The organism is Embleya sp. NPDC055664, assembly GCF_053618075.1.
Genome location: NZ_JBSHGZ010000025.1, coordinates 56,849 through 113,581, shown reverse-complemented (window position 1 = coordinate 113,581; position 56,733 = coordinate 56,849). Strand labels below are relative to the sequence as shown.

At 71.5% G+C, this 56,733-nt stretch carries 53 protein-coding genes and 1 pseudogene (1 of these 54 running past the window's edge); 31 read left to right on the top strand and 23 right to left on the bottom strand.

What is annotated here, in order from left to right; translation table 11 throughout:
- On the top strand, positions 1-402 hold the 3' end of the coding sequence (locus tag ACWGR4_RS32230; RefSeq protein ID WP_452133583.1) for a universal stress protein. Its footprint begins 507 nt before the window's first position; the window shows 402 of its 909 coding nt (coding positions 508-909); its start codon lies beyond the left edge, outside the window; the stop codon is at positions 400-402.
- Positions 403-475: 73 nt separating this feature from the next.
- Here ACWGR4_RS32230 and ACWGR4_RS32225 read toward each other — a convergent pair whose 3' ends face one another.
- The 7 genes from ACWGR4_RS32225 to ACWGR4_RS32195 form a co-directional block, all read right to left on the bottom strand.
- Positions 476-1,330 (bottom strand): universal stress protein, encoded by an 855-nt coding sequence (locus ACWGR4_RS32225; RefSeq protein WP_452133800.1) that lies wholly within the window; start codon positions 1,328-1,330, stop codon positions 476-478.
- 126 nt (positions 1,331-1,456) lie between these two features.
- Entirely contained in the window at positions 1,457-1,861 is a 405-nt protein-coding gene (locus tag ACWGR4_RS32220; RefSeq protein WP_452133799.1) for a hypothetical protein, read from the bottom strand.
- A gap of 78 nt (positions 1,862-1,939) precedes the next feature.
- Positions 1,940-2,719, bottom strand: coding sequence for a pyruvate formate-lyase-activating protein (pflA, locus tag ACWGR4_RS32215; protein WP_452133801.1), 780 nt, complete (start codon positions 2,717-2,719; stop codon positions 1,940-1,942).
- A gap of 5 nt (positions 2,720-2,724) precedes the next feature.
- Positions 2,725-4,989 (bottom strand): formate C-acetyltransferase, encoded by a 2,265-nt coding sequence (gene pflB, locus ACWGR4_RS32210; RefSeq protein ID WP_452133798.1) that lies wholly within the window; start codon positions 4,987-4,989, stop codon positions 2,725-2,727.
- A 148-nt stretch (positions 4,990-5,137) separates the two neighbouring features.
- The gene (locus tag ACWGR4_RS32205) at positions 5,138-6,253 is read right to left on the bottom strand and encodes an acetate/propionate family kinase (protein ID WP_452133797.1); all 1,116 of its coding nucleotides are present in this window, start codon (positions 6,251-6,253) and stop codon (positions 5,138-5,140) included.
- Between the two features lie 90 nt (positions 6,254-6,343).
- On the bottom strand, positions 6,344-7,036 hold the full coding sequence (locus ACWGR4_RS32200; RefSeq protein ID WP_452133796.1) for a pyridoxamine 5'-phosphate oxidase family protein: 693 nt from the start codon (positions 7,034-7,036) through the stop codon (positions 6,344-6,346).
- A 134-nt stretch (positions 7,037-7,170) separates the two neighbouring features.
- Entirely contained in the window at positions 7,171-7,824 is a 654-nt protein-coding gene (locus ACWGR4_RS32195; protein WP_452133795.1) for a hypothetical protein, read from the bottom strand.
- Positions 7,825-8,091: 267 nt separating this feature from the next.
- Here ACWGR4_RS32195 and ACWGR4_RS32190 point away from each other — a divergent pair, with 267 nt between their 5' ends.
- Together ACWGR4_RS32190 and ACWGR4_RS32185 are read left to right on the top strand one after the other, a co-directional pair.
- On the top strand, positions 8,092-8,535 hold the full coding sequence (locus ACWGR4_RS32190; RefSeq protein ID WP_452133794.1) for a hypothetical protein: 444 nt from the start codon (positions 8,092-8,094) through the stop codon (positions 8,533-8,535).
- Positions 8,532-9,227: a CBS domain-containing protein gene (locus ACWGR4_RS32185; RefSeq protein ID WP_380010713.1), complete on the top strand. Its 696-nt coding sequence runs from the start codon at positions 8,532-8,534 to the stop codon at positions 9,225-9,227. The genes ACWGR4_RS32190 and ACWGR4_RS32185 overlap by 4 nt, the downstream gene beginning before the upstream one ends.
- A 90-nt stretch (positions 9,228-9,317) precedes the next feature.
- On the opposite strand, the gene ACWGR4_RS32180 is transcribed toward ACWGR4_RS32185, so the two are convergent.
- Positions 9,318-9,980, bottom strand: a complete 663-nt coding sequence (locus ACWGR4_RS32180; RefSeq protein WP_452133793.1) for a response regulator — start codon at positions 9,978-9,980, stop codon at positions 9,318-9,320.
- Positions 9,981-10,048: 68 nt separating this feature from the next.
- Positions 10,049-10,489: a CBS domain-containing protein gene (locus ACWGR4_RS32175; protein ID WP_452133792.1), complete on the bottom strand. Its 441-nt coding sequence runs from the start codon at positions 10,487-10,489 to the stop codon at positions 10,049-10,051.
- 388 nt (positions 10,490-10,877) lie between these two features.
- Between ACWGR4_RS32175 and ACWGR4_RS32170 the strand changes: the two genes are divergently transcribed.
- From ACWGR4_RS32170 to ACWGR4_RS32150, 5 genes are all read left to right on the top strand, one after another.
- Positions 10,878-12,548, top strand: a complete 1,671-nt coding sequence (locus ACWGR4_RS32170) for a sensor histidine kinase (RefSeq protein WP_452134287.1) — start codon at positions 10,878-10,880, stop codon at positions 12,546-12,548.
- A 137-nt stretch (positions 12,549-12,685) separates the two neighbouring features.
- Positions 12,686-13,576 (top strand): universal stress protein, encoded by an 891-nt coding sequence (locus ACWGR4_RS32165; RefSeq protein ID WP_452131886.1) that lies wholly within the window; start codon positions 12,686-12,688, stop codon positions 13,574-13,576.
- A gap of 334 nt (positions 13,577-13,910) precedes the next feature.
- Positions 13,911-14,558 (top strand): DoxX family membrane protein, encoded by a 648-nt coding sequence (locus ACWGR4_RS32160; protein WP_452131887.1) that lies wholly within the window; start codon positions 13,911-13,913, stop codon positions 14,556-14,558.
- 113 nt (positions 14,559-14,671) lie between these two features.
- On the top strand, positions 14,672-15,433 hold the full coding sequence (locus ACWGR4_RS32155; RefSeq protein WP_452131888.1) for a DUF6544 family protein: 762 nt from the start codon (positions 14,672-14,674) through the stop codon (positions 15,431-15,433).
- 95 nt (positions 15,434-15,528) lie between these two features.
- Positions 15,529-16,011 carry a pyridoxamine 5'-phosphate oxidase family protein gene (locus ACWGR4_RS32150; RefSeq protein WP_452131889.1) on the top strand — a complete coding sequence of 161 codons (483 nt, stop codon included), beginning with the start codon at positions 15,529-15,531 and terminating at the stop codon, positions 16,009-16,011.
- A 31-nt stretch (positions 16,012-16,042) separates the two neighbouring features.
- On the opposite strand, the gene ACWGR4_RS32145 is transcribed toward ACWGR4_RS32150, so the two are convergent.
- Positions 16,043-17,311, bottom strand: a complete 1,269-nt coding sequence (locus ACWGR4_RS32145; RefSeq protein WP_452131890.1) for an APC family permease — start codon at positions 17,309-17,311, stop codon at positions 16,043-16,045.
- Positions 17,312-17,479: 168 nt separating this feature from the next.
- The gene (locus ACWGR4_RS32140) at positions 17,480-20,194 is read right to left on the bottom strand and encodes a bifunctional acetate--CoA ligase family protein/GNAT family N-acetyltransferase (RefSeq protein ID WP_452131891.1); all 2,715 of its coding nucleotides are present in this window, start codon (positions 20,192-20,194) and stop codon (positions 17,480-17,482) included.
- Positions 20,195-20,387: 193 nt separating this feature from the next.
- Here ACWGR4_RS32140 and ACWGR4_RS32135 point away from each other — a divergent pair, with 193 nt between their 5' ends.
- Together ACWGR4_RS32135 and ACWGR4_RS32130 are read left to right on the top strand one after the other, a co-directional pair.
- Entirely contained in the window at positions 20,388-21,296 is a 909-nt protein-coding gene (locus ACWGR4_RS32135) for a universal stress protein (RefSeq protein ID WP_452131892.1), read from the top strand.
- Between the two features lie 82 nt (positions 21,297-21,378).
- The gene (locus ACWGR4_RS32130) at positions 21,379-22,329 is read left to right on the top strand and encodes a universal stress protein (RefSeq protein ID WP_452131893.1); all 951 of its coding nucleotides are present in this window, start codon (positions 21,379-21,381) and stop codon (positions 22,327-22,329) included.
- 187 nt (positions 22,330-22,516) lie between these two features.
- Here the strand turns inward: ACWGR4_RS32130 and ACWGR4_RS32125 are convergent, their stop codons facing one another.
- Both ACWGR4_RS32125 and ACWGR4_RS32120 read right to left on the bottom strand, forming a co-directional pair.
- Positions 22,517-24,742, bottom strand: a complete 2,226-nt coding sequence (locus ACWGR4_RS32125; RefSeq protein WP_452131911.1) for a catalase — start codon at positions 24,740-24,742, stop codon at positions 22,517-22,519.
- Between the two features lie 169 nt (positions 24,743-24,911).
- Positions 24,912-25,195, bottom strand: a pseudogene (locus tag ACWGR4_RS32120) (cysteine hydrolase family protein); the annotation flags it as partial.
- A gap of 12 nt (positions 25,196-25,207) precedes the next feature.
- On the opposite strand from ACWGR4_RS32120, the gene ACWGR4_RS32115 reads away from it, so the two are divergent.
- Positions 25,208-25,582, top strand: a complete 375-nt coding sequence (locus ACWGR4_RS32115; RefSeq protein WP_452131894.1) for an STAS domain-containing protein — start codon at positions 25,208-25,210, stop codon at positions 25,580-25,582.
- Between the two features lie 28 nt (positions 25,583-25,610).
- Here the strand turns inward: ACWGR4_RS32115 and ACWGR4_RS32110 are convergent, their stop codons facing one another.
- On the bottom strand, positions 25,611-26,078 hold the full coding sequence (locus ACWGR4_RS32110; protein WP_452131895.1) for an ArsI/CadI family heavy metal resistance metalloenzyme: 468 nt from the start codon (positions 26,076-26,078) through the stop codon (positions 25,611-25,613).
- A gap of 80 nt (positions 26,079-26,158) precedes the next feature.
- On the opposite strand from ACWGR4_RS32110, the gene ACWGR4_RS32105 reads away from it, so the two are divergent.
- From ACWGR4_RS32105 to ACWGR4_RS32080, 6 genes are all read left to right on the top strand, one after another.
- Entirely contained in the window at positions 26,159-26,560 is a 402-nt protein-coding gene (locus ACWGR4_RS32105) for an ArsR/SmtB family transcription factor (RefSeq protein ID WP_452131896.1), read from the top strand.
- Positions 26,557-27,660: an ACR3 family arsenite efflux transporter gene (gene arsB / locus ACWGR4_RS32100; RefSeq protein ID WP_452131897.1), complete on the top strand. Its 1,104-nt coding sequence runs from the start codon at positions 26,557-26,559 to the stop codon at positions 27,658-27,660. Before ACWGR4_RS32105 ends, arsB begins: the two co-directional genes overlap by 4 nt.
- Entirely contained in the window at positions 27,653-28,069 is a 417-nt protein-coding gene (locus tag ACWGR4_RS32095; RefSeq protein WP_452131898.1) for an arsenate reductase ArsC, read from the top strand. The genes arsB and ACWGR4_RS32095 overlap by 8 nt, the downstream gene beginning before the upstream one ends.
- 147 nt (positions 28,070-28,216) lie before the next feature.
- On the top strand, positions 28,217-29,272 hold the full coding sequence (locus ACWGR4_RS32090; RefSeq protein WP_452131899.1) for a hypothetical protein: 1,056 nt from the start codon (positions 28,217-28,219) through the stop codon (positions 29,270-29,272).
- Positions 29,273-29,461: 189 nt separating this feature from the next.
- Positions 29,462-30,619, top strand: coding sequence for an epoxide hydrolase family protein (locus ACWGR4_RS32085; RefSeq protein ID WP_452131900.1), 1,158 nt, complete (start codon positions 29,462-29,464; stop codon positions 30,617-30,619).
- A gap of 188 nt (positions 30,620-30,807) precedes the next feature.
- Positions 30,808-33,537 (top strand): M28 family peptidase, encoded by a 2,730-nt coding sequence (locus tag ACWGR4_RS32080; RefSeq protein ID WP_452131901.1) that lies wholly within the window; start codon positions 30,808-30,810, stop codon positions 33,535-33,537.
- Between the two features lie 589 nt (positions 33,538-34,126).
- On the opposite strand, the gene ACWGR4_RS32075 is transcribed toward ACWGR4_RS32080, so the two are convergent.
- A complete protein-coding gene (locus tag ACWGR4_RS32075) occupies positions 34,127-34,297 on the bottom strand; it encodes a hypothetical protein (protein ID WP_380010776.1) in 171 nt (56 codons plus the stop codon).
- 662 nt (positions 34,298-34,959) lie between these two features.
- On the opposite strand from ACWGR4_RS32075, the gene ACWGR4_RS32070 reads away from it, so the two are divergent.
- From ACWGR4_RS32070 to ACWGR4_RS32055, 4 genes are all read left to right on the top strand, one after another.
- Positions 34,960-35,322, top strand: coding sequence for an ArsR/SmtB family transcription factor (locus ACWGR4_RS32070; protein ID WP_380010779.1), 363 nt, complete (start codon positions 34,960-34,962; stop codon positions 35,320-35,322).
- Between the two features lie 231 nt (positions 35,323-35,553).
- Positions 35,554-37,197: a SulP family inorganic anion transporter gene (locus ACWGR4_RS32065; RefSeq protein ID WP_452131912.1), complete on the top strand. Its 1,644-nt coding sequence runs from the start codon at positions 35,554-35,556 to the stop codon at positions 37,195-37,197.
- Positions 37,191-37,517 carry a hypothetical protein gene (locus ACWGR4_RS32060; protein ID WP_452131902.1) on the top strand — a complete coding sequence of 109 codons (327 nt, stop codon included), beginning with the start codon at positions 37,191-37,193 and terminating at the stop codon, positions 37,515-37,517. The genes ACWGR4_RS32065 and ACWGR4_RS32060 overlap by 7 nt, the downstream gene beginning before the upstream one ends.
- 59 nt (positions 37,518-37,576) lie before the next feature.
- A complete protein-coding gene (locus tag ACWGR4_RS32055) occupies positions 37,577-37,939 on the top strand; it encodes a zinc ribbon domain-containing protein YjdM (protein WP_452131903.1) in 363 nt (120 codons plus the stop codon).
- A 30-nt stretch (positions 37,940-37,969) separates the two neighbouring features.
- Here the strand turns inward: ACWGR4_RS32055 and ACWGR4_RS32050 are convergent, their stop codons facing one another.
- Entirely contained in the window at positions 37,970-38,272 is a 303-nt protein-coding gene (locus ACWGR4_RS32050; RefSeq protein ID WP_380010788.1) for a hypothetical protein, read from the bottom strand.
- Between the two features lie 208 nt (positions 38,273-38,480).
- On the opposite strand from ACWGR4_RS32050, the gene ACWGR4_RS32045 reads away from it, so the two are divergent.
- The 5 genes from ACWGR4_RS32045 (at position 38,481) to ACWGR4_RS32025 (ending at position 42,901) form a co-directional block, all read left to right on the top strand.
- Positions 38,481-39,527: an LLM class flavin-dependent oxidoreductase gene (locus tag ACWGR4_RS32045; protein WP_452131904.1), complete on the top strand. Its 1,047-nt coding sequence runs from the start codon at positions 38,481-38,483 to the stop codon at positions 39,525-39,527.
- A gap of 53 nt (positions 39,528-39,580) precedes the next feature.
- Positions 39,581-39,832: a hypothetical protein gene (locus ACWGR4_RS32040; RefSeq protein WP_452131905.1), complete on the top strand. Its 252-nt coding sequence runs from the start codon at positions 39,581-39,583 to the stop codon at positions 39,830-39,832.
- Positions 39,833-40,031: 199 nt separating this feature from the next.
- Complete coding sequence (locus ACWGR4_RS32035) at positions 40,032-42,092, top strand: ABC transporter ATP-binding protein (protein ID WP_452131906.1); 2,061 nt, start codon at positions 40,032-40,034, stop codon at positions 42,090-42,092.
- A gap of 78 nt (positions 42,093-42,170) precedes the next feature.
- Complete coding sequence (locus tag ACWGR4_RS32030) at positions 42,171-42,662, top strand: DUF2975 domain-containing protein (protein WP_452131907.1); 492 nt, start codon at positions 42,171-42,173, stop codon at positions 42,660-42,662.
- Positions 42,662-42,901, top strand: coding sequence for a helix-turn-helix domain-containing protein (locus tag ACWGR4_RS32025; RefSeq protein ID WP_452131908.1), 240 nt, complete (start codon positions 42,662-42,664; stop codon positions 42,899-42,901). Before ACWGR4_RS32030 ends, ACWGR4_RS32025 begins: the two co-directional genes overlap by 1 nt.
- A 154-nt stretch (positions 42,902-43,055) precedes the next feature.
- Here the strand turns inward: ACWGR4_RS32025 and ACWGR4_RS32020 are convergent, their stop codons facing one another.
- Positions 43,056-43,196 carry a hypothetical protein gene (locus ACWGR4_RS32020; protein ID WP_452131909.1) on the bottom strand — a complete coding sequence of 47 codons (141 nt, stop codon included), beginning with the start codon at positions 43,194-43,196 and terminating at the stop codon, positions 43,056-43,058.
- A 260-nt stretch (positions 43,197-43,456) separates the two neighbouring features.
- Between ACWGR4_RS32020 and ACWGR4_RS32015 the strand changes: the two genes are divergently transcribed.
- A complete protein-coding gene (locus ACWGR4_RS32015; RefSeq protein ID WP_452131910.1) occupies positions 43,457-44,800 on the top strand; it encodes a glycoside hydrolase family 18 protein in 1,344 nt (447 codons plus the stop codon).
- Positions 44,801-44,956: 156 nt separating this feature from the next.
- On the opposite strand, the gene ACWGR4_RS32010 is transcribed toward ACWGR4_RS32015, so the two are convergent.
- Entirely contained in the window at positions 44,957-46,981 is a 2,025-nt protein-coding gene (locus tag ACWGR4_RS32010; protein ID WP_452134286.1) for a WD40/YVTN/BNR-like repeat-containing protein, read from the bottom strand.
- A gap of 115 nt (positions 46,982-47,096) precedes the next feature.
- On the opposite strand from ACWGR4_RS32010, the gene ACWGR4_RS32005 reads away from it, so the two are divergent.
- Positions 47,097-48,071, top strand: a complete 975-nt coding sequence (locus ACWGR4_RS32005; RefSeq protein WP_452132156.1) for a helix-turn-helix domain-containing protein — start codon at positions 47,097-47,099, stop codon at positions 48,069-48,071.
- Between the two features lie 102 nt (positions 48,072-48,173).
- Here the strand turns inward: ACWGR4_RS32005 and ACWGR4_RS32000 are convergent, their stop codons facing one another.
- Entirely contained in the window at positions 48,174-48,797 is a 624-nt protein-coding gene (locus tag ACWGR4_RS32000; RefSeq protein ID WP_452132157.1) for a MarR family winged helix-turn-helix transcriptional regulator, read from the bottom strand.
- A gap of 155 nt (positions 48,798-48,952) precedes the next feature.
- On the opposite strand from ACWGR4_RS32000, the gene ACWGR4_RS31995 reads away from it, so the two are divergent.
- The gene (locus ACWGR4_RS31995; RefSeq protein WP_452132158.1) at positions 48,953-49,492 is read left to right on the top strand and encodes a carboxymuconolactone decarboxylase family protein; all 540 of its coding nucleotides are present in this window, start codon (positions 48,953-48,955) and stop codon (positions 49,490-49,492) included.
- Positions 49,493-49,560: 68 nt separating this feature from the next.
- On the opposite strand, the gene ACWGR4_RS31990 is transcribed toward ACWGR4_RS31995, so the two are convergent.
- Positions 49,561-51,081 (bottom strand): MFS transporter, encoded by a 1,521-nt coding sequence (locus ACWGR4_RS31990; protein WP_452132159.1) that lies wholly within the window; start codon positions 51,079-51,081, stop codon positions 49,561-49,563.
- Between the two features lie 223 nt (positions 51,082-51,304).
- Entirely contained in the window at positions 51,305-52,717 is a 1,413-nt protein-coding gene (locus ACWGR4_RS31985) for an amidase (RefSeq protein WP_452132160.1), read from the bottom strand.
- A 247-nt stretch (positions 52,718-52,964) separates the two neighbouring features.
- On the opposite strand from ACWGR4_RS31985, the gene ACWGR4_RS31980 reads away from it, so the two are divergent.
- The gene (locus ACWGR4_RS31980; protein WP_380010824.1) at positions 52,965-53,513 is read left to right on the top strand and encodes a TetR/AcrR family transcriptional regulator C-terminal domain-containing protein; all 549 of its coding nucleotides are present in this window, start codon (positions 52,965-52,967) and stop codon (positions 53,511-53,513) included.
- Positions 53,510-54,370 carry an alpha/beta fold hydrolase gene (locus ACWGR4_RS31975; protein WP_452132161.1) on the top strand — a complete coding sequence of 287 codons (861 nt, stop codon included), beginning with the start codon at positions 53,510-53,512 and terminating at the stop codon, positions 54,368-54,370. Before ACWGR4_RS31980 ends, ACWGR4_RS31975 begins: the two co-directional genes overlap by 4 nt.
- Before the next feature lie 93 nt (positions 54,371-54,463).
- Here ACWGR4_RS31975 and ACWGR4_RS31970 read toward each other — a convergent pair whose 3' ends face one another.
- Together ACWGR4_RS31970 and ACWGR4_RS31965 are read right to left on the bottom strand one after the other, a co-directional pair.
- A complete protein-coding gene (locus ACWGR4_RS31970) occupies positions 54,464-55,237 on the bottom strand; it encodes a response regulator (RefSeq protein ID WP_452132162.1) in 774 nt (257 codons plus the stop codon).
- Positions 55,234-56,451 (bottom strand): sensor histidine kinase, encoded by a 1,218-nt coding sequence (locus tag ACWGR4_RS31965; RefSeq protein WP_452132163.1) that lies wholly within the window; start codon positions 56,449-56,451, stop codon positions 55,234-55,236. Before ACWGR4_RS31965 ends, ACWGR4_RS31970 begins: the two co-directional genes overlap by 4 nt.
- Positions 56,452-56,733 lie beyond the last annotated feature (282 nt).

Sequence of the window (56,733 nt, the reverse complement as noted above, 5' to 3'; positions counted from 1 at the left end):
GTCTCCGACTTCGACTGCCACCCCGCCGTCGAGGCCGCGTTCGTGGCGGCCCAGGCACGAGGTGTGCCGTTGCGTGCGCTGCACGCCTGGACACCGCCGGTGTCCCCGGCCGCGCCCTATGCGGCCCCGCTGTGGTCCGGCGACGAGGGACGCAGGGCCGCCGAGGCCACGCTCGGCGCGGCTCTCGCTCCGTTCGTGGACAAGTATCCCGAGGTGTCCGTCACCGAGCAGGTCGTGTGTGACATTCCCGCTCACGCGCTTTTGTCCGCCACGGACGAGGCCGATCTGATCGTGCTGGCCGCCCATCGCCGTCACGGCCGCTTCGGCCCCAACCTCGGCCACGTCGCCCATGTCCTGCTGCATCACAGCAAGGCTCCGGTTCTGCTGATCCCCATCGATTGACGCGTCCCCCAGCACAGGTCGGCCGAGGCCGCCGGGCGTTCAACCGCCCGGCGGCCTCGACGTGTTCGGTGTGTCAGTCCGATGGCACGACCAAGAGCGGCGCGTGCGCGTGGTGCAGCAAGGCGATCGCCGTGTGTCCAAGGCGGGGTCCGAAGTGGTGCGGCGAGGGATGCCGCCCGACGACGACCAGGCCCGCGTCCCGCGACGCCGCGACGAGTGCGGCGCCGGCACCTCCCTGGACGACGCGTTCCTCGACCGCCACCCGCGGGTGGGTCTCCCGCAGCGGCGACACCACGGTCGCGAGCACCCGGCGCGCGAACTCCTGGGCGCGGTGGTAGGGCGTCTCGGCCCCCTGTGGCTCTCGCAGCACTCGCGGGACATCGGGGAAATCCCAGGCGTGCACCACGATCAGGCCCACCTCACGTGCTCGGGCCTCGGCGAAGGCGCGCTCCAGCGCGGGTCGGCTGTCCTCGTCGGCAACGCCCACCACCACGGGCCGCTCGGCCGCCACCCGGGTGCGGACCACAAGGAGGGGGCAGGGCGCCCGACCGGCCAGGGCCAGGCTCACCGACCCGAGCAGGATCCCGGCGAACGCACCGTGTCCACGGCTTCCCACGACCAGCAGATCGGCCCGCTTGGCGACCTCCAGCAGCCCCGCCACGGGGCTGTCGCGCACGACCGAGGAACGTATCCCGATCTCGTGCTGTCGCGACCGGGCAACGTCCGTGGCCTCCCGGCGGATCCGTTCGACGTGGTCGCTCAGCGCCTCGCGGTAGCCGGCGTACCGCTCGTGCGCCGATCCCTCCCAGGCGAACACGATCTCCAACTCCGCGCCCCGGCGGGCGGTTTCGTCGGCGGCCTCGATCACGGCGGCGGTCGCCTCGGGCGAACCGTCGGTCGCCGCGACGACGAGCGGTGTCCGGTCCATGTCACATCTCCATTCACGCGGGTGGGTGACGCCTCGTGCTCACCGTCGCGCTGGCTCCCGGACGCCCGACAGGGCCGACCGGCCCTGCGCGGGGGCCGATCGACCCGTCCGGTGCCGACGCCTGCGTCAACGGATCGTGCCCATCCCGGCTCGCACGTGCCGCTTGAAGGCCGGTGGAAAGGCCCGGATCAGCCGGTCGAGTGCATCGGCCAACTCCCGTACCGCAGCCTGTCCGTAGGCGTTGAGCGTGGGCTCGGACCGGGCTTGGTGAGCGAGCACTTCGTCGTCCACCGCGGCGGCGCAGCGGGCGACCTCGCCGGGCATCACGAGCAGGCTCTGCGCGTTGTCGGCGAGCAGGCACCACGGTGGCACGGTGGTGGGGACCATCGGTGCCAGGCGCCGCCAGGACGGTCCGACGGTCATCGAGGCCGCGACCGGCGCGAGTCGGCGGCGCAGGTCGAGGAACGGGGTCAGGAACGTGCTCAGGTCGGTTTCCGCCTGGTGCACCTCGTGGACCACCGCGGCGCGCACCGTGGCCGGCGTGCGTGCGGTGTACCGGTCACGCTCGCACGCGCCGTTGTGCTCCCGATCCCGGGTCGCCGTTTCCGGTCAGTGGGCGCGGAGTCCGTGTGCGCGGAACTGCGCGCGGACGCGCTCGACCAGTCCGGCCCGCGGCAGTGGCGTATCTCGCAACGGGAAGGTGATGCCCAGGTCGTCGTACTTGGCGGCGCCGAGTTTGTGGAAGGGCAGCACATCGACGCGTTCGACGTTGCCCAACCCTGCTGCGAACGCCGCGAGTTCGTCGATCATCGCGGGATCCTCGGTCAGCCCCGGGACCAGCACGAAGCGCAGCCACACGGGGATGCCCAGGTCGGCCAGGCGCCGGGCGAACGCGAGCGTGGGCGCGAGTTCGCGGCCGGTGAGTCGGCGGTAGGCGTCGGGGTCGAAGGACTTGATGTCGAGCAGGACGAGGTCGGTCGCGGACAACAGGCGATCGCCGGCGCGGGCGCCGAGGTATCCGGAGGTGTCCAGCGCGGTGTGCAGGCCCAGTTCGCGACAGCGGCACAGCACCGCCTCGACGAAGTGGGGCTGGAGCAGGGGTTCGCCGCCGGTGATCGTGACGCCCCCGCCGCTCGCGCGCAGGAAGTCCCGGCATGCCTTGATCTCGTCCATCACCGCGTCGACGTCCGTGCGCCGGCCGTCGCGCAGGTGCCAGGTGTCCGGGTTGGCGCAGTACAGGCAGCGCAGCGGGCAGCCGTTCACGAACAGCACGAAGCGGGTCCCGGGCCCGTCCACGCCCGTGGACATGTCCCACGAGTGCACCAGCCCGATGTCGCCGTTGTTGCGGGGGTGGGTGCCGTGCACGGTCGGGCGCGGGATCGCTCGCACCGTGCTCACCGGGCCTCGTGGAAGGTCCGGCCGATCACGTCGAGCTGCTGCTCGCGGGTCAGGCGGACGAAGCGGACCGCGTATCCGGAGACGCGGATGGTCAGGTCCGGGTACCGCTCGGGGTGTTCCATGGCGTCGGTGAGCGTGGCCCGGTCGAGCACGTTGACGTTCACGTGGAAGCCGCCGGAGGCGAAGTAGCCGTCGAGCAGGCCGACCAGGTTGTCGGCGCGCTCGCTCGGATCGTGGCCGAGTCCCTCGGGGGTCACGGTCGAGGTCAGCGAGATGCCGTCGCGGGCCGACTCGTAGGGGATCTTGGCGACCGACAGCGCGGAGGCGGCCATGCCGTGCCGGTCGCGGCCGTTCATCGGGTTGGCCCCGGGCGCGAACGGTGTACCGGCGCGGCGCCCGTCGGGGGTGTTGCCGGTGTGTTTGCCGTAGACCACGTTGGAGGTGATGGTCAGCACCGACAGCGTGTGCTCGGCGTCCCGGTAGGTGGGGTGGCGCCGCAGTTTGGTCAGGAACGAGCGCACCAGGCCGACCGCGATCGTGTCGGCGCGGTCGTCGTTGTTGCCGAACGCGGGATACTCCCCCAGGACGCGGTAGTCGACGGCCAGGCCGGTGTCCGCGTCGCGGATCACCTCGACTCCCGCGTGCCGAACCGCCGAGAGGCTGTCCGCGACCACCGAGAGTCCGGCGATGCCGCAGGCCATGGTGCGGTGTACGGGATGGTCGTGCAGCGCCATCTCCAGGCGCTCGTAGGCGTACTTGTCGTGCATGTGGTGGATGATGTTGAGCGCGTCGACATAGACGCCCGCCAGCCAGTCCAGGACGTGGTCGAACGCCGCGTCGAGCTCCGCCGGATCGAGCCGATCACCGGTCAGCGGAAGGGACTTCGGGCCGACCTGCTCGCCGCTGATCTCGTCCCGGCCGCCGTTGATCGCGTACAGCAGGGCCTTGGCGAGGTTGACCCGGGCGCCGAAGAACTGCATGTCCTTGCCCACGGCCATCGCCGACACGCAGCACGCGATCGCGGTGTCGTCCCCGGTGCGCGGGCGCATCAGGTCGTCGGACTCGTACTGGATCGAGCTGGTGTCGATGGAAACCTGCGCGCAATAGCGCCTGAAGGCGAGCGGCAACCCGGGCGACCACAGCACGGTCAGGTTCGGCTCGGGCGCGGGCCCCAGGTTGTACAGGGTCCGCAGGTAGCGGAAGGAGGTGCGCGAGACCAGCGGACGCCCGTCGGTGCCGATGCCGCCGAGGGATTCGGTGACCCAGGTGGGGTCGCCGGAGAACAGCGCGTCGTACTCGGGGGTGCGCAGGAAGCGGATGATCCGCAGCTTGATCACGAAGTCGTCGATCAGCTCCTGGGCGCGGCTCTCGTCGATGCGGCCCTCGCGCAGGTCCCGCTCCAGGTAGACGTCCAGGAACGTGGAGGTGCGGCCTAGCGACATCGCGGCGCCGTTCTGCTCCTTGGTCGCGGCCAGGTAGGCCAGGTACAGCCACTGCACGGCCTCGTGCGCGGTGGCCGCAGGGCGGGCGACGTCGCAGCCGTAGGTCGCGGCCATCTCCTTCAACTCGACCAGGGCGCGCACCTGTTCGGCCAGTTCCTCCCGATCCCGGATCACCTCGGCGGTGGCGGACAGCGAATCAAGGGCGCTGCGGTCGGCCCGCTTGGCCTCGATCAGCCGGTCCACGCCGTACAGGGCCACGCGCCGGTAGTCGCCGATGATCCGCCCCCGGCCGTAGGCGTCCGGGAGCCCGGTGATCAGACCCGCTCGGCGCGCGCGCAGGATCTCGGGGGTGTACGCGTCGAAGACGGCGTCGTTGTGGGTCTTGCGGTAGGTGCCGAACACCGCGCGCACGAACGGGTCCATCTCGTAGCCGTAGGCGCGCAGGCCGCTCTCGACCATGCGCAGCCCGCCGCCCGGCATGATCGCCCGCTTGAGCGGGGCGTCGGTCTGCAGGCCGACGATCAGCTCCCGGTCGCGGTCGATCCAGCCGGGGGCGTGCGAGGTGATCGTGGACGGCGTCGCGGTGTCCACGTCCAACACGCCCTTGCGGCGCTCCTCGGGGAACAGCGCGGACACCCGCTCCCACACCGCGCGCGTGCGCGCGGTGGCCTCGCACAGGAAGTCCGCGTCGCCGGTGTAGGGCATGTGGTTGGTGTGGATGAAGTCGCGGACGTCGACGCCGTGTTGCCAGGCCCCGGAGCGGAAGTCGCGCCAGGGCGCGAGGTCGACATCCGAGGGGGATGTGGTGGTGGTCGTCATGGTGGCCTCTCGATGGACTCGATCGACTCGATCTCGGCACCTCACACACTGGCCGCCCCCCAACGCGCCGGGCAGGGGCGGACGGCCCGATCGACTCTGCCGAACGGCCCGGCCCCGGGGGGGTGTCGAGCCGGTTCGCCGAGGGACGTCACGTGCCCTTTCCGGAGGCGACGAGTGAACGTGTCTCGTGGGCGATCTCGATGTCCTCGCGGGCGGTGACCACGAGCGTGCGGACCGGGCCGCCGGCGGCGCCCACCTCGGCGTCGCCGCGCGCCTCGGCGTTGGCGCGCGGGTCCAGGCGCACGCCCAGGAAGGCGAGTTCGCGAACGGCGTCGGCCCGGATGGCGTCGTCGTGTTCGCCGACTCCGCCGGTGAAGGCGAGCACGTCCAGGCCGCCCATCGCGGCGGCCATGGCGGCGATCTTCGTCCGGAGTCGGTAGGCGTAGATCCGGCGGGCGATCGCGGCGCGCCGATCGCCGGCCTCGGCCGCGGCGCGGATGGCCCGCATGTCCCCGCCGTGTCCGGCCAGCGCCGCCATGCCTCCGCCGTGTTCCAGCGCCTGTTCGAGGTCTTCCGCGGTGACGCCCTGGCGCTGGAGCCACAGGATCAGGCCCGGATCGACATCGCCCGCCCGGGTCGCCATGACCAATCCCTCGGCCGGGGTGAATCCCATGGTCGTGTCGACCGACTCGCCGCCGCGTACGGCGGCCAGCGAGGCCCCCGCGCCCAGGTGGCAACTCACCACCCGCACCGACTCCGGGTCCGCGCCCGCCAGTTCGCAGGCACGCCGGGCGGCGTACGCGTGGGACAGGCCGTGGAAGCCGTACCGGCGCAGCCCCCACTTCGTGCGCCAGCCCTCCGGCAGGGCGTACGTACTCGCCTCAGCCGGCAGCGTGCGGTGGAACGCGGTGTCGAAGCAGGCGACCGCCGGCACGCCCGGCAGCGCGCGACGAACCGCGTCGATCCCCGCGAGCGCCCGCCCCTGGTGCAGCGGCGCCAGCGGCGCGAGGCCGGCGATCCGCGCGAACACCGACGGATCGAGCCGGGTCGCACCGGTGAACTCCGCTGCGCCGTGCACCACCCGGTGTCCGACGGCGTCGACGGGTCCGGCATCGCGCAGAAATCCGGAAACCGCCCCGTCCGGAATCACGTCGGGGCACTCGATGGTCGACGCGCACACGACGGTGTCGCGCGCGTCGAGTACCGACAGCTTCACGGTCGACGACCCGGCGTTGACGACAAGGACTCGATCGGGGCTCGTCATGTGTACTCCCTCGCGATTGATCTGCATTCGATGCGCGGACCCGGGGATCGCATCCGCGGCGCACTCTCGGCAACCGAGACTCGCACGGGTTCAGGCGTCACCCATCCGGGGACGCAACCTGCGACCGGTGACATCCCTCGGACGGACCCGGGTCCACACCTCCGGGACGCCTTCGGACCAGGTGCGGGCCTCCGCCGTCGCCAACCGGGCCGTCTCGGCCGGATCGGTCACGGGCTCGGCGTCGCCGATCACGAGCACACTCCACCCCAACCGGGCGATCCGAATCAGCTCGTCCACCTCGAAGGCCACCCGCCCGACCAGATCGGCGGGCCGCGAGCCCACCGCGCTGCGGTAGATCACATCCGTGCCGTCCATCAGGTAGTCGACCGGCAGCACGAACGGCTCCCGGGTCATCGCCGGGGCAACGCGCCCGACGTCGTGCAGGAACAGTCGGGCCCGGCACTCCTCCTCGGTCATCACGACCAACTCCCGCGTCTCGGGCGCGGCTGGGGACGCGGGTGCCGGTTCCGGCGCGGGCGGCGCCTCCGCGATGCCGCGCAACAGGTGTTCGGCGCTGGTACCCAGTGCCGCCGCCAAACCCGTGAGCGCCGCGAACGACACCGGCGCGGACCCCTCCTCCAAGTGTTCGAGCCAGTCCACCGACAGGTCCGTACGGCGCGCGAGTTGCCGCACGGTGAGCCCGAGGCCACGTCGCCGCCGCCGTACGCCGACCGCCAGGACAAGGTGGTCGGGGCGGTGTGTACCCGCCGTTTCATCGTCCATGTGTGCCGCCTCCGTGGATGGGTGCGCTATCTCCTCCGACGGTTGCGCCACAGGGAGGATTCCGGCAGGGCCGTTGGACCCGCTCGAACGGAAATCGGCCGGGTTCGAGGGCACTTGCGAGGCGTTCGGCCGGATCACTCGCCCCGGATTTCGGGTGTGCGGTGATACAGCGTCACAGGGACATACGGCCAGGCCGGGGTGAAGGGGGCGAGGGCCGTCCGGACGGCACCTCGTACACGGCGGAAGGCGGTTGCCGTCGGGGAGGCGGCGACCGTGATGTCGGCGACGACGACGCTCTCGCGCGCTGTCAGGCCGACGTGCACGTCGGCCGGCGCGGTCACCCCGGCGAGCGCGCGGGACACCGCACGTGCCACCACCCGGTGCGCGGTGGGACCGACCGGGGAGAACGCGCGGTGGCACGCGGCCTCGACATCCGCCGGCCCGCACACCACGTCCGCGCGCGACAGTGTCCAGGTCCCGCCCAGGGTGTCGACGGGTCCACAGACCACCAGCGGGACACCGGCCACGAGCGCGCACATCGCGCCCTGCTCGCGTGCCGTCTGCGGCCCGGCCTCGGTGCGCACGTCCACGACGACGTCGACGTCCGGTGCGAGCAGTGGGCATCCGCCCCCCACTGTCCAGGCCACGCACGGTGCCTCGGTATCGACCGCCGATCCCCCGTGGCAGCGCAGCACCCTGTGCCCGGCCGCGGTCAGCTCGCCCGCGACCGGCTCGCAGCCGCCTGTGTGCGACTCGGTCAGCACGATTTTCAACCCCCGTCGACGCATGATCCCTCCCCTGGGTCGCGTCCCAATCTGCCCGCCGACGCGATGCCGCGGAAGGGCCGAACGTCGCTCCGCAGATGACTCGTTCGAGCCAGTGCGCCCCTTCATTCGAGCTGCCGCGCGCCGGCCCACTCCGGGTGGCGCACTCCGGGTGGCGAATCAGGACGCGGGAGACACCCGGGCCGAACGGCCCCGGACGCCGGGCAACGCGGCCCTGTCACACCGTCGACGGCGGTCGCATGCTGAGGATGTCCCCCGGGAGGTGACACGGTGAACGTCCTCATCGCGTACGCGAGCGCGCGCGGCAGTACGCAGGCAATCGCCCACCCCATCGGAGAGCGCCTGCGCGGGCGCGGACCGCACGCGCGGGTCGGCCCGATGGACGACGTCGACGAGCACTGCCTCGAACTCGCCGACCGTCCGATCTGGCCGTTCGACGTCGGCTCGGCCCGCGTGCTCGGAGGCGGCTTCGGGCGCCGCGCCCCCACTCCCGAGAGCGTCGCGAGGATCTCCGCCGTCGCGAAGGTGCACGATCATCACCGCTTCGCCGACGCCATCGCCCGCGACGATCTTTCGTTCCGCGGTCGGCTGTTCCTCCGTCTGGTGGGGGGACGGTACGGCGATTTCCGGAACCGGGACGAGATCGAGGCGTGGGCGGACACCATCGCCGCCGAGTTCGTTCCGCGAGCGCCCACGTCGGGAGGTACGACATGACACACGGCACGATCGGGGACGTGATGACGCGTGACGTCGTCACCGTCGGCTCCGGCGCCCGCTTCCGTGACATCGCGAGGGTGCTGGAGACGTGGCAGGTGAGTGCACTTCCGGTGGTGGACGATGCCCATCGGCTGCTCGGCATCGTCTCGGAGGCGGACCTGCTGCACGTGCGCGTTGCCGGCGCCGAGATGTCGCGGACACGGCAGGGCTGGGCACGGGAACGCGAGGTATCGCCACCCGACGAGGCACTCACCGCGCGAGGTCTGATGACCGCTCCGGTGATCACCGTGGCAACGACCTCGAGTACCCGTTGGGCGGCTCGGCTGATGGACCGCCACCGCGTCAAGCGCCTTCCGGTGGTGGACCGGTCCGGGCGGCTGGTGGGCATCGTCAGCCGAGGCGACCTGCTGGGCGCCCTCGTGCGCTCGGACGCGGAGATCCGCGCGGAGATCGAGCGCGAGGTCCTCGGCGAGGCCCTGTGTCTGGCTCCCGGAACGATCGAGGTCGAGGTCCGCGACGGCGTCGTACATCTCACGGGCGAGGTCGACCACCCCACCCTCGTCGACGTCGTGACACGGCTGTGCGCCGCCGTGGACGGCGTCGAGGAGGTCACCCACGGACTCACCCGAGCCCGCGGTCCCGAACGCCCCTTCCACCCGCCGAAGGGCGGATGTGTGGAAGGGTGGTAGACGAAGGGCCCCGACGCACAGACACCGACGCCCACCCGCCGACAGCGGGCTCGGGCAACACCGGTGGGTACGCGTCGGGACCCACCGGTCTCAGGTCCGGTGGCGCTCGTTGCCCTGGTGCAACTCGGTCATGTACACGGCGGCCTGGACGCGGCGTTCGAGGCCGAGTTTGTTCAGGACCGCCGAGACGTAGTTCTTGACCGTCTTTTCCGCCAGGCCGAGGCTTTCGGCGATCTCGCGGTTGGTCTGCCCCCGGGCGATGTGCTCCAGGACCTGTTGTTCCCGTTCGCTGAGCCCGGTCGGCCCCGGCTCCGCGGCCGGTCCCTGACGTACGCGTTCCAGGACGCGCGTGGTCACCGCCGGGTCGAGCAGCGACTGTCCCGCGGCGACCGCACGCACGGCGGCGATCAGGTCCCGGCCGCGGATCTGCTTGAGCACGTAGCCCGCCGCGCCGGCCATGATCGCCGCGAACAGCGCGTCCTCGTCGTCGTACGAGGTCAGGATCAACGCGTTGATCTCGGGGAAGCGCGAACGCACCTCGCGGCACACGTCGATGCCGCTGCCGTCCGGCAGGCGCCCGTCGAGAATCGCGACGTCCGGCCGCAGCGCCGGGATGCGCCGGGCCGCCTCGGCGGCCGAGCCCGACTCGCCGACCACCTCGATGTCGGGTTCACCACCGAGCAGGTCGGCCAGCCCCCTGCGAACCACCTCGTGGTCGTCCAGCAGGAACACACGGATGGGCGATGTCGACACGGCCCTCCTCCCGAGATCACACGTAACTCCATTGTCGGACGTCGTGGACGCCCGTGCCTGTCACACCGTCACCGTATCGGGCGGTGCAGCCCCAGGAGAACGGTCAGCAGGTCACGGTCGGTGAGAACCCCCAGCGCCGCGCCGCCGGCGTCGACGACGAGCAGCGCGTCGCGGCGGTGCCTGAGCAACTGCTCACCCGCCGTCACCACGTCGGTGTCGGGGGAGACGAAGGTCGTCTCGGTGTCGGCGACGACGCGTCCGGCGGTGTGCTGCTTGAGGCCCAGCGGGTCCAGGGTCCAGACGGCGGCAAGGTCGCGGTCGCTGATCAGGCCCAGGGCCCGATCGCCGTCGACGACGCCGACGTGGTGCAGCCGAGTGGTGATCATGTTGTCCATCACCGCCCACAACGTGTCCTCGGCAACCACCGTGACCACCGGTCCGTGCATCACCTCGCGCACGGTCGGAATGCGCGGACTCGTGTCCGGGATGGCCTGCGTCGTCTCGGTCATGGCGTTACTCCTGTCGCGTGTGTGGCCACGGGGATCGGGGGGCGGTCTTCCCCGTCCGGCGCGGCACCGACGGTGACCGTGAGGTCGGGCCGGGCGTGGTCCGGGGTCCGCTCCGCCGTGTCCATGGGTTCCTCCTCGACGAGAGGTACACCCCCACCCTGCGCCGCCCCCGCCGGTGCGCACAGGGTCTCCCGGCCCTGTCACGAGGTCTTCCCCAGGGCCGACCGGCCCTGTTCGGGATGTCGTCGACCGAAATCGCGAATCTTCCATGCCACGAACAGCAGACGCGTGCGACGTGGTTTGACACGATGGACGCGACAGCCGTTTCGACGGTCTTCGATCCTCTGGAGGGTTTGTGGCGTCGGATCAGCGACCGGCATTGCCGCGGATGCGTCTGGACGAGTTGTTGGACGAGCTCCAGGCGCACGTGGAGGTGGTGCGTTCGGCCAGGGACCGGGTCAACGGGCTGCTGGAGGCCGTGCTGTCCGTGGGCAGCGATCTGGACCTGGAGACCGTGCTGCGCCGCATCGTCGAGTCGGCGGTGTCCCTGGTCGACGCCGAATACGGCGCCCTCGGCGTGATCGGCGACGAGGAACGACTCGCCCGATTCCTGCCCGTGGGCATGGACCCCGCCACCATCCTGCGCATCGGCCCCTTCCCCACCGGACGCGGCATCCTCGGCCTGATCATCCGCGACCCCCACCCCCTGCGCCTGCACGACCTGTCCGAACACCCCGACTCGTTCGGCTTCCCGCCCGGCCACCCGCCCATGAACACCTTCGTCGGTGTCCCCATCCGCATCCGCGACACCGTCTTCGGCAACCTCTACCTCACCGAGAAACGCGGCGGCGCCGACTTCGACGAGGACGACGAGGCCGTCCTGCGCACCCTCGCCGCCGCCGCGGGCGTGGCCATCGACAACGCCCGCCTGTACGACGACGTCCGCCGCCGCGAACGCTGGCTCACCGCCAGCTCCGACCTCACCCGCAGCCTGCTCTCCGGCCGACCCCCCGCCGACGTGCTCCGCTCCTTCACCACGACCATCCGCGAGATGGCCGACGCCGATCTGGTGACCCTGGCGGTGCCGGTGGCCGGCAGCGACGACCTGGTGGTGGAGGCCGCCTCGGGCCCACTCGCGGACGGCGTTCGCGGTCTGGTCCTGTCCGGCGAAAGCACCCTGATGGGCAAGGTGTTCGCCTCCGGCGAGACGATCGTCAGCAACGATCTCAGTCGCAATCCCAGCGCGGTGGTGGCCAAGACGGTGGCGCCCGAGCTGGGTTCGGCGTTCCTGCTGCCGCTCGGCACTCGCGAAAGCATCCGCGGCGTGCTGCAGGTCGCCAATCGAGTGGATCGCCCGCAGTTGTCGGACGCGGTGCTGCGCATGGTCACCGGCTTCGCCGACCACGCCGCACTCGCCCTGGAGATCGCCGAACGACGCCGCGACGCGGAGTTGTTGACCGTGCTCCAGGACCGCGACCGCATCGCCCGCGACCTCCACGACCTCGCCATCCAACGACTCTTCGCCACCGGCATGACCCTCCAAAGCGCCACCCGCTTCATCGACCACCCCGAAGCCCTCGAACGCGTCGAAACCGCCGTGGACGCCCTCGACGACACCATCAAGGTCATCCGATCCACGATCTTCTCCCTCAAGACCCGCAACCGCGACACCGACACCGCACTACGCTCACGCTGCCTGCGCGAAGTCGACGCCGCCACCGAAACCCTCGGCTACGCCCCCACCCTGCGCGTCGACGGCCTCCTGGACACCACCGTCCCCGAAACCATCGCCGTCCACCTGATCGCGGTCCTGCGCGAAGCACTCGCCAACACCGCCCGCCACGCACACGCAACCCGCGTCGAAGTACACGTGGAAACCGACGGAACCGAAGTATGGCTACACGTCCGCGACAACGGCGACGGCCCACCCACACCCCCAACCCGCGACAGCGGCCTCGCCAACATGCGCGAACGCGCCGAAACCCTCGGCGGAACCTGCACATTCGGCCCGGCACCCGACCACGGCGCACTACTCGAATGGCGCGTACCACTGGGTTGACCGTGTTCGCCTTCGGGTCACTCGGCCCCCGTCGCCGGGCCCATCGGCCCCTGTGTGGCGGGCGCGGTATGCGTTGACATGGACTCGAAAAAGGCAACGCCGCCCGCGCGGTTGCCCCTTCGAGAAGGGACGAGTCCATGTCTGCCATTCCGCCCCCTCCCACCGGACACGTGGTCGTCGGCGTGGACGGATCGCCCGCCGCGCTCTCCGCCGTCACACAGGCCGCCCTGGAAGCCGCGAACCGGCATCTGCCGTTGGAGATCGTCAGCGCCTGGACCCTGCCCGGCGACGGGCAACTCGACGCCTGCGTACGGCAGATGCGCCGGGAGGCCGAGGAGGCGACGAAGGCGGCCGTCGCCCACGTACAGGCCCTGCACCCGCAGATCTGGACAATCGCCCGGGTCCGCCGAGGCCCCGCGCACGAGGTCCTGCTCGCCTCCGCCGAACACGCCTCCCTCGTGGTGCTCGGAAGCCGCGGACACGGCCGGATGGCCGGTCTGCTCCTGGGCTCGGTCAGCCTTTCGGTGGCCGCGTACACCCCGTGCCCGCTGCTGGTGGTGCGCGACCGGCACGAGGCCCCGTCCCGGCCGGACGGTTCCGGTGAGGGCCTGGTGGTGGTGGGTGTCGCGGGCTCGGATTGCGGCCTCGCGGTGGAAGCCGCTTACGAGGAGGCCGAGTTGCGCCACCTGCGGGTGTGTGCGCTGAACGCGATCCCGCCGATCGTCCCCACCCCCCTCGGGCTGCCCGCGGCGGCCATCGAATCCCTGGCCGCGGAAAGCGCCGTGCGGCGGAGCGCCGTGGATGCCGCACTCGCCGCCTCGCGGGCCAAGCACCCCGAGATCGAATCGCAGGTGCGTGTCATACGCGAGGGCGCGAGTCAGGCGCTGGTGGAGGCATCGCGCGAGGCGGACCTGGTGGTCCTCGCCGCGCACCGTCGCACCGCCCGTTTCGGCACGCGTCTGGGACGGGTCGGTCACACGGTCCTGCACCACGCACACGCCCCCGTCCTGATCGTGCCGGTCGGCTGAGGCAACGGGCCGGGCCCGACCGAAGTCCCGGATGTGGTCGGACGGTTCGTCACGCGAGCGCGGTTCGTTCCGGGCACGAGGAAGACGCACGAAGAGGACTGCGACCCGAGGCGGTCGTCCCGGATCCGTCGGGGACGACCGCCTTTTGCCGTGTCGGCCCGTCCGATCCATCGGCAACGTCCCGGCGGCAACCGGCTGTTGGACCCACCGTTTCGGGCCTCTCGGCCCTGGGGCGGCTGCCGGGATCACGGGAGATTGATGCCAACGGCCCGGCAACGCACGACGGCGGCCGAGCGCCGGGCACCGGGCCCGGCGCCACAGGGAGGGAACCGACATGGCAACCGCACACGACCACCGACTGTCCTCGCGCCTGCACCTGCCCCACCGCCCCACTTCTGCGCCCCGAACCCGGAGGGACGCGACCGGGCCCGACGTCGTGGCCGGCGCCCCGGCGATCGCCGCCACCCGCACCGTCGACGTCGCCGTGGCGAGCCTGCGCGTCCTGCTGGGCTTCGTGTTCCTGTGGGCGTTCCTCGACAAGACGTTCGGCCTCGGCTACGCCACCGCGAACGGCAAGGGCTGGGTCGACGGCGGCTCCCCCACCAAGGGATTCCTGTCCCACGTGCACGTCGGCCCGATGGCCGGCACCCTGCGCGGCTGGGCCGGGGAGACCTGGGCCGACTGGCTGTTCATGCTCGGCCTGCTCGGTGTCGGCCTCGCCCTGATCCTGGGCATCGGCCTGCGTCTGGCGGCCCTGTCCGGCACCGCCATGATGGCGCTGATGTGGATCGCCGAGTGGCCCCCGGCCAAGCACCTCGACAGCGGCAAGCCCACCGCCTCCACCAACCCCTTCACCGACTATCACGTCATCTACGCGATCTCACTGATCACCCTCGCCGCCGTCGCCGTCGGCAGCCGACTCGGCCTCGGCGCCCTGTGGGCCCGCCTGCCGATCGTCCGCGACCACCGCTGGCTGCTCTGATCACCACCACCATCACCACGGACCTCGGCCGGGTACCGTCCACGCGACGGGCCCGGCCGAACCACGTGCGGTCCCGATCCCGAAGCCCTGCGTACCGACAGGAGCCGGACACCATGCGCACCCCACACTCCCCGGCCGAGGAACCCGCCTCCGAACCACCCGCCGCCGAGCCACCCGCCGGCGACCACCCCGTGCGGGACGTACCGACGAGTCCGCTGCCCGAGCCGATCCGGCGATGGCTCGCCCATGCGGTGCCGCCCGGCGCGCCGACCCCGACCTCGGTGGAGCTGCGCGCGCACGGCCGGATCCGGGTACGGCGCCGGTGGTGCCCCTTCGAGTCCCGGCAGACCCTGACCCCGCCCACCGCGTTCCGCTGGGACGCGAGGGTGCGCGGGCCGGCGGGGATCCGGATCCGCGGCTTCGACCGCCTGGACGCGGCGGGCGGCGCGATGCGGTGGCGGCTGTTCGGCGTGGTGCCCTTCATCGGCGCGTCCGGTGCCGACGTGACCCGCAGCGCGGCCGGTCGCCTGGCCGGCGAATTCGTGTTCGTGCCCACCTTTGCGCTGCACCGCGACGTGCGTTGGCAGGGGTTGGACGACACGCGGGCTGTCGCCCATTTCGTCGTCGCCGGCCATCCCCGGGAGGTGACGGTGACCGTGACGCCCTCCGGCGCCCTGGCGTCGGTCTCGCTGCCCCGCTGGGGCAACCCCGACGGCGGTCGCCATCGTGAACACCGCTTCACCGCCACCTTCGACGGCGAGATCGCGCACGACGGATTCCTCCTGCCGACCGGAATCAGTGCCGGTTGGGACGACGCCGACGCGTTCATCCACTACGACATCGACGCGGCGGACTTCCGCCGCGCCGAGCCGTGACGTACACCCCGTCACGCACGGTGAGCGCGACCCGTTCTCTCGCACAGGGCCGTTCGGCCCTGGTCGAGGACCCGATGGGGTTCGAGAGTGGGGGGATGAGCGAAGACCTCGTGACGAATCGTCCCCTCGACCGCCGGGAGACGCTGGAGTTGATGGCCGGCGCACGCGTGGGACGTGTCGTCGTCAGCGAGGGCGCACTTCCGGCCGTGCACTTGGTGACGTTCGCCTTCGACGGGGAGTCGGTGGTCTTCCGCGCCCCCGCCGACTCCACGCTTGCGAAGGCCGTGGTGGACGCGGTGGTCGCGTTCCAGGCCGATTACATCGACCCGACGACGCTTGCCGGCTGGACGGGCACCATCACCGGCCACGCCTCCCGCGTCCGGGGCCCCGCGGCCGTCGCGCCCGTCGCGCGTCCCGAACACCCGCTGTCCGATGCCGAACCCGGGGAGAACCAGGCGTGGTTCTCGATCACTTCCGAGTTCGTCACCGGCCTGCTGGTGCGGCACACCACGGGCTCCGGTTCGCCGTCGGGACAGGCGACGGCGACCGACCCGCCGCCGGCTGCTTCGGGCGCGTGAGTTCGACCCGTCCACCCGACACCGCGATCCGTCAGGTGTTGCGGCCGATCGCTCTGCGGACGCCGTAGGCCGCGGCGCCGGCCGCGATCACGGCGGCCCCGGCGAGTACCGAGGCAAGCGGCAGGGCGAAGGCCAGGACCAGGCAGCCCGACGTGCCGACGATCGGCACGATCCGGGCCGGGCGACCCTCGTCGGGGGCGAGGGTCCAGGCGGCGGCGTTGGCGATCGCGTAGTAGGCCAACACGCCGAAGGACGAGAAGCCGATCGCGCCGCGCACGTCCGTCGTGGCGGCCAGGATCGCGACCACGCAGCCGACGGCCGGTTCGGCCCGGTGCGGGACGTGGAAGCGCGGATGCACGGCGGCCAGGGCGTGCGGCAGATGCCGGTCGCGGGCCATGGCCAGGGTGGTCCGGGAGACGCCCAGGATCAGCGCAAGGAGCGAGCCGAGTGCGGCGACGGCCGCACCGACCCGGACCACGGGCGCCAGGCCCGGGACACCCGCCGCACGAACCGCCTCGACCAGCGGCGCGGCGGCATCGGAGAGCCGGTCCGGGCCCAGTACCAGCAGGACGGCGACGGCGACCGCCGCGTACACCACGAGGGTGATGCCGAGGGCCAGCGGGATCGCACGGGGGATGGTCCGCTTCGGATCTTTGACCTCCTCGCCCAGCGTGGCGATGCGCGCGTACCCGGCGAACGCGAAGAACAACAGCCCGGCGGCCTGCAACACCCCGCCCGCGGAGGCGTCCGCCCCGACGTCCAGCCGCGCCGCGGCCACCGAACCCGACGTCAGGCACACCACGACCACCATGGTGAGCACCACCAGGACGACCGCGACCACCGCCCGGGTCAGCAGCGCGGACTTCTGCACGCCCGCGTAGTTCACCGCCGTCAGCACCACCACCGCGGCGACGGCGACCGCGTGCGCCTGGTCGGGCCACACGTACGAGCCGACCGTCAGCGCCATCGCCGCGCACGAGGCGGTCTTGCCGACCACGAAGCCCCACCCGGCCAGGTATCCCCAGAAGTCGCCGAGCCGCTCGCGTCCGTACACGTACGTGCCGCCCGACTGCGGGTAGCGGGCCGCCAGCCGCGCCGAGGACGTCGCGTTGCAGTACGCCACCACCGCCGCCAGCGCCAGGCCGAGCAACAGTCCGGAGCCGGCCGCCGACGCGGCCGGGGCCAGGGACGCGAAGATCCCGGCCCCGATCATCGAGCCCAACCCGATCACTACGGCGTCGGACACGCCCAGATGCCGTTTCAGCTCACCCCCGCCGACCGGCACCGCAGACGTACTCATCGTTCACTCCTCGACGACGACGGCCGCAGGGAGCCGATGGGACGGGCACTTCGACAGCGGTGCACGATATCGGAAGGGGATGTCGCACGGATGACGACGAGGGGAACCGCCGGGGCCGGACGGGCGGGCGCCGGCGGTGCCTTCACTGTTCCCGGGCAATGCTCCGATTCAGCGCAGGCGTCGCAGGTACGGGTCGTGTCCGGGGCGCGGCGCGAGGCGGATGCGGGCGTCGAGGACGGTGACGCCGTCGGGGCGGGCGACCAGCGGGTTCAGGTCCGCCTCCACGAGTTGCGGCACGTCGTCCGCGAGCCTGGACAGTCGATGCAGGACGTCCTCGATCCCGGCCGTGTCGACGGGCGCCGCCCCCCGGTGGCCGTAGAGCAGCGGCGCCCCGCGCGAGCCCGCGAGCAGCGTATGCGCGTCCAGGTCGGTCAGCGGGGTGAGCCGGGCGCCGTGGTCGGCCAGCACGTCGGTGGCCACGCCGCCGAGGCCGAACAGCACCAGCGGGCCGAGCACTTCGTCCTGGGTCACCCCGGCGATCAGTTCGACGCCGGACGCGGCCATGGGCTGCACCACCACGCTCTCCATCAGGGCGCCGACGCGATCGGCGAGGTCGGTGAAAGCCGCGCGCACCGCGTCGTCGCCGACCAGGCGCAGCCGGACCCCGCCGACGTCGCTCTTGTGCACGATGTGCGGGCCGTACGCCTTGAGCACGACCGCGCCGTCGGCGCCGAGCGGGGCGAGTTCGCGGGCGAGCGCCACCGCCTCGTCGGCGTCGAACGCCTGCCGCCACGGGCTGACCTCGATGCCGTAGGCGCCCAGCAGGCGGGCGCACGCGCGAGGCGGCAGCCATCCCCCGTCGGGCTCGCGCAGCAGATGATCGGCGACGAGCGCGCGGGCCGCGCCGCGGTCGACGTCGGGCAGCGGCGGTACCGTGCCGCGCGGGCGGGTCAGCCACATCGAGCGCTCGTAGGCGTGGGCGAGCGCGACGGCGGCGGTGCGCGCGTCGTTGTACACCGGCACCGTCCCGCCCACGGCGGGCAACAGCTCGACGGACGCTCCGCGTTCCGGGGCGATCACCAGGACGGGCCGCGCACGCACCGCGGGGCCCTCCAGGAGGTCGCCCAGCGGGTCGCCGAGGGCGGTCGGCGCGAGGGCCAAGACGACCGCGTCCACGTGGCCGGCCGCCAGGACCCGGTCCACGCAGCGGCGCAGCGTCTCGCCGTCGACGGTGGCGGTGGTGTCGACCGGGTTGGCGCACGCGGCGCCGGCGGGCAGGAGGGCGCGCAGGTCGGCTTCGAGGTCGGGGCCGAAGCGCGGTACGGCCAGCCCCGCGTCCACGCAGGCGTCGGCCGCCAGCACCCCCGCGCCGCCCGCGTTGCCGATCACCGCGACCGAGCCGCCGTCGGGCAGGGGTTGCGCGTGCAGCAGCGCCGCGACGGCGACCAGGTCGCCGAGGGTCTGTACGGCGGTCACGCCGGCCTGGCGGAACAGCGCGCCGCGCGCCACGGTCGGGGTGACCGCGGCGGCGGTGTGCGACCCGGCGGCGCGGCGGCCGGCGGCGGAGCGTCCCGCGTCCACGGTGAGCACCGGCTTGACGCGGCCGACGGTGCGCGCGATCCGGGAGAACTTGCGCGGGTTGCCGAAGGATTCCAGGTGCAGGATCGCCATCGTGGTGCGCGGGTCGGCCTGCCACCACTGGAGCATGTCGTTGCCACTGACGTCGTACTTGTCACCGAGTGACGCGAACGTGGACACGCCGATCCCCAGGCGGTTCAACTGCTCGATCAAGGCGATCCCCACACCGCCGGACTGCACCGCCACCCCGGCGCCGCCGCGCGTGGGGATGGTCCAGCCGAAGGTCGCGTTCAGGGCCGTCGCCGGGTCGGTCTGCGCGATGCCCAGGCAGTTCGGGCCGACCATGCGCATCCCGTGCCGCCGGATGGAGGCGTGCACGCGCGCGGCCTGCTCCGGCGTACCGCCCGAGGTCACCACGACCACGGCCCGCACGCCGACCCGTCCGCAGTCCTCGACCAGGTCGGGGACCCGGTCGGCCGGGACGGCCACCACGACCAGGTCGGGCACCTCGGGGAGCAGATCGGGCGTCGGGAACGCCGGTACCCCGTCCACCTGCGTCGCCGTGGGATGCAGTACGGCCAACGATCCGGCGTAGCCGGCCGCCATCACGTTGTGCAGCAGCGCCCGGCCGACCGAATCGGCCCGTCGCCCCGCGCCGGCGATCGCCACCGAGCGGGGCGCGAACAGCGGCACCAGACTGGCCACATCGGCCAACGCCTCGCGCCGCGCCACCGCGGTCAGGTAGCGCTCGATCGTCGGGATGTCGCCGTCCAACGGGATCTCGCAGCTCAGCACGCCGGACACGAGCCGGTTGCGGACCGGCATGCCCATGTCCTCCAGGACCCGCAACATCGGCCGGTTCCACGGCAACAGGTCCGCCACCAGCGTGCGTACGCCGTCCGCGCGGGCCATCGTCACCACGTGCTCGATCAGCAGCGTGCCGATCCCCCGGCCGTGCCACGCGTCGGCCACGGCCAGCGCGAGTTCCGCCTCGCCGGAGCGGGAGCCGGGGCCGGGGCCGTCGGCGCCGTTGTACTCGACGACCCCGACCACCTCGTCCCCATCGGGCGTGAGCGCGATCAGCGCACCGCAACCGTCCCGGTCGGGTGTGGTCACCCGCTCGGCGGTCTCGCGCGCCGCCGACTCCGACGCCCCGAAGAACCGCAGGTACAGATTCTCCGCCGACATCGCGCGGTGCATCGCCGACACCCGGTCCCGGTCCTCGGGTCCCGGACGCCGCAGCAGCACCGTCTCGCCGTCGGCGGCCAGCGCCCAGATCGCGTGCGGTGTACCGACCTCGTGCATGGTCCCGTTCCCTTCGGCCGGGGCGCGTTTCGCGCCGCTCGCGGCCAGCCTCGCGCCGATCCCGCGCACCGGGCAGGGCCGACCGGTCCGGGGACTCGGGCCCAATGGCCCTGCCCGGCTCCGGGCAGGGCGGGCAGTGTTCGAAGCACGGGCCGACAGGCGATCGTTCGGCCCCGGGGAGAAGGAGTCGACCGTGACCACGCACGTGGGAGCAACACCGATCGTCGTCGGCGTCGAAGACACCGACGCCGGCCGCCTCGCCGTCGTGTGGGCCGCCGACGAGGCCGCCCGACGCGGCCTGCCGCTGCGCCTGGTGCACGCGCTCGACTGGCCGGTCGGCGTCGAGCGCCGGCCCGAGCCGAACCCGCACCGCCTGACCTGGGGCGAACGTTTCCGCGCGACCGGCACAAGGGCCCTGGACGAAGCCCGTGCGTTGGTCGCGAGCCGCCACCCGCGGCTGACCACCGAGTCGGTCCTGGCCGACGGACCGCCGGTGGCCGTGCTGCGCGAGCACTCGCGGGACGCGGCGATGGTCGTGCTCGGCTCGCGCCGGCTGTCCGCGGCCACGGAGATGTTGACCACGGGCGGAATCGCGGTACCGGTCACCGCGCACGCGACCTGTCCGGTGGTCGTGGTCCGAGAGCCCGAGCACACGAGCGGCGAGCCGCCGACGATCGTGGTCGCGGTGGACGGGGCGCCGCACTCCGAACCGGCCGTGGCGTACGCCTTCGACGAGGCCGCCCGGCGCGGCGCCACGATCGTGGCCGTCAACGTCCGCCAGTTCTCCGGCGGGTTGTTGGCTGGGATGCGAATGCGCGAGGAGATGCAGGAGGGCCGACTGCGGCTCGCCGAGACGCTCGCGGGGTGGACGGAGAAGTACCCGAGCGTGCCGGTACACCGCGAGGTCGCCGTCGGACACCCGGTCGCAGTCCTGCGCGAGGCCGCCGAGCACGCCCTGTGCCTGGTCGTCGGCACGCGCGGACGCGGCGGCTTCGCGGGCCTGCTGCTCGGCTCGGTCGGTCAGGGCCTGATCCACCACGCCCGTTGCCCGCTGGTGATCGTCCCCACCTCGGCGGACGAGACATCCGCCGACCACGACTGAGCCCTCGCCGAACCGGGCATCGACGCACGGTCGGCCCCGACGCCCCCTCCCGTCTCCCACCCCCTGAAAGGGATTCCCCACCATGACCGAAGAATCGACCCCCCGTCCGGCTCCGCTCCAGGGACACGTCGTCGTCGGCTTCGACGGCTCCCCCGGCGCCGAACGAGCCGTGGACCTGGCCGCCGACGAGGCCGCCCGCCGAGACACCACCCTCGAAGTGCTGCACGCCCTGGAATGGGTCGAAGTCGCCGGCGGCGACGACCGCTTCGGGCAGCAGTTGCGCGAGAACGCCCGCGCCATCGTCGACCGGGGCGCCGACCGCGCACGCGCCAGACACGGCGACCTGCGGGTGCTCGCCACGGTCGAACTCGCCAACGCCATCGACGCGTTGGAGGCTGCGAGCGACCGCGCCGCCCTGCTCGTCGTCGGCAGCCGGGGCATGGGCGGCTTCGCCGGCCTCCTGATGGGCTCGGTCAGCCTGCCCGTCTCGGCGGCGGCCCGCTGCCCGATCCTGGTCGTCCACCCCGACCACGACACCGCCGTCGACCGTCCCGCGAAGCCGATCGTGGTCGGCGTCTCCGCCGACGACTGCGGCCCCGCCCTGGAAGCCGCCTTCGCCCAGGCGGCGGCCCGGAACCTGCCCGTACACGCCATCCACGCGTGGCGCTACCCGGCGTCGCTGGCCGGCGGCCTGGCGTTCGCCCCGGCCGTGTCGATCATCGACGACTGGCGCACGATGGCGGAGACCACCCTGGCCACCGCCCTCAAGCCCTTCCGCGACAAGCACCCGGACGTCCCCGTCACCGAGGACGTCGTCCTGGACACCACCGCCCACGCCCTGATCACCGCAAGCGCCGACGCCGACCTCCTGGTCCTCGCCGCCCACCGCAACACCGGCCGCTTCGGCCCCAACCTGGGCCGAGCCATCCACACAGCCCTACACCACGCCCGCTCCCCCATCCTCCTCACCCCGGTTCAGCCCCGCCCCACCCCCAAGTCCACCCAGCCCCCACACCCCGACAACCCTCGCTGATCATCCGTCGCACGGCGCCACTTCCGGTGTTGACCGACCCCGACGGCCACCCGTTCTGCGTGGTGGCGCACAACGCGGACGCCGGCGGCCGACCGATCGGCAACGGGAAGTACAGGGGAGGGTCGCGGATCGTATGCCCTGCCGCACACGATCCGCGCCCCCGGATGGTGACCGGGACCCCCGGTGCTCAGAGTTGTCCGGTGCTCGGGAAACGTTCCCAGACCCGGTGCGTGGCCAGCAACCGAGCCGTCGCGTCGACCACGGCCGCCGGATCGTTCTCGACGAGGACACCCGGGCTGTCGACGGGGATGCCCGCCGCGGCGAGGGCTTCGCCGGCCGTGGACCAGCCGCCGACGACTTTGGCGTGCCGGTACGCCTCGGCGAGGATCAGCGCGACGCGCGGGTCCAGCTCGCCCGTTCCGGAGCCCGCCTTGGCGTCGCGGGCGCCGTACGCGTCGGCGGCCGGTGCGGGTGCGCTCGCGAGCAGCACCGCGTCGAACTCCACCGAGCGGGCGGCGGCGAACGTACGCTGCACCGGAACTGGTTCGGCCGAGGAACCGCCGAGCGCGCCACCGGTCGGCGCGATGATCAGCGGGACCATGTCCGCCCCGGCGATCGCGTCCCGCGCCGTGCGCAGAGCGCCGAGATCGCTGCCCTCGTCCGCAACGATGCCGACGACGCGTCCGGCCACCGGCCAGGTTCCGCCGACCTGGGACAGTGCGGGGCTGGGCCGTACGGACACCGGCGGCTTCGTCGGCGCGGGCGCGGGCAGTCCCAGCCCGGCGGCGACCGCTGCGCACAGATGCTCGTCCACATTGGCCAACACACCCAGCGCCCGCTCGCGCACGGCGTCCTCGTAACACTTGGCGAGCTCGAACGTGTAGGCGCCGACCACATGTTCGCGTTCGACGTCGCTCAGGCTCAGCCAGAAGAGCCGCGCCTGGCCGAAGTGGTCGTCGAAGGACGCCGGTGCCTCGCGCACCTTCGTAGCGGCCGGTACCGCCACCGGGGTCTCCACGTACGCTCCCGCGTCGGCGCCGGCCAGGAACGGACAGCCCCCGTCGAGCGAGTTCGGGCGATACGGCGCGACGCCCGTGTGCACCGCGTCCTGATGGAAGCCGTCGCGCTGCATGTCGTTGATCGGCGCGTGCGTGCGGTTGATCGGGATCTGCGCGAAGTTGGGGCCGCCGAGACGGGTGATCTGGGTGTCCAGGTAGGAGAACAGCCGACCGGCCAGCAACGGATCGTCGGTCAGGTCGATCCCGGGGACGAGATGCCCCGGATGGAAGGCGACCTGCTCGGTCTCGGCGAAGAAGTTCTTCGGGTTGGCGTTCAGGGTGAGCAGCCCGATCGGCTGTACCGGCGCCAGTTCCTCCGGCACGATCTTGGTGGGATCCAGCAGATCGATGCCCTCGAACGTCTGCTCCGGCGTATCGGGAAAGGTCTGGATGCCGAATTCCCACTGCGGAAACGCGCCCGCCTCGATCGCGTCCGCCAGATCGCGCCGATGGAAGTCCGGGTCCATACCGTTGATCAGCTGCGCCTCCTCCCACACCAGTGAGTGCACGCCCGCCTTGGGCTTCCAGTGGAATTTCACCAGGGTGGTCGACCCGTCGGCGGCGACCAGTCGGAAGGTGTGGACGCCGAAGCCCTCCATGGTCCGGAAGGAGCGGGGGATGCCCCGATCGGACATGTTCCAGATGGTGTGGTGGGTGGCCTCGGTGTGCAACGAGACGAAATCCCAGAACGTGTCGTGCGCGCTCTGCGCCTGGGGGATCTCGCGATCCGGATGCGGCTTCCCCGCGTGGATGACGTCGGGGAACTTGATGGCGTCCTGAATGAAGAACACCGGGATGTTGTTGCCGACCAGGTCGAAGACACCCTCGGAGGTGTAGAACTTGGTCGCGAACCCCCGGGTGTCGCGCACGGTGTCCGCCGAGCCGCGCGAGCCGAGCACGGTGGAGAAGCGCACGAACACCGGCGTCTCCACCCCCTCGGCGAGGAACGCCGCCTTGGTGACCGATGTCGCCGTGCCGTAGCCGCGAAAAACGCCGTGCGCCGCCGCGCCGCGCGCGTGCACCACCCGCTCGGGAATGCGCTCGTGATCGAAATGGGTGATCTTCTCGCGCAGATGGTGGTCCTGGAGCAGTACCGGGCCGCGCGGCCCCGCCTTGAGCGAGTGGTCCGAGTCGGGTACGCGCAATCCCTGGGCGGTGGTCAGGAACGCGCCTGCCTGGGCCCGGGTGAACTGCTCGGCGCCGGTGGCCTGCCCCGTGGGGCTCTGGGTGGCCGGCCCGTCCTGATCGGGCTTGGGGGGAAGCGGGTCGTGCGGGTCCGTCGGTTCCGTCACCGATGGCGCACGGCTGCCGGGACGTCCGGGAATCCGCGGGGCGGGGTCGGACTGGCTCATCATTCCTCCGGGCACAGCGGTTGTTTGGACCGTTGCCGCTTGCCCGTCCACGCGCGGGTGATACATCCGACGGGCCGGGTTCCCCGGTTTCCCTCATTCGTCGTCACCCGAGGTCCAAAAGCCGGAACGCCCGAGTCCGGATACATCGGCCGGCGCGCCCGCGCGGGCGCGCTCATTGCCGGGTGAAGTCGATGTCCTCGGCCGGGAGGATGCGGGCTCCCATGTTGCGCTCCATCATGCGCAGCGCCGCGTCGGCGAGGTCCTCGTGGATGTGGGCGACGGCGTCCTGTGCCACGGTCACCTCGAAATGCCGGATGTGGGCGTCCAGCGCCGAGTAGAGCACGCACTGCTCGGTGACCTGCCCCGTGAGCACGATGTGCCGCACGCCTTTTGCGTGAGCAGGTATTCGAGCGGTGTCTGGTAGAAGATCGAATGGCGGGCCTTGACCACGTACAGGAGCGTTCGCTCATGGATCGCGAACCATGTCTCGACATCCACCGAAGCCCCGGGCGACTCGCCGTGGCGGCCGTGTCCGGCGAACTCGACGCGGACACGGCGCCCGGCCTCGATCGGCAAGTGCGCGAAGTGCTCGCCCGGCACCCGGATCTCGTCCTGGACCTGGCCGGAGTCGACGGGTGCGACTCCTCGGGGTTCGACGCGTTGTTACGGCTGCGCCGGCGCGCATCGGCGGCCGGCGGGCGATTGTTCCTGGCGTCCCCGCCACCTCGGATAGTCCGGCTCCTGGCGACGAGCCACTCGGACATCGTCTTCGCCGTGCACAGCGACGTCGACGACGCTCGGGCCGCGTACACCTGCGGGGAACACGAGCAGACCTCACCCTGAGGCGGACGACCCTCTCGCGGCTTCGCCGTCAGCCGCCGCAAACACAGGCGGCGGCGGGCGCCGGATCGACCTCGGGCCCACCCCCGCAACAGGCGTCGGCGCCCGGTGCCGGGCTCTTGCCCATTCGCTCGGCGTCGGCCTTGACGACGTAGACCTCCCACGGCTCCTTGCCGGGGCCGTGGACCCACACCTTGTCCTGGAGGGCGTAGCAGCAGGAGGTGTCGTCTTCCTCGAACGTGGCGAGCCCGGCGTCCTTGAGGCGGGTGGTGGCGGCGGTGACGTCGTCGGTGGAGCCGACCTCGACGCCGAGGTGGTCCAGACGGGTGTCCCGGCCGGCCTCGCCCTCGATCAGGACGAGCTTCAACGGCGGGTCGGTGACGGCGAAGTTCGCGTAGCCGGGTCGGCGCTTGGCGGGCTCTACGCCGAACAGCTTGGAGTAGAAGGCCACCGACGCGTCGAGGTCGGCGACGTTGAGCGCAAGTTGCACACGGGACATGACAGCTGCCTCCATCGGCTTGTATCGATGTTGATCGATACAAGCTTGCGCCTTGGATCGAAGAACGTCAACATAGAGGAATGTCGAAACAGAAACTCGTGGTGCTCGGGCAGGACGCCGACGGATGTTGCCCGGCCGCCCTGCTGACCGCCCCGCTGGACGAGGAGCAGGCCCTCGACCTGGCGCGGGTGTTCAAGGCGCTGGGCGACCCGGTGCGGCTGCGGCTGCTGTCGATGATCGCCTCCCGTGCGGGCGGGGAGATCTGCGTCTGCGATCTCACCCCGGCGTTCGACCTGTCCCAGCCGACGATCTCCCACCACCTCAAGCTGCTCAAGCAGGCCGGGCTGATCGCCTCCGAACGGCGCGGGACATGGGTGTACTACCGACTCCTGCCCGCCACGACCGACCGCCTCGCCGCGATCCTCACCCGCCCCGCCGGCGACCCCCTCCCCGACCCCGCCCCCACTCCGGTCGACGCGTGAGCGCCCCGGCCGCGACCCCCGCGGGACCGGTCGCCGGACGACTGTCGTTCCTCGACCGTTTCCTCGCGGTGTGGATCCTGCTCGCGATGGCCGCCGGCCTCGGCCTGGGCCGACTCGTCCCCGGCCTCGGCGACGCGCTCGCGAAGGTGACGGTCACAGGCGTCTCGCTGCCGATCGCGCTCGGCCTGCTCGTGATGATGTACCCGGTGCTCGCGAAGGTGCGCTGGGACCGGCTCGACACCGTCACCCGCGACCGGCGGCTGCTCGTGCCGTCCCTGGTCCTGAACTGGGTCGTCGGTCCCGCGCTGATGTTCGCCCTCGCGTGGCTGATGCTGCCCGACCTGCCCGAGTACCGCACCGGCCTGATCATCGTCGGCCTGGCCCGCTGCATCGCCATGGTGATCATCTGGAACGACCTCGCCTGCGGCGACCGCGAGGCCGCCGCCGTCCTGGTCGCGCTCAACTCGGTGTTCCAGGTGATCGCCTTCGCCGCACTCGGCTGGTTCTACCTCGACGTGCTGCCCGGATGGCTCGGCCTGGACCGCACCGCCCTGGACGTGTCCGTATGGGAAATCGCCCGCAGCGTGCTGATCTTCCTCGGCATCCCGCTCCTGGCCGGATTCCTCACCCGCCGCCTCGGCGAGAAGACCCGCGGCCGCACCTGGTACGAGACGAGACTGATCCCCAGGATCGGCCCGTTCGCCCTGTACGGACTCCTGTTCACCATCGTCGTGCTCTTCGCCCTCCAAGGCGACGCCGTCACCTCCAAACCGCTCGACGTCGCCCGGATCGCGCTGCCCCTGCTCGCCTACTTCGCGCTGATGTGGGGCGGATCCATGGCCGTCGCACGCGCCGTCGGCCTGGACCATGCGCGGGCCACGACACTGGCGTTCACCGCCGCGGGCAACAACTTCGAACTCGCCATCGCGGTCGCCATCGCCACCTTCGGCGCCTCCTCCGGACAGGCCCTCGCCGGAGTCGTCGGGCCCCTCATCGAGGTACCGGTGCTGATCGGCCTCGTGTACGTCGCCCTCGCCGCCCGCCGCCACTTCCCCCAACCCACCGCCACCGCAGCCCCGGAAGGTCCCGCCCGTGTCTGAACCCGCCACGCCATCCGTGCTGTTCGTGTGCGTCCACAACGCCGGACGGTCCCAGATGGCCGCCGCCTGGCTCACCCACCTCGCCGACGGCCGGGTCGAGGTACGCTCCGCCGGATCCGCGCCCGCCGACGCCGTCAACCCGGCCGCCGTCGCGGCAATGGCGGAGGTCGGCATCGACATGTCCGCCGAGACGCCGAAGATCCTGACCACGGAGGCGGTACGCGCGTCCGACGTGGTGATCACCATGGGTTGCGGCGACACCTGCCCGATCCTCCCCGGCAGGCGATACCTCGACTGGAGGCTCGACGACCCCGCCGGACAGGGTGTCGAGGCCGTGCGGCCGATCCGCGACGAGATCGAACGACGCGTCCGCGCCCTGCTCGCCGAACTCGGCGTCGAGGCGGCCTGACCGGCGCCGCCGTGTGCCGCACACCGACGATCGCCTTCCCCGCGTTCGGGCGTTCGCCAGGCGACATCGGCCGGGAACGCCCGAGCCGGTCCCGGCCGTGTACCCGGTTCGCCGATCTTCCGCGTCGGGCTCGGGCAGGCTTGTCACGTGACCTACTTCGTACACGTCGACGTCGTCCCCCCGAGCGGCCATCCGCCTCTGGACAACCTGCGGCGGGCGGGCATAGCAAGCCTGCTCGCCGAACCCCTGGAGCGCCTGGAGGGCGTCGACGGCCCCGACGACATGCGCATCGACCTCGACGACTTCCGCGTCGGCTCGCATCCCGAAGGCGCCCTGGTGCTCATGGAACTGAACGCCCCCGCGCTGGAGTTCGCCGAGACGGCGGCCCGTGAGGTGGTCGAGGAGATCCTGGAGAACACCGAAGGCTTGGAGGAGTGGGTGGTTGCCTCGTGCGAGGTCAAATTGCACGACGCGCTCGCGCGAAAGAGCCTCGCCGCCGCCGACGGCCCCGACGCGCCGCCCGCGGACCCGGCAGAGCGCGCCCTACTCCACCGCCGCCCCGTGCCGGACCCGAACGTGGGCGCGCCGACCCACGAGGAAGTCGAGAGGTATTGCAGGCGACTTCGGAGCCTGGCCCCACGTCTGACCTGTTTCGCCGCAGCCCGATTCGGTCACACCGACTCGGACCCGCTCCCCCACGCCACCGTCGAACTGGCGGCAGGCGCCCTCGTCTACGCCATCGATCTGCTCACCGACGAACTCTTCGGCGACCTGGTGAGCCTGGCCGAGGACGAAGTGGCCGACCATGTCGAGGACTCCGACGCGGACTTCTTCATTCTGGACGAACTTCCGCCCGCCTTCGCCGAGCAGTACACCGAGTTGTTCGTCCGCCGATTCATCATCGCCGCCGCCGGTGTGACCCAACGCCTCACCTCGACCGCGTGGCACCCACCCGCCACCACGGCCGAGGCACTCGCCCTGCACCTCCTCCTCCAGGAAGCCGTCCCCGTCCTCGACATCCACGGCCTGTACGACCACGACATCAAGAGCGCATACGCCGCGTTCAGAGAGGCGGTTCTGGGGGATCTCGACCCGGAGTGGCTCTACGAGGAAGACCCGTTCGACGAACAGGGCTCGGTCACCGACTGGTTCAAAACCTTCGGATCCGACACGCGGGTCCACTTCTACACCCTCGGCGACTGACCAACGCGGCACCAACAAGCCGGCCGCCACCACACATCACGGCACCCGCCGTGGTCGCCGGCGAAACGATGTGGCGTAGGTATGCCTGTGGGTCATGCATGAACCGGCGCCGGCGGTCGACGATTTGAACGTAGCCTCGGACGGGGCCGACCACGCCCCGGACGACACATGAACCACCAAAGGACACACGTGAGCACAGAGCGATACCACATCTCGGTCTCAGGCCATGTGCTCGACGACCTGCGCGAGCGGCTGCTACGCACCCGGTTCACCACCGCGACGAACCCGGTGTACTGGGCGGCCGGGGTCGATCCCGGCGCCCTGCGCGAGCTGGTGGCGTACTGGGCGGACGGCTTCGACTGGCGGGCGGCCGAGGCTCGGCTGAACGCGTACCCACACTTCCGCGCCGAAGTCGGCGGGCGCAAGGTGCACTTCGTGCACATGCGCGGCAAGGGCCCGGCCGGTGGACCAACCCCCTTGCCGCTGGTACTCAGCCACGGATGGCCGAGCAGCTTCGTGGAGATGTTGCGGATCGCCGAGCTGCTGACCGACCCGGGCGCACACGGCGCAGACCCGGCGGACGCATTCGACGTGGTGATCCCGTCGCTGCCCGGGTTCGCCTTCTCCGAGCCGCCGAGCGGCCCGTTCACGCGGCGCGCGGTCGCCGAGACGTGGCACGCGCTGATGACCGACGTACTCGGCTACCCTCGCTTCGGTGCCGAGGGCGGCGACATCGGCAGTGGGATTACGCAGTGGCTCGGCGCGCTGTTCCCGGACGAGGTGGCCGGCGTACTCGTCACCTCGTCGGTGGTCCCGACCGACTTCGGCGCGGCGCCGCCGACGCCCGAGGAGCAGCAATTCCTGGACGCGCTGGCCGTGTACGACGCCGCCGACGGCGGCTACAGCGCGATCATGTCCACCCGCCCGGACACCGTCGCGGCCGCGCTGATGGACTCCCCGGCGGGACTGCTGGCGTGGATCGTGGACAAGTACCGCGACTGGAGCGACTGCGGCGGCGACGTGACGACGCGCTGGGACCGCGACACGCTGCTGACGGTGGCGACGCTGTACTGGGCGACCGAGTCGATCGGCACGTCGTTCCGCGAGTACCACGACTGGTCGCACGACCGGCCGCTGCCGCCGATCACCGTGCCCGGCGCCGTGACGCTGAGCAACGAACCGGCGTTCCGCGGCATGCCCCGCGGCCTCGCCGAACGGACCTTCACCGACCTGCGGCAATGGCACACCCCGGAGCGCGGCGGACACTTCATGGCCCACGAGGAACCCGAACAACTGGCCCGCGACCTGCGAGACTTCTTCCGACCGTTGCGAGTCCGGGACCGGTAGGACTTCGCCGGTTTCCCGGAATTTGCCGGTTCGGTCGTATCCCTTCGCCCGGCATGGACGCCTGTGTGAGTGTTTCGCTTGCTCGGGCACGAACCCCGTCCTGCCCGGTCGTTCGCGCGGCTCACGAGATGCCCGCGACAGCAGGTCGGTGTCGTGGTCGAGGTCTGCCTTCCACCAAAGGAGCCTCGATGAATCGAAGAGTGACCACCACCGGGACCGTCCTCGCCTTACTCGCCGGCCTCACCGTCGGCGCGACGACCCAGTCGGCCGCGGCCGAACCGCCCGCGCCGCCCGGCTCTCAGGCGCTCGCCGTCTCCGCTGCCGACCGGGCCGCCGCAAGCGGCCTGGACGTTCTGGCCAAGGGACCCGACGAGCAGTACGAACGGCAGTCGGTGACGCCGTGGGTCGACGATCTGTACTCCGTCGCCTACGAGCGCACCTACCGCGGCCTGCCGGTCGTCGGCGGCGACGCCGTCGTCCTCGCCGACGGCAAGGGTCGCGTCCGCGCGACCCAGTCCGCGAGCGACGTACGGATATCCACCCCGGTTCACCCGATCGTGACGGCCGACGCCGCGGAGACCACCTCCAGGGCCGAACTCGCTTCGGTGGACCGGGTCGAGTCGCACCGCCTGGTCGTCCGGGTCGGGGACGATCGGAGCAATCTCGCCTGGGAGACCGTGCTCGTCGGCCGCACCGCGACCGCGCCCAGCAGGCTGCACGTCTTCGTCGACGCGAGCACGGGCACGGTGCTCGACAAGGTCGACGACGTCAAGGCCGGCACCGGCAACAGCCAGTGGAACGGCCCGAACATCCCGATCGACACCACCAAGTCCGGTGCCAGGTATTCGCTGCGCGACCCGGGCCGACCCGGCCTGTCCTGCGCGGACTACTCCACCGGGACGGTGTTCTCCAAGTCCACCGACTCGTGGGGCAACGGCCAGGCATCCAGCAAGGAAACCGGCTGCGCCGACGTCATGTTCGCGGCCCAAAAAGAATGGAACATGCTCCGCGACTGGCTCGGTCGCAACGGGCACAACGGCAGCGGCGGCAGCTGGCCGGTCAAGGTCGGCCTGAACGACGTCAACGCCTACTGGGACGGCTCGTCCGTCTCGATCGGCCACAACCAGAGCAACCAGTGGATCGGCTCGATGGACGTCGTCGGCCACGAATTCGGCCACGGCATAGACCAGTTCACCCCCGGCGGCGCCAACGGTGAAGCCGGACTCGGCGAGGGCACCGGCGACATCATGGGCGCGCTGACCGAGGCGTACACCAACGAATCCTCGCCCTACGACACCCCCGACTACACCGTCGGCGAAACGGTCAACCTGGTCGGCCAGGGGCCCATCCGCTACATGTACAAGCCCTCCACCAACGGCGACCCGAACTGCTACAGCTCGTCGATCCCCAACACCGAGGAGCACGCGGCGGCCGGACCGCTCAACCACTGGTTCTACCTGCTCGCCGAGGGCACCAACCCGGGCGGCGGCAAGCCGACCAGCCCGACCTGCAACAACACCACCCTCTCGGGCGTGGGCATCCAGAAGGCGGGCAAGGTCTTCTACGGCGGCATGTTGCTCAAGACCAGCGGCATGACCTACAAGAAGTACCGCACCGCGACCCTGAAATCGGCGAAATCCCTCGACCCCACCTGCGGTCTGTTCAACAAGACCAAGGCGGCGTGGAACGCCATCAGCGTGCCCGCCCAGTCCGCCGACCCCACCTGCACCGCGGGTTCCGGCCTGGACGACTTCTCGGTCGCCTTCACCTCGCCCTCGGGCATCGTGACACCGGGCGACTCGATCACGACCGCGGTGAGCACGGCCGTGACCGCGGGCGCGGCGCAGAACGTCACGCTGTCCACGAGCGGTCTGCCCACCGGTGTGACCGCGACCATCACCCCGGCGTCCGCCGAGGTGGGCGGCTCGACGCTGACCCTGTCGGCGAGTTCGACCGCGCCGGCAGGCACCTACCCCGTGACCGTCACCGGTAGCGGCCCCACCGCCACCCACACCGCCCGGTACACCCTCACCGTGACGGGTCCCGGCAACCGCAGCCTGGCGCCGCCCGACATCAACGTGGCGAACGTGCAGGCGCATCTGGCCCAGCTCAACCAGATCGCGAACCAGAACGGTGGCAACCGCCGTGCGGGCAGCGCGGGTTACACCGCGTCCGTGGCCTATGTGAAGGGCAAGCTCCAGGCCGCCGGCTTCACCGTGTCCGAGCAGGTCTGCACCTCCTGCCGATACCGCTCCAACAACCTGATCGCCGACTGGCCCGGCGGCCCCGCCGACCAGGTCGTCATGTTCGGCGCCCACCTGGACGGCGTCAGTGCCGGTCCCGGCATCAACGACAACGGCTCCGGCTCGGCCACCCTCCTGGAGAACGCCCTCGCGCTCGCCCGGGCCAACCCCACGCTCACCAAGCACGTGCGCTTCGGCTGGTGGGCCGGCGAGGAACAGGGCCTCCAGGGCTCGCAGTTCTACGTCAGCCAACTCACCTCGACACAGCGCGCCGCAATCAGGGGCTATTACAACTTCGACATGGTCGCCTCACGCAACGCGGGCTACTTCGTCAACAACATCAACTCGGCCACCGCCGCGCCCCTCAAGGCGTACTGGGACACGCTGAACCTGCGTCCCGAGGAGAACGTCGAGGGCCAAGGCCGCTCCGACGACTACTCCTTCCAGCGGGCCGGCATCCCCACCTCGGGCTACGCAGCAGGCGCCAGTGCCACCAAGACCTCGGCGCAGGCGGCCAAGTGGGGCGGCAGGGCCGGCGCGTCCTACGACGCGTGCTACCACTCCGCGTGTGACACGACGAGCAACATCGACGCCACGGTACTCAACCGCAGCGCCGACGGCGTGGCATACACGATCTGGAAGACCGCGGTCGCGGTCACCACGCCCACCGCGTAACCCTCAACGATCGCCGGTACCGGCCGCCCGAAGCAGGTCGGTACCGGCGATCCCCGCCCCCACACAGCCGACGGCCACGGGGGTGCCGACCGGGCGCGCGGGGATCCGATGAGGTCGGCGCAGGCTCGAATCGCTCCCACGACCCATCGCCGCCGCCTTCGACGGGACGCAACGAGGAGGCGGGGACGACGCGAAGCGCCCTGCCGCACGCCGACGGCCGGCATGACGAGCATCTGCATGCGCGGGTCCGGGGCGACGCCTGGCCCGACGCCGGAGTCACCCGCGGTCGGTGACGGCTGTGAGCGGACCAGGACGTCGAGGGGGACGGGCGCACGAACGACGAGGCTGCCGTGTTCGAGGATGTGCCGCGCGGGTCGTATCGCGGTGATGCCGGCGAAGCCGTAGAGCAGGCGCCCGGTCGTGGCGCCCTCCAACAGCCATAGGGCCTCGGCGCCGGAGATCTCGATCAGGCGGGGTTGGGCGGCGGTCATCGTGCGTCCTCCCTGACGGAATCCGCGGTGTCGACGGGAACCGGTCGCGGGCGTGCCGCGGTCGGTACGGGCTCAGGGGCCGGGCTCAGGAGCCTGGTTCAGGGGTGCTCCGGCAGGTCGATGCCGTGTTGTTCGGCGAGTCGTTCCAGGGCGTCCAGGCGTGCCTGCCAGACCTCCGTGCCGTATGCGTCCTCGTCCTGACGGGCCTGATCGAGCTTGTCGCGGGCCTCTTCGATGCCGCCGGTCAGTTCGTGGATGAATTCCCCCACGGGGTGCCTCCTGGAGTGGTGGGCGGGGCAAGTGCGGCGGCGGTGCTGTCGACCTTCGACGAATGCGTTCGTTGTACGCCCCTCCATCTCCTGACACTTGCCGCAGTTGCCAATCTTATCAATTGCTAAGCTATCGTCTTCGTCGGGCTTAGGTCTCGTGTTGCCGAGTCGGCACGGGAGCGACCCGAGAGGGAGGTGGACGCGGATGCCGGGAAGCTGGGGGGATCTGTTCAGGTGCGCCGTGTGGACGCGGGCTCGCGAAACGGCCGCGCGATCGAGATCGGCGCGAGGATCGGACCGGTGTGCGGCGCGGAGCGGTACGGGCTGCGGATCGTCGCGCCGCAGCGGCGCGCGGACGTGCTGCCGACCACGGGGCCGGTGAGCCGGAACCCGACGGAGCCACTGCGGCGTGCGTACGCGGCCTGTGGGCCGCTGAAGGCAGCGGCGGTTGCGTGGCCGCCCCCGCCCCACCGTGCGCGAACTCGATGCGCCGGGAACCCTCCCACGACCCAAGTGCACGAGCACACACGAGCACAGACACGAGGACCATCCGTGCCCACCACACACCCACACCCACACCCACGCGAGCAGCCCGGCCGCCACGCGGCGGTCACCGCGGCCGCACCCCCTCGCACCGTGACCCCCGGGAAGGACGTGAAGCGGTGAGTACCCCCCTGTACGAACTGAAGGCCGAGTTCTTCAAGACGCTCGGGCACCCGGCCCGCATCCGCGTCCTGGAACTGCTCAGTGAACGCGAGCACTCCGTCGCCGAGATGCTTCCCGAAGTCGGCATCGAGGCGTCGCGGCTGTCCCAGCAGCTGGCCGTGCTGCGCCGCGCCAACCTGGTGGTGGTCAGCCGCCGGGAGGGGTCGACGGTCTACTACACCCTCACCAGCCCCCAGGTGAGCGAACTGCTCGCGGTCGCGCGCGGCATCCTGACCGGGCTGCTCACCGAACAGATGGAACTCCTCCAGGACCTGCGCGCAACCACGCGCGAGGTCTCCCCCGGGCCATCCCGGGGCTGAGTCGGACCGCATCCGGAGCCGCCCACCCGCACGACGGCCGCCGGGGACGAACGCCCGGCCACGGGCGGCCCGCGGGGCATCGGCACGGCGCACCTTCCAGGAACGAGGTTCCCCACCATGAACGACCGGCGGCAGGCACCCCACCCCGCGCGGGACACCCCTCCTCCCGCGGTCGGGACACGGGTCGCCGGCCGGCTCGCCCTGCTGCCCGGACGCGGCGACCTGCGCAGCATGCGCCGCTCCCCCGGACGCGACCTGGTCGCCGGCCTGACCGTCGCGGTGGTCGCGCTGCCGCTGGCGCTGGCGTTCGGCGTGGCCTCGGGACTGGGCGCCCAGGCCGGGCTGGTCACCGCGATCGTGGCCGGCGCCCTGGCCGCCGTCTTCGGCGGGTCCAACCTCCAGGTGTCGGGCCCGACCGGGGCGATGACCGTCGTCCTGGTCCCGGTGGTCGCCGCGCACGGCACCGACGGCGTCCTGATGGTCGGCCTCCTCGCCGGGCTGATCCTCGTGCTGCTGGCCGTCCTGCGGCTCGGCCGGCTCGCCGCGTTCCTGCCGGCGCCCGTGATCGAGGGGTTCACCGCCGGTATCGCCGTGGTGATAGCCCTGCAACAGGTCCCCGCCGCGCTCGGCATAGCCCACGCCGACGGCGACAAGGTCTGGCAGAGCGCCGCCGACGCCGCCTCCCGCTGGCTCGACCGGCCCACCGCCGCCGCGCCGGTCACGGCCCTGGCGGTCGCCGCCGTCATGCTCCTGGGGGCGCGATGGCGTCCGGCGATCCCGTTCTCCCTGGTCGCCGTGGCGGCGGCGACGGCCCTGGCGTGGTCCGCGGACCTGCCGCTGACGCCGATCGGGGACCTGCCCGCGGGGCTGCCCGCGCCCTCGCTGGGCTTCCTGGACACCTCCCTCCTGGTCTCCCTGCTGCCCTCGGCCGCGGCGGTCGCGGCGCTGGCCGCGCTGGAGAGCCTGCTCTCGGCGACCGTGGCCGACGGCATGACGGTGGGGCAACGGCACGACCCCGACCGGGAGTTGTTCGGCCAGGGGGTGGCGAACCTCGCCGTACCGCTGTTCGGCGGCGTCCCGGCCACCGCGGCCATCGCCCGCACCGCCGTGAACGTACGCGCCGGCGCCACGTCACGCCTGGCCGCCCTGACCCACGCCGTCGCGCTGGCCGTCATCGTGTTCACCGCCGCCTCCCTCGTCGCCCACATCCCGCTGGCCGCCCTCGCCGGTGTCCTCCTGGCGACCTGCGTGCGCATGGTCGAGGTCTCCGCGCTGCGCGCCCTGGCCCGCTCCACCCGCCCCGACGCCCTCGTCCTGGCGCTGACCTTCGTCGTCACCGTCGCCCTGGACCTGGTCACCGCCGTCGCGGTGGGCATCGGCCTCGCCGTGATCCTGGCCCTGCGCTCCGTCGCGCGCACCGCCCGCCTCGAACAGGTCCCGTTGGACACGAGCGACCACACCGACGAGGAACGCGCCCTCCTCGAAGCGCACATCGTGGCCTATCGCCTCGACGGGCCGCTGTTCTTCGCCGCGGCCCACCGCTTCCTGCTGGAGTTGTCCGAGGTCACCGACGTGCGGGTGGTCATCCTGCGGATGTCCCGCGTCACCGCGTTGGACGCCACCGGCGCCGGCGTCCTGGGCGATGCCGTCGACAAACTCGAACAGCGTGGCATCACCGTCCTGCTCTCCGGGATCAAGCCCGCCCACGACGACATCCTCGCCACCCTGGGAGTGGCCGAGCACCTGCGCCGCGACCGGCGGATCCTGCCCGACACCCCGGCCGCCATCGAGTACGCGCGGACCCTCATCGGGCAGCCCCACGACCGGCCCGCCCCGTTCGGCGCCGACCCCGCCGCGCGGACGCTGCCGTGCTGAACCGCGATCTCGCCGGCCGCGACCACCCGAACGCCAACCCCGCCTTCGGCGTGCGCATCCACGTGTCGCCCGCCGCCACCGACATCGTCGAGGACATCCTCGCCGACGCCCCCAATCCCGAGCGATCGGATCGGAGAATAGCCATGCCTCCCGACGACACGAACGCGGAACGCCCCACCCCGCCACGCCCCGTCGGCAGACGGCAGACCCAGAAGGAGATGGAGCGAGGCATCATCGTCTGGCTCCTCGTATTCACCTTCGGAACGCACCTGATCGGCGGCGGAATCTGGCTCTACATCCACTTCAGCGGTCGCGGCTGACCGCCCCCGCGTCGCCCCCTCGCGAACAAGGCCAAGAACAAGGCAAGGAAAGACCACCGATGAGCGATGCAACCCAGACCCTGCCGAACTGCCCCGAGTGCACCGGCGCCCACACCTACGAGATGGGCGCGTTGCTGATCTGTCCCGAATGCGGCCACGAATGGTCGCCCACGTCCGGCGCACCCGCCGCCGACACCTCGGATGCGCCGATCAAGGACGCGGTCGGCAACACGCTCGCCGACGGCGACACCGTGACGGTGATCAAAACACTGAAGGTCAAGGGCAGCCCGACCGGGATCAAGGCCGGCACCAAGGTGCGCAACATCCGCCTGGTGAACGGCGTGGACGGCCACGACATCGACTGCAGGATCGACGGATTCGGACCCATGCAACTCAAGTCCGGCGTCGTCAAGAAGGCCTGAACCCGACCCTGCACCAAGTCGCGGCCCCGCTCAGCTCTCGAATTCGCGGACGCGCAGCACGTCGAGGTTGCGGAACGTGGGCTGCCCGTCGCACAGCTCGGCCAACCGCGCCGCGAATTCGGCCGTCTCCGGGCGGTTGGAGTTCTCCATTGCCAGTTCGTGGGACGGGAATTCCACGATGTTCAGATACACGTTCTCCCGGTCGAGGTCGCGGGTCTGCGCAGCGCGCGTCGCGATGCGGTGACCTTCGTTTTTGGCGACCCAGTCGTCCAGGGCGGCGTCGAACTCGTCGATGCGGGTCGTCCGGTATTCGATGATCTGGATGAATGTCATTGCTCCGGCCCTCGGCGTTCGTAGTGACGGGCGGGCCGCCGGCCGCGGGACAGCGGCCCCTGCCACCTCCAGGGTCCCGCCGGCGCTCCGGACTCGCAAAGCCGCCACCCGAGGTCGGCCGAGGCTCCGGTCCGCCAGGGTCGGCGTGTAGGCGCGGGCCGACAGGGAACGATCCCAGCCGGTGGCACCCGACGGCGAGAGGGATCGCATGCGGATCGGCATCATCACGACCGCACGCCCGGGTCTGGAGCACCTGGCCGCCCGCGCGGAGGAACTCGGTTTCAGCAGTTTCTGGGTATACGACACGCCGATGGTCCACGGTGATCCGTTCGTCGCCCTCGCGCTCTGCGCCAAGTCCACCAGCCGGATCAAACTCGGTATCGGGGTCACCTCACCGGCGCTGCGCTCCGCGCCCGCCGCGGCTGCGGCGCTCGGCAGTCTCAACGCCCTCGCTCCCGACCGCGTCGTCTGCGGGGTCGGCACCGGCAACACCGCACGCCGCACGCTGGGCATGCGGCCGGCCAAGACGGTCGAACTCGAGTCGTTCACGGCCGCCTTGCAGGATCTCACCGCGGGCCGCGAGTCGGACCATCACGAGGGAACCCGGTCGAGCAGGGTGCGCTTCCTGCACGTCGACGGCTACGTCAACACCGAGGACCCGGTGGAGTTCGTCGTGGCCGCGTTCGGCCCGAAGGTTGCCGCCGTCGCCGGTCGCCTGGGTACGGGAATGATCTCCTTCGCACTGCACGCTCCCGAGGCCTGGTCCGCGCTCGGCCGGGCCCGCCGGGCAGCGGCACGGGACGCGGGCAACAGCGAGAAGGCGCATACGTACCTCGTCTCCTCCCTGTACGTCCTCGGCGACGGTGAGGACCGGTACGGCGATGCCGTCAAGGACGCGATGGGGCACATCGCGGTGAGCGCACTGCTCCTCGCCGTGGAGGACCCGGCCTTCCGCGCGGCCCTGCCGCAGGAGGAGTCCGCGGCTGTCGACCGCCTGCTCCACCTACGCGGCACCACCGCCACCGACCCCAATCGCCACCACACGCTCTACCACAACTATCTCGGCCGGCTGTCCCCCGAGGAGCGCGATCTCGTCGTGCCATCACTGGTGGACAGGTTCGGTCTGATCGGTACCAGGGACGAACTCCGAGAGCGGATCGACGCGCTGGAGAAGTCGGGGGTCGAGGAACTCGTGATCCAGCCCGTGGTGAACCCCGAGGCGGAAATGGCCGAAATCGCCCGGCTTCTGCCCTGACACCGCACAGCCCGATCAAGGCGTTACTGGTCACCACCGCCGTAGCGGCCGCCGTGGGGATCACGCCCGCCACCGCGAACGCCGCGGCCGACTGGTCGTGCCGCTCCATCGCGAACCAGTACATGTACTTCAAGCCGGACACCCCCCTGCACGCCAAGCCCCTGGGCAGCTCCCAGGTCTACGCCGCCTTCTCCAGCCCGCAGTTGATCGACGGCTCGTGCGTCGACAAGTACGGCAAGCAGTGGTGGCGTACGGGTTGGTCCTCCGGATATGGCTACATCTACGACGGCTACCGAACCGGCTGACCGACCGCCGTCAATCGTTGCCTCGAAAGGGTGAACTCTGGGGTCACGATGCCGCGGCGACGGCGCCGACGGCGGGCACGAAATCCCGGCGTCGTGGCCCCTGCCCGCTCTCCCGCGGCTCGCTGCCATTCCCCTCGAAGGTGTCTCCGCCCGAAAACCCCGTTGCCGTCGATGCGTCGAACCGCCCACCGTGGAGGCCGTGAACCGATCCTCCCGACGTCGTCGTGACCCGGCCGCCGAGACCATCGCCCGCGGCGTGGCCAGTGGCGAGGAACTCTTCGGTGGCAAACTCGCCCACAATCATGGCGCGTTCGCGCATCAGGACGCGCACCTGCAGCTGTCGCTGCTCGGCACGTTCCGGCAACTTCCCCGGCTGGTCGCGGCGTCGGTACGGCTGGCCTGGCGCACCGACCCCCGGGCGTTGTCGGCGGTCGGTCTCGCCGAACTCGGGCGGGGTGTGGCCGGAGCGTTCAGCCTGCTGGCCACCAATCAGGTCCTGGTGCGGTTGTTCGCCCAGGGCGCCACTCCGGACCGGGTACGGGCCGCGTTGCCGGCCCTGTTGGCGCTGGCCGCGTCCGGGGTGGTCGTGTCGTTGCTGCAGGCGCTCTCCACCGGCGCGGCCGGACGTCTGGAGCCCAAACTCGAACGTGTCGCCGAGACGTCACTGCTGAGCAAGACGGCCAGGGTGGAGATGGCCACCCTGGAGGACGGTGACTTCAAACGCCTGCTGCAGTCGGCAAGTTGGGGTACCGATGCCTCCCGGCGGATGATCTCGTACACGATCGGCATCGCCAACGCGTTGATTTCCCTCGCCGCCGCCGCAACCGTACTCGCCGTGCTGCATCCGGTGCTGCTGCCGCTCCTCGCGTTGATCACCGTTCCCCAGGCTTGGGGCGCGGTCCGCGATGCGCGCCGGCGCTACGCCTCCGTGCAAAAGTGGATCGACCACAACCGGCAACAGGGCGAAGTCGCGTGGCATCTGCGGCACCTCGGGTCCGGTCCCGAGGTCCGCGTACACGGAGTCGGCGACTACCTGGTGGAACACTTCGAGCGGATGGCCGCGGCCGGCGAGGCCGAGGAGAGCCGACTCGCGCGCGCCGAAGCCGTCACCGGCCTGCTGTCCGCCGCCCTGGCGGGGCTGGCCACGGGCGTGACATACGTCGTGCTGGGTTGGCTGACCTGGACCGGGCGCACCGGGCTGGCCGCGTCCGGCACCGCGGTCCTGGCGATCCGCACCGGCACCGGAGCACTGACCCGACTCGTCGAACAGGTGCAACAGACTTACAAACAATCGCTGTTCGTCCAGGATCTCGAACGCGCCTGCGCACTCGCCGACGAACACGCCATCCCGCGCGGCGGCCTGCCCGTGGAGCGGTTCCCCGACCGTATCCGGCTCGACGACGTCACCTACACCTATCCCGGCCGCGACACCCCCGCCGTCGACGCCGTCTCCCTGACCATCGAACGCGGCCAAGTCATCGCGCTCGTCGGCGAGAACGGCTCCGGCAAGTCCACCCTGGCAAAGATCATCGCGGGGCTGTACCGACCGCAGTCCGGGCACATCCGCTGGGACGGCATCGACGACACCACCCTGGACCGCGACCAACTCTTCGGCCGCGTCGCCCTGATCTCCCAGTCCTTCACCGAATGGCCGTTCACCGCCGCCGCCAACATCCGCATCGGCCGCCCCACGACGCAAGGGCACACCACGGACGGCGTCGCCACGACCGTGCCCGGCCCACGGGCACACCCCGACACCGCCCCGGAACGCCCGGGGCCCACCCCGGATCCCGCGCTCGAAGCCGCCGCCCGATACGCCGAGGCCGACCGGGTCATCGACGAGCTCCCGAGGAAATGGCACACCCTCCTCGACCGCTCCTACGTCGGCGGAGTGGCCCTGTCCGGCGGACAATGGCAACGCATCCTCCTGGGCCGCGGCGTCTACCGCGACGCCGACCTCATCATCGCCGACGAACCCACCTCCGCCCTCGACGCCAGGGCCGAAATCGCCGCGTTCGAACGCATCCGCGCCCTCGCCGACTCCGGACGCACCGTCATCCTCATCACCCACCGCCTCGCCGGCACCCGCCTCGCCGACCACATCTACGTCCTCGACCACGGCGCCCTCATCGAACACGGCACCCACCACGAACTCCTCGCCCACGAGGGCCGCTACGCCACGATGTACCACATGCAAGCCAATCAATACGAAACCGGACACAACGGCAGCGGACACAACACAGCTCAGCCACCGGGCTGACCCGCACCCTCGGCGACGCTTGCTTCACCTATCGATAGTCGATAGATTCCTATCGTAATTCGATGGAAGGGGTGGGCCATGGGAAAGCCGGCCGTGCATGCCTTGCGCGCCGTACTCGCGGTGGTGCTCGCCAGCACCGTGTTCGTACAGGCAGCGATGGTGTGGGCGTTGATCGGCGGGAACGACCCGGAGGACGGGTCGCTTCCGCTGAACCCGCTGCGCGTGATCACGATCCTGGGCATGGTGTCGGTCCAGGTCGCTCTGGTCTGCGTGTGGCGGCTGGTGACGATGGTGCGACGCGGAACCGTGTTCTCCCATGACGCCTTCCGGTACGTGGACGGCGTGATCGGCGCGATCGTGGCAACCGCCCTTTTGTGGTTCACGGTCACGGCCCTCAATGCGCCGGGTCAGCGGGACGACCCGGGCGTCACCGTGATCATGGGCGGGATCGGCGTGGCCATCCTGGGGGTCGCGCTCGTCGTACTCGTACTGCGGATGTTGCTCGCCCAGGCCGTCGCGCGCGACGTCGAGGCGGCGCGGATGCAGGCCGAGTTGGACGCGGTGATCTGATGCCGATCACCGTCGACATCGACGTGATGCTCGCCAAGCGGAAGATGTCCGTCGGCGAGCTGGCGGACCGCGTGGGGATCACGCCCGCCAACCTGGCGGTACTCAAGAACGGCCGCGCCAAGGCGGTCCGCTTCGCGACGCTCGCCGCACTCTGCGACGTGCTCGAATGCCAGCCGGGCGACCTGCTGCGCTGGGAGGCCGAGGACGCCGCGGACGTCGCGGTCGTCACGGACGGATGACGTGTCCCAGGGCCGACGTGCGGGCCCGGAAGATCGTCCGGCGCGGTGGTCCACGGGCGCGGCAAGCAGGGAACCAACTGACCTTCCTCGAACAACTCGGCCTCGCCCCCACACCGAGCTGACCGGGCGTCGACCGGGGCAGCGGCGTCGGTGTTCAGCGGCGCGACGCGTGGTGCCGGTACACGTCGTAAAGCAGCCGGTAATAGGGGGACTCCTCGTCGGCGGAGGCCAAGCCGCACAGGATCTCGTCGCCACGCGGGTCGTCGCGCTGGGCGAGCCGAGCTGCCGCCTCCACGCGTACGTCCTGGTCCGGATCGACGAGGCAGGCGGCGAGCAGGTCCCGTCAGTTGCAGCGTCGGACTCCACCGGCGCCGGCATCGCGGGCCCAAGGCGACGTGTGCGGCCACCGCGCGGGGTGCCGGACGGACGGGTCGCCGTTTTGCATCGTGCGTCGATCCGCACGAATCCCTTGTCCGGGTGCACCCGAATGGACTAGACCTCTGCTACGCCTGCCCCCTGGCGTATGGACGCACCGCCGGAACCAGGAGATCGTGTATGCCCGTTCGTCCCTCCGGTCTGCTCGCGGCCGTCACCGCCGCCGTGCTGCTGGCCACCGCCACCACCACCGCGCACGCCGCGAACGTCGCCGGCCACGGGTCCCACGGCCCGAAGCCGAAGGGCCAGCGGATCGGCTACTTCACCCAGTGGGGCGCCGACAGCTCCGCCAAACGTGTTCAGGAGACCGGCCAGGCAGCGAAGCTGACCATCATCAACTACGCCTTCGGCAACGTCTCCGCCGAGGGGACCTGTTTCGAGGCCAACGTCGAGGGCCAGGGCTACGCCTACGACGACTACCAACGTCCGTTCACCGCCGCCCAGTCGGTGGACGGCGTGGCCGACGCGCCCGACCAGGCGCTCAAGGGCCACTTCAACCAACTGCGCAAACTGAAGGGCGAGAACCGGCAGCTCAGTACCGTCATCTCGCTCGGCGGCTGGGCCTGGTCCAAGTACTTCTCCGACGCGGCCGCCACCGACGAGTCACGCAGGAAGTTCGTCTCCTCCTGCGTCGACCTCTACATCAAGGGCAACGTGCCGAGGCTCGACGGCGCCCCTGAAGGCGGCCCCGGCGCCGCCGAGGGTGTCTTCGACGGCATCGACGTCGACTGGGAGTATCCGGGTGGCGGCGGCGCGGAGGGCAACGTCTCGCGCCCCGAGGACGGCCGCAACTTCACCCTGCTGATGGCCGAGTTCCGCAGGCAGCTCGACGAGTACGCCGCACAGCGCGCCAAGGCCCAGGCCCACGGCAAGCCCCGGCACTACCTGCTGACCGCTGCCCTGCCGGCCAGTTCCGTGGTCGCCGACCGCCTGGAGATCCCCGCGGTCTCCGCCGCGGTCGACTACATCAACCTCATGACCTACGACCTCCACGGCAGCTGGGAGGCCAAGGGCCCCGCCAACCACCACGCCAACCTGTACTCCGACCCCACTGACCCCGACGTCCGCCAACGCAGCGCCGACAAGGCCGTCGACCACTACGCCCGACTCGGCCTGCCGTCCGGGAAGACGGTCCTGGGCGTCCCGTTCTACGGCCACGGATGGACCGGCGTTCCGGCGGGCGAGCGCAACGGCCTCTACCAGAAGGCCACCGGCACCGCACCGGACCTCACCTACAAGGAACTCGGCGCCCGCCCCGGCAGGACCTACGTCGACCGCGTCCACGGCGCCTCGTGGAAGTACGACGGCGACACCTTCTACAGCTTCGACAACTCCGAAGTCCTGACCGCCAAGGCCCGCTACACGCGCCGTAACGACCTGGCCGGCGTGATGATCTGGGCCCTGGACGGCGACGATTCGCACGGAAGCGCCGTAGCCGCACTGGACCGCGGCCTGCGCCGCTAGGGCGTCCGAGAAACATGCTTCGGGCAAGCCGACTTGGGGGTCACCATGGGCGGCGCGCGTCGGGCATCGCAGTGATCGGCGCCCCTGGATGACACCAACGCGCCGCCCCTGCGCGGGAGTTCGGGCAGGGGCGGCGCGTTCGCGTTCGGAGGGTGGTTACACCGCCAGTCGGTGCACGCTTCCGTAGGTCGTGCCCGCGAACAGCCACCGGCCGTCGGGCGATACGGTCAGCGACGAAACCGACGGTTCCGGCAGGTTCTTCGTGATCGAGCCCCAGGTGTGGCCGCCGTCGGTGCTGCGGAGCACTCCGAGGGCCGGGGAATGGTATTCGTGCGAGCCCGCGAACACCGTCGAGCCGTCCGGGGTGAACGCCAGCGAACTCAGGTAACCGCTCAGGTCGCCGGCCGCCTTCGTCAGGTTCTTCCCGCCGTCGGTGGTCACGTACAGCGCGTCCCTGGCGGCGATGACCGCGTGGCCCGGGGTGCGCGGGTTCAGCGCGATCGCGCTCACCCAGCCGTCGAGGAGCTTGGTCAGGGTGACGCCGCCGTCGGTGGTGCGGAACAGCCCGTCCGGGCCGCCGAGCCAGGCGCTGTCGGGGTCGACCGGGTCGACGGCGACGCTGGTGAAGCCGTTCAGGTCGTCCTGCCCGTTCTGGACCAGGGACTCGCCGCCGTCGTTGCTGGTGTACACGGCCGACGGCGAGTGGGTGGCGATGTACAGCCGCTTCGGGTCACCGGGGCTGACCGCGATGCCGAGTGCCTTGCCCGGTACGGCCGTTTGCGTGATGGTCCACCGCACGCCCGCGTCGGTCGACTTCTCCAGGTAGAAGCAGGGTTGATCGAAGGTGCAGGTGTTGCGTACCCGGTACACCGTCGAGGGGTTCGACGGATCGGTGGCCAGGCCGTCGATCCGGTTGCCCACGGTGTGCGGCGCCGAGCCGGAGAAGCCCCATTCCTGGTACCCGCGCGGCAGCCGGCTCTTCAGGGGCGCGGACGACTGGTAGGTGCCGGTCATGGTGCCCGCGACGATCGCCGGGCCCGACTTGCCCTGGGCGACGGTCAGCGACAACACCTCGGAGCCGGGCACGCCGATCCGGCGGAAGGACTGGTGGTCGTCGGTGGTGTAGATGCCCGCGCCTGCCGAGATGACGTCCGTGCCGGGCCGTCCGGGAAACGTGCCGATGCTCTCGTACAGGTCGACGCGGGCCAGGCCCGCCTCGGGGCGCCAGGTGCGGCCGTTGTCGCGGCTGCCCCACTGCTGCATCTCACCGGTGGACTGGTTGACCTGGACGTGCAGCCGGCCCGAGCCGTCCACGACCGCGGCCAGGACCACCACGTCGGTGCCCCACGGCCCGCGCAGCGCCCGCCAGTGCGCGCCCCGGTCGGTGGAGACCTGCGCGACCTGCAGGTCGCCCCTGGCGACCAGGGTGCCACCGGTGCCGGTGAACTGATCGACGCCCGCGCCGGTCGAGCCGGGACGGGGCAGCTTCACCGGGGTCCGCGCGCCTCGGCGCAGCACCCAGACGTCGGCGCCGGCGGTGAAGTACAGGTCGCCGTCGGTGAACTTCGGGTTGCGCGCGTCGGCGGGGGCACCGGCCAGCAGCTTCCAGGTGTTGCCGTTGTCGGTGGTCACGTGCACACCCTCGGCGCCCGTCGCGTACAGCCGCGCGCCGGTCGGGTCGAACACGACGCCGCTGATCCCGCCCGGGGTGTCCAGCACCCGGGTGAACGTTTTGCCGGCGTCGGTGCTGCGCAGCACGTACCCGCGCCAGTGCTCCTTCTCCACACCGCCCGCGAACACCACGTCGGGCCGCAGCGGGCCGGCCGCGATGCCGCCGGCGTCCGTGGCGTCCACCGGCAGTTCGTTGCTCTGCTGCCAGGTGGTACCCCGGTCGTCGGATCGGAAGACGACGTTGCCGATCGGGGTCTGCACGTAGGCCCGTTCGGGCCGGGCGGGGGTGAACGCCAGTTTGCCGCCGGTGCCGTTCGGGCCGACCTGCCGCCATTCGTTGCCCCGGGTGGCCAGGGTCGTCGGCGGGTCGGCGGAGTCCGCGGGTTCCGCTCCGGCGGGCACCGTGCCGAACGCGCCGAACACGGTGCCGAAGGCCACCGTGGCGATCAGGAGTAGTCGGCGCCGGGACACCTTCGCTGAACTCGACCGTGAATGTTGTGCGTTGAACATGCCGTCTCCCATGGGGCCGGTGGTGTGCTCTTTGTAGTCGCGGCTCCCGAGGGTCGGCCAGGTGTGGCCGCCGGCCGGTTGCGGCCGGCGCCGGAATCGGCCATGCTCGCTCGCCATGGAAAATGACGAGTTGGTGTTCGGCGCCGTCGGGGTCGCGCCGTTCGACGAGCGGGTCTATCGCACCGTTTTGGCCGGACCGCCGGTCACTGTGCGCGACTTGGCGGAGCGCACCGGCTCGGGCGCCGAGCGGCTGCAGTCGGCCCTCGCTCGGCTGCGCGGCCACGGTCTGGTCAGCCGGCTCTCGGGCCGCCCCACCCGGTGGGCGGCCGTCAGCCCCACCGCCGCCCTCGCCGCCCTGGTCCGCAACGCGCACGCCGACCTCGGCCGGGTCACCGAGACGGCCGCCGAACTCGAGGCCGTCTACCGCGCGCTCGGCGAGACCGCCCGCCCCGGCGAAGGCGTCGAACTGCTGACCAGCGCCGACGAACTCGGCCGGTGGTTCGCTCGGCTCCAGCAGGAGGCCACCGAGGAGATCATGAGCCTGGACCGGCCGCCGTACGTCCTGGCCCACGGCAACCCACTCCAACACACCCTGCTGGGCCGCGGGGTTCGGTACCGCACGATCTACGCCCCCGAGTCGTTCGAGATACCCGGGAACCTGGACGTCGTGTCCGGCCTGTCGCAGGCCGGCGAGGAGGCCCGGGTCCTCGCCGACGTCCCGCTGAAGATGTCCGTCGCCGATCGCCGGATCGCCCTGCTGCCCCTGCACCTCGATCCGCCCATCATCCGCAGCGTGGTCATCCGGGGCACCACCCTCGTCGACGCCCTGGTCACCCTGTTCGAAGGGCTCTGGACCCAGGCCGTCCCCCTCACCGCCGCCGGCTCCGAGTCGGCGGGCGACCCGCTCGACGCGGAGGACCGACGGATCCTGAACCTGCTGCTGTCCGGACTCAAGGACGAGACGATCGCCCGGCAACTGGGCATCAGCACCCGGAGCCTGCGGCGGCGAATGCGGGTGCTCCTCGACGAGTTGGGCGCGGAGAACCGGTTCCAGGCAGGTGTACAGGCGGTGCGGCGCGGCTGGGTATAGGGGAGTTCACGTGGGGCGCTCGCACAGGGGCGCTCACACCGGGCCTCGCACGGGGCGCTCACGGCCGATGGGCCGTCGCCGATCCCGCGTACGTCCGGCCGCTCACCGGGCCTCCTCCGGTCCGGCGTCCGCCGGTTCGTGGTCCGCGCAGTCCACGCGTAGTTCGCCCGGCCCGAACGGTGCGTCGACGAACGCGCAGTGGTGGGGGCGGTCCGGGTCCTGCGGGTGCGCGTCCGGTCGGAAGAAGCGGCACGTCACGCACGTACGCGAGACCGGGATCGCGTCGTGCTCCTGCAACACCTTGATCATCGTGGTGGTTCCGCGCAACATCGCCGCGACATCGGCGTCCGACAGCGCGTCGAGGGCCTCGCGCAGCGGCGCGGGGACGACGCCGAGCCGATCCGCCTCCGCCCGGCCGGCGTCCGTCAGGGTCAGCGTCACCGCGCGCGTGTCGACCGGATCGCGCCGGCGGTCGACGAGGCCCTTCGAGGTGAGCGCACGCATCGCGTCGCTGACCGTCGGCGGCGTGGAGGCGAGCGCCTTGACGATCTCGCCCTGCCTGCGCGGTCGGATGTCCGCGGCCAGGTACAGCAGGATGTCGGCCTGCAACGGACTCAGCTTCGCCGGACCGCCGTTGTGCCAGGCCGTCAGGCGCACCGCCTGGCCGAGCCGGGTCAGGCCGAGCAGCAGGTGCTCGGTGGGCGAGAGCCCCGGTGGTCCGTCCATCGGCGTGCTGCCTCTCTTTCGTTTCTTCTTCCCGTTCCGGATCGCCCCGTCTCTTGCATTCTAGGCAGTGCCAACTATATTTGGCACTGCCAACAGTCCTTCGGCGCACACTGCCGAAGGTCCGGTTTCGCATACCCAGTCGAGGAGTTCCCGCCATGTCCCGTCTGTCCATGGTCGACCCGGCCACCGCCGCCCCCGATGCCCGCCGCCTGCTCGCGAAGGTGGAAAGCGCCCTCGGCGTGACGCCGAACATGATGCGGGCGATGGCCGTATCGCCCGCCGTCCTCGACGGCTACCTCTCCTTCGCCGGCGCGCTCGCCAAGGGATCGCTGTCGGGCGCGCTGCGCGAGCAGATCGCGCTGGTCTCGGCCGCCGAGAACGCGTGCGAGTACTGCTACGCCGCGCACCACGTACTCGGCGCCCACGCCGGGGTGAGCGACGCGGACCTGGCGTCGGGCGGCCACGCCGGGGCGTCCGACCCGAAGGCAGCCGCGGCGCTGCGCTTCGCGCGGGCGGTGTTGCGTACGAAGGGCTTCGTGTCCGACGCCGAACTCGCCGACATACGCACGGCGGGTTACGACGACGGCGAGATCGGCGAAATCATCGGCGCGGTCGCGCTCAACGTGTTCACCAACTACTTCAACTCGGTCGGCCGCACCGAGGTCGACTTCCCGCCGGTCGCACTGCCCGGGTAAGTCCCGAGCCGGCCACGGCGGTTGGGGCGGCCACCGGCGCCCCAACCGCACCGGGACGCACGGGCGCGCTACGCCGGGGGGCCGTCCGGGAGCGAGGACGGGGCCGCGGCGCGCACTCGCACCCACGATCGAGCCGGGCGCGCCGGGGCGTCGCGGGGGAAGGCGAACACGAGGCCGACGGCGGCCACCGCGATGGCCATGGCGGTCAGATATGCGATCCGGAAACCCTCGTCGGAGGGCGGTCGGCCCGGAACGAGTATCGGGTTGTGGGTCATGATCAGTGCGGCCACCTGGGTCCCGACCGCCCCGCCGAGCGCCCGGGCGACGGTGGTCAAGGCGGTGGCGACACCGACCTGTTCGGGCGCCACGGCCGAGGCCGCGACGACGAAGATCGCCGTCGAGCCGGCCGCCGCGCCGATCCCGGTCAGCACCAGTCCGCACACGATCTGCCATGGCTCATGGTGATAGGCCAGAGTCAGCGCGCCGACGGCGAGCGACACCATGCCCACGCCGGCGACGGCCCGGCTGCCCACGTGTCGGGCCGCGAGGCCGGCGAGCGGTGAACTCAGCACCGCCGCGGCCAGAGCCGCACAGAGGTAGTAGCCGATCTCGGAGGCATTCGCACCGAGCCCCAGGCCCGTGGCCTTGGGCAGGGCCAGTAGTTGCGGGACGAGGTAGACGACCATGCCGTAGATCCAGCCCTGTGCCACGCCGACGCTCACCGGGCCCCGAATACCGCGTCGGCGGAGCAGCATCGGTGCCACCATCGCATGCACGACCCGGTTCTCCACGTACACCCATCCGACGAGGACCACGACCGACGACGCCACCAGGGCCAGGCTCGTCGCGGCGCCCCAGCCGTCCTTGGGTGCCCGGTCGAGCCAGATGAACAGCAGCGCCAATCCGACGGCGAGGGTCGCCGCACCGGGCCAGTCGACCCGGGAGGGGCCCGCCTTCCCGCCCGGCCGCGCCACCTCGGACACCGGCGTCCGCAGCCCGGCGGCGGTCAGGTGGAACAGCCCGCCCCCGGCCGCCGCGCACAGTGTCGGGAGGGCGTACATCCAGGCCCGGGACAGCGAATTCGCGATCGGTCCGGCGAACAGCACGCCCGCGCAGTTGCCCACCGTGATCGCCGCCATGAACATGCCCATCGGCACCTTCAGCCGATCGGGCGCGTACAGCGAACGCAGCACCACGAAGCCGATCGGGATGACTCCCGTGCCGGTGCCCATCAGGATCTGGCCGACCAGGAACATCGTGTAGGAGTGCGCCGCGGCCGATACGAGGCCACCGCAGGTGACCAGGAACAGTACGCCCGCCATGGTCCGGCGCGGACCGTGGAGATCGGCGAGGCTGCCGGCCAGAGGAGTCGAGACGGCGGCGCTGACGGTCAGCGCGACCGCCCACGTCGCGGCCTTGGCGGGCCTGATGTCCAGATCGCTCTGCAGCATCGGCAACGCGGGAAGGATCAGGCTCTCCAGTGCCGCGACGGCCATCGCCGTGACGGCCAACGCGAGGAACAGGAGGGTGGCGCGTCTTCCGGACGGGGTGTCACCCGTTTCGGCGGAGGCGGTGGCGGAGCGTTTCATTGCGTGGGTCTCATTTCTCTGTGCACGATTCACCCGGTTCCGCGCAGAATCCGCAGGGGAATCCGAGCGAAACCGGAGCGAAATCCATGCGCGTATTCGGATACGCCGAATCGACCCGCGTAACCGCGTGGCTGCCCGGGCGCATGGGACCGAGAACGCGGGGTCGTTCTCGGATTATGGGGACTCTTGCGCCCGGTTCGATATTCGGCAGTCGATATTCGATTCAGACGTTCGGATAGCGCTCCGCCCACGGGGCGGCCTCTTCGACCTCCGCCGCCAGTCGCAACAAAATGTCGTCCCGCCCCCACCCCGCGGTGAACATCACGCCGATCGGCATACCTCGCGCGCTCCACTCCACGGGCAGGCTCAGGGCCGGAAAGCCGGTCGCGTTGGCGAGGACCGTGTTTCCGGTGAAGGCCGTCATCGCGGCGAGTTCGCCCGCCGGGTCGGCGTCGTCGCGCAGTTCGCCGAGGGTCTGTGTCGGGCGGGTGATCGTCGGGGTGATCACGATGTCCACGTCGGCGTGGTCGAGCGTCCACGCGCGGGCCCGCGCCTGCAACGTGCCGAGTGCCGCGGCCAGTTCGGCCGCCGTGGTCCGGGTCGCGATCGCGCGCAGATGCCGGACGATCGGGCGCAGCAGGGGCTCTGCGCCCGGCGGTAGCGGCAGGCCGCCGGCGAGGGATGCGAAGGCCAGGGTGAACGACTCGGTGAACAGCGGGTCCTCGGCCTGGTCGCGACGCACCACGGTGTGCCCGAGGGATTCGAGCAGCAGCCCGGTACGGGTGATCGCCTCCGCCGACTCGGCGGCCACCGGGCCACCGGAAATCGACCCGTACGCGACCGCGATCCGCAGGCGTGGGAGCGGCCCGTCGCAGGCCGCCCGGTAGCTGCCCGCCGAAGGCGCCGGGGGATGCACGGTGTTCGCGCCGGGCCGCGAGGCCAGGACGTCCAGGAGCGCGGCCGTGTCGCGTACGGTCCTGGCCAGTGGTCCGCGCGCGGACAGGCCCATGTTGTCGCCGCGGTCGGGGCCGGTGGTGATCAGGCCCCGGCTCGGCTTGAGGCCGATCACGCCGCAGACGCTCGCCGGGGACCGCAACGACCCGGCGGTGTCGCTGCCCTGCGCGAACGGCAACAATCGTGCGCCCACCGACGCCGCCGCGCCGCCGCTGCTGCCGGCGGCGCCGCACGCGAGGTCGAACGGGCTGCGCGCGGGCGGGGCGATGTCGGGTTCGGTGTAGCAGGCGGCGCCGAACTCGGGCACCGTGGTCTTGCCGATGTCGATGAGGCCGCCGGCCCGCAGGATGGTGACGATTTCGCCGTCCGCGTCCGGGATCCAGTCCTGGAACACCCTGCTGCCCAAGGTGGTGCGAATTCCGCGCGTCTCCTCGAGGTCCTTGATGCCGATGGGCACTCCGAAGAGCGCGGGCAGCGGCTCGTCGCTCCTGTCGCGCAGGGTACGTTCGGCTCGGCGTGCCGATTCCCTGGCGTGTGTGTCGGCGATCGTGGTGAATGCCCCGACCGTGTCCGCCTCGGCGGCGCGCCGGAGGAAATGGTCCACGACATCCACCGGGGAGGTTTCTCCGGAGGCGATGACGGAACCGAGGTCCAGGGCCGATAGTTCGTGCAATTCAGACATGCGCGGTACACCTCGCTTGGCGTTTCGTTACGCGTATTGTTAGGGTGTTCCCATGGAATCGTCAATGCCGGGTTCGATGAGTGCAGCAGGTGCGTCCGAGCCACCGGGTGGTTCGGGGAGTGGTGCAGCCCGTGGTGCGGCGGGTGGCCCGCCGGAGACGGGGAAGCCGGGTCGGCCCAAGGCCGTATCGCTCGAGGCGATCCTGAGCGCCGCGACCGAGATCGCCGACGACCGTGGACTGGACGCCGTGTCGTTTCGCGTGTTGGGTGACCGGCTGGGCGTGTCGCCCATGGCGATCCATCGCACGACCGGCGGCATCGAGGCCCTGCGCCACACGATGGTCTCGGAGGTGGTCGGCCGAGTGACCCGATCGATCGTGTGGCCCGACGACTGGCAGGGCGTCGTGCGGGTCTTCGCCGAGGAACTGCGCGCGTTGCTGATGCGCCACCCGCTGGTCCTGGAGGCGCACCGCAGGGCCGCCCTCGACGCACCGGGCGCGGACGCGGTCGCACACCGCGTCACGGGCGCGTTGCGTACGGCGGGGCTGGACGAGGAGCGCGCCACGTACGCGTACGCGGCCGTCCACGACTTCGTCACGGGGCATGTCGCGATCCGGCTCGGTCGAGGCGAACTCGAACACTACGACGCGTCGCCCGAGCGGCAGGCGGTGTCGGTCTTCGCCCGGTACCACGACTACGCCGAACGTTTCCGGCAGGGCCTCGAACTCCTGATCACCGGTATCGAGTCCACGATCGCCGAGGGACGGCCGGCGGGACGCCCGCGGGGGCGGGCGTGACCATATCCGCGCCGCCGACCCGATTCGCCCCGGCGCCCGGCGGGCGACGCATCGCCTACTGCGTCTACGGCGACCCCACCGGCGTCCCCACGATCGTCGCGCACGGTACACCGGGCAGCCGCTTCCAGGCCCACCCGCTCGACGCCTCGGCAACCGCGGCCGGAGTCCGGTTGATCTGCCCCGACCGGCCGGGCTTCGGGGAGACCGACCCCGTCGACATCGACGATTTCCACGCGTGGGACGGCGACTTCACCGCCCTGCTCGACGCGCTCGAACTCGACCGGGCGTCGCTGATCGGCATCTCGGGCGGCGCCGGCTACGCGCTCGCCGTCGCACAGCGCGTGCCCGACCGGGTCGAACGCCTGGTCGTGGCCTGCGGAATGGTCCCGGGCGCCCCCGCCTCCGCCACCCGGGGTCGGCTCCCCGTGGTGACCCTCGCCTACTGGCTGGCCCGGCGCGTGCCGGGCCTGTTGGGCGTTCTCCTCACCCGGCGGGCCTCGGCCCCGACGGATCCGGCGAAGCCACCGGCCGGGTTGCCGGAGTCCGACCGGCTCGCCCTGAACGACCCGGCGACCCGCGCGTCGACGGCACGCGACGCCGAGGCGGCACTGTGTCAGGGGCCCGGAGCGGCCGTCGCCGACATGCGCCGCTACCACCGGGCGTTGCCCGACCCGCTCGGTACGATCACCGCACCGACCACGATCGTGCACGGCGACCTCGACGCGAACGTACCGGTGGGCGTGGCCCGTTGGCTCCACGCACGGCTCCCGACGGCCGAAGTCCACATCCTCCCCGAAGCCGGCCACCTCTTCGCCCTCACCGACCCCACCCCCCTGTGGCACGCCCTCCTCGATTGACACCCGGCGGCAAGGGCCGCGAGCCGTCGGGGAGTTCCAGGCGAACAGCGGTCCCTCCGCGACCGCGGAGAGGTAGTACACGGCCTGCTGCCCCTACGCAGTGTCGGGCGCTCTGGGGCGGGTCGGCGCCGAGGGGTTGTGGCGGGGGCCCGCATCCGGCGTCGGTCCGGGGCAGTCCGCCGGGACCGGCTTCGAACGCGCCGTCGGCGTCTGGTTCATCAGGCCCGATTCGTAAGCCGCGATGACCAGTTGGGCTCGGTCTCGGGCGTCGAGTTTGGTGAGCAGGCGGCTGACGTGGGTCTTGGCGGTGGACAGGGACAGGTGTAGGTAGGCGGCGATCTCGGCGTTGGACAGGCCGCGGGCGACCTGGCGCAGGACCTCGCGTTCGCGGTCGGTGACGGCGGCCAGGCGGGTCGGGGCGAGGACGGCCACCGTCGGGCGTTGGGCGAACTCCTCGATCAGGCGCCGGGTCACCCCCGGCGAGAGCAGGCCCTCCCCCGCCGCGACCACCCGGATCGCGGCGAGCAGATCGGCCGGCGGCGTGTCCTTGACCAGGAAGCCGCTCGCCCCCGCCCGCAGTGCCGCGAACACGTATTCGTCGAGGTCGAACGTGGTCAGCACGAGTACCCGCGTGTCCACCGGATCGGGACCCGACAGGGCCAGCCGAGTGGCCTCGATGCCGTCGACCTCCGGCATCTGGATGTCCATCAGGACCACGTCGGGGCGTTCCCGGCGGATCAGTTCCAGCGCCTGCGCGCCGTTGGCGGCCTCGCCCACCACGGTGAGGCCGGGGTCGGAGTCGACGAGTACCCGGAAGCCGGCGCGCACGAGCGCCTGATCGTCGGCGACCACCACGCGAATGCTCATGCGCCGACGCCCAGCGGCAGCCGGGCCGCGACCCGATAGCCGCCGCGCGGACCCGGCCCGGCCTGGAAGTCGCCGTCGTACAGGCCGACCCGTTCGCGCATGCCGATCAGTCCGTGACCCTGCGCCCGGTCGAGGCCCTCGACGTCGCCGGCGCCCCGACCGGCCGGCCCCGAGCCGTCGTCGGTGATCTCGATCCTGATGTCGGTGTCGCCGTAGTGGATGAACACGTTGCCCCGATCGGTGTCGGCGTGCTTGACCACGTTGGTCAACGCCTCCTGAATGATGCGATACGCCGCGCGATCCATACCCGACGGCAACTCGCGCGGGGTGCCGTCGATGCGGACGTCGACCCGCAGGCCGGCCCGACCGGTCTTCTCCACCAGACCGGGTACGTCCGCCAGACCGGGCGCCGAGTGGAAGCCGTCCCGTCCCCCGACCGGCGGCGCCTCCTCGCGCAACACCCCCAGCAGCGCGCGCAATTCGCGCAGCGCCGCCCGGCTGGTCGTCTCGATCGCGGCGAGCGCCTTGGCCGCCTCGTCGGGCCGGGCCGCGATCACATGGTGGCCGACCCCCGCCTGTACCGCTATCACGCTCATGCTGTGCGCCACCACGTCGTGCATCTCCCGGGCGATCCGCAGCCGTTCCTCGACCAGCGTGCGCCGGGCCCGGTCCGTCTCGTCCCGGGCCCGGCGTTCCGCCTGTTCGCGCAGGCCCGCGTTGTAGGCGCGTTGCCTGCCCATCGTCCGGCCGACGGTCCAAAAGGCGAGCAGTGCGCCCACCTGGCCGAGGATCCAGCTGCTCCACGACGACCAACCGCGGTCGACGGAGCTCCCGACCAACGGCGCGAGCGCGACCAGGACGCTGCCGGCGGCGAGCAAGGCGACGGAACGCCACAGGGGTTCGACCAGGCCGACCACATAGACGACCAGCACCAGCGCGATCATCGGCGACTTCGGGAACCCGTACGCCGCCAGTACCGCATAGCCGAGGCACGCGAGTACGAAGGCCGACGCGGCATGCCGCCGGCGCAGCGCCACCGCGGCGGCGAGCGCGATGGCCAGGACCGCGAAGAGCGGCACCGGCACGTGGTGCTCGTGCAATCGTCCGAGGCTCGGGCAGATCAACGCGGCCGAGACCACCGCCGCCACCACGTCGAGCCAGGCGAGGTGACGCGGTGTCAGACGTTGGGTCAAGGGCGGGCGGGACTGTTCCACGCCCCGACGCTAGCCCGCCGGGAGCGGGTCGGGCGTCAGTCCTGGGACGGATCACCCGGCGTCCGTCGCGCGACCGACGCGGCCGGCACCCGGCCTCCGTCGGAACGAGTGCGGATCGACGTTCCCGGGCCCGACGCGCGACACCCCCTCGGCGCGACAGCGTTGCGGCCACCGCGGTGCACGGCGATCCGGACCGATCCGAGGCCGCTCCCCCGCCCACTCCCCCACACACCTCCCACACCCGATCCACCCGCACCCCATCCCGTCCCGTCCGATCCCGTC

Coding starts and splice junctions, on each gene's coding strand:
- ACWGR4_RS32225 (WP_452133800.1), bottom strand. CDS start 1,330: ATGGACCGGACACCGCTCGTCGTCGCGGCGACCGACGGTTCGCCCGAG.
- pflB (WP_452133798.1), bottom strand. CDS start 4,989: ATGACGACCACCACCACATCCCCCTCGGATGTCGACCTCGCGCCCTGG.
- ACWGR4_RS32205 (WP_452133797.1), bottom strand. CDS start 6,253: ATGACGAGCCCCGATCGAGTCCTTGTCGTCAACGCCGGGTCGTCGACC.
- ACWGR4_RS32200 (WP_452133796.1), bottom strand. CDS start 7,036: ATGGACGATGAAACGGCGGGTACACACCGCCCCGACCACCTTGTCCTG.
- ACWGR4_RS32195 (WP_452133795.1), bottom strand. CDS start 7,824: ATGCGTCGACGGGGGTTGAAAATCGTGCTGACCGAGTCGCACACAGGC.
- ACWGR4_RS32185 (WP_380010713.1), top strand. CDS start 8,532: ATGACACACGGCACGATCGGGGACGTGATGACGCGTGACGTCGTCACC.
- ACWGR4_RS32175 (WP_452133792.1), bottom strand. CDS start 10,489: ATGACCGAGACGACGCAGGCCATCCCGGACACGAGTCCGCGCATTCCG.
- ACWGR4_RS32170 (WP_452134287.1), top strand. CDS start 10,878: ATGCGTCTGGACGAGTTGTTGGACGAGCTCCAGGCGCACGTGGAGGTG.
- ACWGR4_RS32165 (WP_452131886.1), top strand. CDS start 12,686: ATGTCTGCCATTCCGCCCCCTCCCACCGGACACGTGGTCGTCGGCGTG.
- ACWGR4_RS32160 (WP_452131887.1), top strand. CDS start 13,911: ATGGCAACCGCACACGACCACCGACTGTCCTCGCGCCTGCACCTGCCC.
- ACWGR4_RS32155 (WP_452131888.1), top strand. CDS start 14,672: ATGCGCACCCCACACTCCCCGGCCGAGGAACCCGCCTCCGAACCACCC.
- ACWGR4_RS32150 (WP_452131889.1), top strand. CDS start 15,529: ATGAGCGAAGACCTCGTGACGAATCGTCCCCTCGACCGCCGGGAGACG.
- ACWGR4_RS32145 (WP_452131890.1), bottom strand. CDS start 17,311: ATGAGTACGTCTGCGGTGCCGGTCGGCGGGGGTGAGCTGAAACGGCAT.
- ACWGR4_RS32140 (WP_452131891.1), bottom strand. CDS start 20,194: ATGCACGAGGTCGGTACACCGCACGCGATCTGGGCGCTGGCCGCCGAC.
- ACWGR4_RS32130 (WP_452131893.1), top strand. CDS start 21,379: ATGACCGAAGAATCGACCCCCCGTCCGGCTCCGCTCCAGGGACACGTC.
- ACWGR4_RS32125 (WP_452131911.1), bottom strand. CDS start 24,742: ATGATGAGCCAGTCCGACCCCGCCCCGCGGATTCCCGGACGTCCCGGC.
- ACWGR4_RS32115 (WP_452131894.1), top strand. CDS start 25,208: ATGGATCGCGAACCATGTCTCGACATCCACCGAAGCCCCGGGCGACTC.
- ACWGR4_RS32110 (WP_452131895.1), bottom strand. CDS start 26,078: ATGTCCCGTGTGCAACTTGCGCTCAACGTCGCCGACCTCGACGCGTCG.
- ACWGR4_RS32105 (WP_452131896.1), top strand. CDS start 26,159: ATGTCGAAACAGAAACTCGTGGTGCTCGGGCAGGACGCCGACGGATGT.
- ACWGR4_RS32080 (WP_452131901.1), top strand. CDS start 30,808: ATGAATCGAAGAGTGACCACCACCGGGACCGTCCTCGCCTTACTCGCC.
- ACWGR4_RS32065 (WP_452131912.1), top strand. CDS start 35,554: ATGCGCCGCTCCCCCGGACGCGACCTGGTCGCCGGCCTGACCGTCGCG.
- ACWGR4_RS32055 (WP_452131903.1), top strand. CDS start 37,577: ATGAGCGATGCAACCCAGACCCTGCCGAACTGCCCCGAGTGCACCGGC.
- ACWGR4_RS32050 (WP_380010788.1), bottom strand. CDS start 38,272: ATGACATTCATCCAGATCATCGAATACCGGACGACCCGCATCGACGAG.
- ACWGR4_RS32045 (WP_452131904.1), top strand. CDS start 38,481: ATGCGGATCGGCATCATCACGACCGCACGCCCGGGTCTGGAGCACCTG.
- ACWGR4_RS32030 (WP_452131907.1), top strand. CDS start 42,171: ATGGGAAAGCCGGCCGTGCATGCCTTGCGCGCCGTACTCGCGGTGGTG.
- ACWGR4_RS32025 (WP_452131908.1), top strand. CDS start 42,662: ATGCCGATCACCGTCGACATCGACGTGATGCTCGCCAAGCGGAAGATG.
- ACWGR4_RS32015 (WP_452131910.1), top strand. CDS start 43,457: ATGCCCGTTCGTCCCTCCGGTCTGCTCGCGGCCGTCACCGCCGCCGTG.
- ACWGR4_RS32010 (WP_452134286.1), bottom strand. CDS start 46,981: ATGTTCAACGCACAACATTCACGGTCGAGTTCAGCGAAGGTGTCCCGG.
- ACWGR4_RS32005 (WP_452132156.1), top strand. CDS start 47,097: ATGGAAAATGACGAGTTGGTGTTCGGCGCCGTCGGGGTCGCGCCGTTC.
- ACWGR4_RS32000 (WP_452132157.1), bottom strand. CDS start 48,797: ATGGACGGACCACCGGGGCTCTCGCCCACCGAGCACCTGCTGCTCGGC.
- ACWGR4_RS31995 (WP_452132158.1), top strand. CDS start 48,953: ATGTCCCGTCTGTCCATGGTCGACCCGGCCACCGCCGCCCCCGATGCC.
- ACWGR4_RS31990 (WP_452132159.1), bottom strand. CDS start 51,081: ATGAAACGCTCCGCCACCGCCTCCGCCGAAACGGGTGACACCCCGTCC.
- ACWGR4_RS31985 (WP_452132160.1), bottom strand. CDS start 52,717: ATGTCTGAATTGCACGAACTATCGGCCCTGGACCTCGGTTCCGTCATC.
- ACWGR4_RS31970 (WP_452132162.1), bottom strand. CDS start 55,237: ATGAGCATTCGCGTGGTGGTCGCCGACGATCAGGCGCTCGTGCGCGCC.